The organism is Pseudomonas sp. CP4, from assembly GCF_047758505.1.
Taxonomy (GTDB): Bacteria; Pseudomonadota; Gammaproteobacteria; order Pseudomonadales; family Pseudomonadaceae; genus Aquipseudomonas; species Aquipseudomonas fluorescens_AO.
In genome coordinates, this window is record NZ_CP180489.1 from 5,784,547 (window position 1) to 5,840,789 (window position 56,243).

At 60.5% G+C, this 56,243-nt stretch carries 48 protein-coding genes, 2 pseudogenes and 1 riboswitch (1 of these 51 running past the window's edge); of the genes and pseudogenes, 17 read left to right on the top strand and 33 right to left on the bottom strand.

The window, feature by feature from the left end; genetic code table 11:
• Positions 1-7 precede the first annotated feature (7 nt).
• Complete coding sequence (locus ACMYUN_RS26155) at positions 8-613, top strand: DUF6338 family protein (RefSeq protein WP_415762202.1); 606 nt, start codon at positions 8-10, stop codon at positions 611-613.
• 140 nt (positions 614-753) lie between these two features.
• Here ACMYUN_RS26155 and ACMYUN_RS26160 read toward each other — a convergent pair whose 3' ends face one another.
• Positions 754-1,653, bottom strand: coding sequence for a LysR family transcriptional regulator (locus tag ACMYUN_RS26160; protein WP_415762203.1), 900 nt, complete (start codon positions 1,651-1,653; stop codon positions 754-756).
• 119 nt (positions 1,654-1,772) lie between these two features.
• Between ACMYUN_RS26160 and ACMYUN_RS26165 the strand changes: the two genes are divergently transcribed.
• Both ACMYUN_RS26165 and ACMYUN_RS26170 read left to right on the top strand, forming a co-directional pair.
• Positions 1,773-3,140 carry an MFS transporter gene (locus ACMYUN_RS26165; RefSeq protein ID WP_415762204.1) on the top strand — a complete coding sequence of 456 codons (1,368 nt, stop codon included), beginning with the start codon at positions 1,773-1,775 and terminating at the stop codon, positions 3,138-3,140.
• Positions 3,141-3,170: 30 nt separating this feature from the next.
• A complete protein-coding gene (locus ACMYUN_RS26170) occupies positions 3,171-4,445 on the top strand; it encodes a glucarate dehydratase family protein (RefSeq protein WP_415762205.1) in 1,275 nt (424 codons plus the stop codon).
• A 102-nt stretch (positions 4,446-4,547) separates the two neighbouring features.
• Here the strand turns inward: ACMYUN_RS26170 and ACMYUN_RS26175 are convergent, their stop codons facing one another.
• Positions 4,548-5,432 carry a LysR substrate-binding domain-containing protein gene (locus ACMYUN_RS26175; protein ID WP_415762207.1) on the bottom strand — a complete coding sequence of 295 codons (885 nt, stop codon included), beginning with the start codon at positions 5,430-5,432 and terminating at the stop codon, positions 4,548-4,550.
• Between the two features lie 157 nt (positions 5,433-5,589).
• Between ACMYUN_RS26175 and ACMYUN_RS26180 the strand changes: the two genes are divergently transcribed.
• On the top strand, positions 5,590-8,616 hold the full coding sequence (locus ACMYUN_RS26180) for an FAD-binding and (Fe-S)-binding domain-containing protein (protein ID WP_415764004.1): 3,027 nt from the start codon (positions 5,590-5,592) through the stop codon (positions 8,614-8,616).
• On the opposite strand, the gene ACMYUN_RS26185 is transcribed toward ACMYUN_RS26180, so the two are convergent.
• Together ACMYUN_RS26185 and ACMYUN_RS26190 are read right to left on the bottom strand one after the other, a co-directional pair.
• Positions 8,549-9,235 carry a paraquat-inducible protein A gene (locus tag ACMYUN_RS26185; protein ID WP_415762209.1) on the bottom strand — a complete coding sequence of 229 codons (687 nt, stop codon included), beginning with the start codon at positions 9,233-9,235 and terminating at the stop codon, positions 8,549-8,551. The two genes, ACMYUN_RS26180 and ACMYUN_RS26185, sit on opposite strands and share 68 nt — an antisense overlap.
• Positions 9,232-9,828, bottom strand: a complete 597-nt coding sequence (locus ACMYUN_RS26190; protein WP_039763102.1) for a paraquat-inducible protein A — start codon at positions 9,826-9,828, stop codon at positions 9,232-9,234. Before ACMYUN_RS26190 ends, ACMYUN_RS26185 begins: the two co-directional genes overlap by 4 nt.
• 171 nt (positions 9,829-9,999) lie before the next feature.
• Here ACMYUN_RS26190 and ACMYUN_RS26195 point away from each other — a divergent pair, with 171 nt between their 5' ends.
• Positions 10,000-11,169 (top strand): DUF1624 domain-containing protein, encoded by a 1,170-nt coding sequence (locus tag ACMYUN_RS26195; RefSeq protein WP_415762210.1) that lies wholly within the window; start codon positions 10,000-10,002, stop codon positions 11,167-11,169.
• Between the two features lie 393 nt (positions 11,170-11,562).
• Here ACMYUN_RS26195 and ACMYUN_RS26200 read toward each other — a convergent pair whose 3' ends face one another.
• The gene (locus ACMYUN_RS26200) at positions 11,563-12,954 is read right to left on the bottom strand and encodes an aldehyde dehydrogenase family protein (protein ID WP_310408314.1); all 1,392 of its coding nucleotides are present in this window, start codon (positions 12,952-12,954) and stop codon (positions 11,563-11,565) included.
• A gap of 104 nt (positions 12,955-13,058) precedes the next feature.
• On the opposite strand from ACMYUN_RS26200, the gene ptrR reads away from it, so the two are divergent.
• On the top strand, positions 13,059-13,937 hold the full coding sequence (ptrR, locus tag ACMYUN_RS26205) for a putrescine utilization regulator PtrR (RefSeq protein ID WP_122508157.1): 879 nt from the start codon (positions 13,059-13,061) through the stop codon (positions 13,935-13,937).
• A gap of 12 nt (positions 13,938-13,949) precedes the next feature.
• Here ptrR and ACMYUN_RS26210 read toward each other — a convergent pair whose 3' ends face one another.
• Positions 13,950-14,573: a glutathione S-transferase family protein gene (locus ACMYUN_RS26210; RefSeq protein WP_415762213.1), complete on the bottom strand. Its 624-nt coding sequence runs from the start codon at positions 14,571-14,573 to the stop codon at positions 13,950-13,952.
• A 97-nt stretch (positions 14,574-14,670) separates the two neighbouring features.
• Entirely contained in the window at positions 14,671-16,086 is a 1,416-nt protein-coding gene (locus ACMYUN_RS26215) for a purine-cytosine permease family protein (RefSeq protein ID WP_039763098.1), read from the bottom strand.
• Between the two features lie 255 nt (positions 16,087-16,341).
• Here ACMYUN_RS26215 and ACMYUN_RS26220 point away from each other — a divergent pair, with 255 nt between their 5' ends.
• The gene (locus tag ACMYUN_RS26220) at positions 16,342-17,253 is read left to right on the top strand and encodes a LysR family transcriptional regulator (RefSeq protein WP_039763097.1); all 912 of its coding nucleotides are present in this window, start codon (positions 16,342-16,344) and stop codon (positions 17,251-17,253) included.
• Between the two features lie 15 nt (positions 17,254-17,268).
• Here ACMYUN_RS26220 and argE read toward each other — a convergent pair whose 3' ends face one another.
• The 6 genes from argE to ACMYUN_RS26250 form a co-directional block, all read right to left on the bottom strand.
• Positions 17,269-18,417, bottom strand: coding sequence for an acetylornithine deacetylase (argE, locus tag ACMYUN_RS26225; protein WP_415762214.1), 1,149 nt, complete (start codon positions 18,415-18,417; stop codon positions 17,269-17,271).
• Positions 18,414-19,091 carry a DUF1028 domain-containing protein gene (locus ACMYUN_RS26230; protein ID WP_415762216.1) on the bottom strand — a complete coding sequence of 226 codons (678 nt, stop codon included), beginning with the start codon at positions 19,089-19,091 and terminating at the stop codon, positions 18,414-18,416. The genes argE and ACMYUN_RS26230 overlap by 4 nt, the downstream gene beginning before the upstream one ends.
• Positions 19,092-19,211: 120 nt before the next feature.
• On the bottom strand, positions 19,212-19,628 hold the full coding sequence (locus tag ACMYUN_RS26235; RefSeq protein ID WP_039763092.1) for a RidA family protein: 417 nt from the start codon (positions 19,626-19,628) through the stop codon (positions 19,212-19,214).
• A gap of 60 nt (positions 19,629-19,688) precedes the next feature.
• Positions 19,689-20,999, bottom strand: a complete 1,311-nt coding sequence (locus ACMYUN_RS26240; RefSeq protein ID WP_415762217.1) for a flavin-containing monooxygenase — start codon at positions 20,997-20,999, stop codon at positions 19,689-19,691.
• A gap of 232 nt (positions 21,000-21,231) precedes the next feature.
• Positions 21,232-22,050, bottom strand: coding sequence for an alpha/beta fold hydrolase (locus ACMYUN_RS26245; protein ID WP_415762218.1), 819 nt, complete (start codon positions 22,048-22,050; stop codon positions 21,232-21,234).
• A 221-nt stretch (positions 22,051-22,271) separates the two neighbouring features.
• Entirely contained in the window at positions 22,272-23,315 is a 1,044-nt protein-coding gene (locus ACMYUN_RS26250; RefSeq protein WP_056789330.1) for an LLM class flavin-dependent oxidoreductase, read from the bottom strand.
• A gap of 359 nt (positions 23,316-23,674) precedes the next feature.
• On the opposite strand from ACMYUN_RS26250, the pseudogene ACMYUN_RS26255 reads away from it, so the two are divergent.
• Positions 23,675-24,559: pseudogene (locus tag ACMYUN_RS26255) on the top strand (cache domain-containing protein); the annotation flags it as partial.
• 306 nt (positions 24,560-24,865) lie between these two features.
• Positions 24,866-25,465, top strand: a pseudogene (locus ACMYUN_RS26260) (methyl-accepting chemotaxis protein); the annotation flags it as partial.
• Between the two features lie 139 nt (positions 25,466-25,604).
• Here the strand turns inward: ACMYUN_RS26260 and ACMYUN_RS26265 are convergent.
• Positions 25,605-26,090 carry a flavin reductase family protein gene (locus ACMYUN_RS26265; protein ID WP_042606747.1) on the bottom strand — a complete coding sequence of 162 codons (486 nt, stop codon included), beginning with the start codon at positions 26,088-26,090 and terminating at the stop codon, positions 25,605-25,607.
• A 323-nt stretch (positions 26,091-26,413) separates the two neighbouring features.
• On the opposite strand from ACMYUN_RS26265, the gene ACMYUN_RS26270 reads away from it, so the two are divergent.
• Positions 26,414-27,820, top strand: a complete 1,407-nt coding sequence (locus tag ACMYUN_RS26270) for a purine-cytosine permease family protein (protein WP_415762219.1) — start codon at positions 26,414-26,416, stop codon at positions 27,818-27,820.
• Positions 27,821-28,069: 249 nt separating this feature from the next.
• Complete coding sequence (locus ACMYUN_RS26275; RefSeq protein ID WP_415762220.1) at positions 28,070-29,170, top strand: polyamine ABC transporter substrate-binding protein; 1,101 nt, start codon at positions 28,070-28,072, stop codon at positions 29,168-29,170.
• Between the two features lie 123 nt (positions 29,171-29,293).
• Here ACMYUN_RS26275 and ACMYUN_RS26280 read toward each other — a convergent pair whose 3' ends face one another.
• The 3 genes from ACMYUN_RS26280 to ACMYUN_RS26290 form a co-directional block, all read right to left on the bottom strand.
• Positions 29,294-30,268 carry a TerC family protein gene (locus ACMYUN_RS26280; RefSeq protein ID WP_415762221.1) on the bottom strand — a complete coding sequence of 325 codons (975 nt, stop codon included), beginning with the start codon at positions 30,266-30,268 and terminating at the stop codon, positions 29,294-29,296.
• Between the two features lie 499 nt (positions 30,269-30,767).
• Positions 30,768-31,211 carry a hypothetical protein gene (locus ACMYUN_RS26285; RefSeq protein WP_415762222.1) on the bottom strand — a complete coding sequence of 148 codons (444 nt, stop codon included), beginning with the start codon at positions 31,209-31,211 and terminating at the stop codon, positions 30,768-30,770.
• A gap of 229 nt (positions 31,212-31,440) precedes the next feature.
• Positions 31,441-32,229: an AraC family transcriptional regulator gene (locus ACMYUN_RS26290; RefSeq protein WP_415764005.1), complete on the bottom strand. Its 789-nt coding sequence runs from the start codon at positions 32,227-32,229 to the stop codon at positions 31,441-31,443.
• A gap of 82 nt (positions 32,230-32,311) precedes the next feature.
• Between ACMYUN_RS26290 and ACMYUN_RS26295 the strand changes: the two genes are divergently transcribed.
• Positions 32,312-33,310, top strand: a complete 999-nt coding sequence (locus ACMYUN_RS26295) for a bile acid:sodium symporter family protein (RefSeq protein WP_415762224.1) — start codon at positions 32,312-32,314, stop codon at positions 33,308-33,310.
• A 7-nt stretch (positions 33,311-33,317) separates the two neighbouring features.
• Here ACMYUN_RS26295 and ACMYUN_RS26300 read toward each other — a convergent pair whose 3' ends face one another.
• Complete coding sequence (locus ACMYUN_RS26300; protein ID WP_415762225.1) at positions 33,318-33,920, bottom strand: LuxR C-terminal-related transcriptional regulator; 603 nt, start codon at positions 33,918-33,920, stop codon at positions 33,318-33,320.
• Positions 33,921-34,033: 113 nt separating this feature from the next.
• Here ACMYUN_RS26300 and ACMYUN_RS26305 point away from each other — a divergent pair, with 113 nt between their 5' ends.
• The gene (locus tag ACMYUN_RS26305) at positions 34,034-35,662 is read left to right on the top strand and encodes a hybrid sensor histidine kinase/response regulator (protein WP_415762226.1); all 1,629 of its coding nucleotides are present in this window, start codon (positions 34,034-34,036) and stop codon (positions 35,660-35,662) included.
• A 51-nt stretch (positions 35,663-35,713) separates the two neighbouring features.
• On the opposite strand, the gene ACMYUN_RS26310 is transcribed toward ACMYUN_RS26305, so the two are convergent.
• From ACMYUN_RS26310 to ACMYUN_RS26320, 3 genes are all read right to left on the bottom strand, one after another.
• Complete coding sequence (locus ACMYUN_RS26310; protein ID WP_415762227.1) at positions 35,714-36,439, bottom strand: hypothetical protein; 726 nt, start codon at positions 36,437-36,439, stop codon at positions 35,714-35,716.
• A 250-nt stretch (positions 36,440-36,689) separates the two neighbouring features.
• Positions 36,690-37,862, bottom strand: a complete 1,173-nt coding sequence (locus ACMYUN_RS26315) for a cystathionine gamma-synthase (protein WP_415762228.1) — start codon at positions 37,860-37,862, stop codon at positions 36,690-36,692.
• The gene (locus ACMYUN_RS26320) at positions 37,859-39,235 is read right to left on the bottom strand and encodes a pyridoxal-phosphate dependent enzyme (protein WP_415762229.1); all 1,377 of its coding nucleotides are present in this window, start codon (positions 39,233-39,235) and stop codon (positions 37,859-37,861) included. The genes ACMYUN_RS26315 and ACMYUN_RS26320 overlap by 4 nt, the downstream gene beginning before the upstream one ends.
• A 445-nt stretch (positions 39,236-39,680) precedes the next feature.
• Between ACMYUN_RS26320 and metE the strand changes: the two genes are divergently transcribed.
• Positions 39,681-41,969, top strand: a complete 2,289-nt coding sequence (gene metE, locus ACMYUN_RS26325) for a 5-methyltetrahydropteroyltriglutamate--homocysteine S-methyltransferase (RefSeq protein WP_415762230.1) — start codon at positions 39,681-39,683, stop codon at positions 41,967-41,969.
• 1,757 nt (positions 41,970-43,726) lie between these two features.
• On the opposite strand, the gene ACMYUN_RS26330 is transcribed toward metE, so the two are convergent.
• From ACMYUN_RS26330 to ACMYUN_RS26340, 3 genes are read right to left on the bottom strand one after another with little or no spacing between them, the layout of a single operon-like run.
• On the bottom strand, positions 43,727-44,491 hold the full coding sequence (locus ACMYUN_RS26330) for an ABC transporter ATP-binding protein (protein WP_415762231.1): 765 nt from the start codon (positions 44,489-44,491) through the stop codon (positions 43,727-43,729).
• Positions 44,488-45,504: a FecCD family ABC transporter permease gene (locus ACMYUN_RS26335; RefSeq protein ID WP_129999515.1), complete on the bottom strand. Its 1,017-nt coding sequence runs from the start codon at positions 45,502-45,504 to the stop codon at positions 44,488-44,490. Before ACMYUN_RS26335 ends, ACMYUN_RS26330 begins: the two co-directional genes overlap by 4 nt.
• Positions 45,501-46,514 carry an ABC transporter substrate-binding protein gene (locus tag ACMYUN_RS26340; protein ID WP_415762233.1) on the bottom strand — a complete coding sequence of 338 codons (1,014 nt, stop codon included), beginning with the start codon at positions 46,512-46,514 and terminating at the stop codon, positions 45,501-45,503. Before ACMYUN_RS26340 ends, ACMYUN_RS26335 begins: the two co-directional genes overlap by 4 nt.
• Before the next feature lie 136 nt (positions 46,515-46,650).
• Positions 46,651-46,845: riboswitch (cobalamin riboswitch) on the bottom strand.
• Between the two features lie 120 nt (positions 46,846-46,965).
• Here ACMYUN_RS26340 and ACMYUN_RS26345 point away from each other — a divergent pair.
• Together ACMYUN_RS26345 and map are read left to right on the top strand one after the other, a co-directional pair.
• Entirely contained in the window at positions 46,966-47,193 is a 228-nt protein-coding gene (locus tag ACMYUN_RS26345) for a ParD-like family protein (RefSeq protein WP_007918027.1), read from the top strand.
• Positions 47,190-47,981: a type I methionyl aminopeptidase gene (map, locus tag ACMYUN_RS26350; RefSeq protein ID WP_310409380.1), complete on the top strand. Its 792-nt coding sequence runs from the start codon at positions 47,190-47,192 to the stop codon at positions 47,979-47,981. The genes ACMYUN_RS26345 and map overlap by 4 nt, the downstream gene beginning before the upstream one ends.
• 127 nt (positions 47,982-48,108) lie before the next feature.
• On the opposite strand, the gene ACMYUN_RS26355 is transcribed toward map, so the two are convergent.
• The 5 genes from ACMYUN_RS26355 to ribBA form a co-directional block, all read right to left on the bottom strand.
• Positions 48,109-49,263, bottom strand: coding sequence for an ABC transporter ATP-binding protein (locus tag ACMYUN_RS26355; protein ID WP_415762234.1), 1,155 nt, complete (start codon positions 49,261-49,263; stop codon positions 48,109-48,111).
• A 17-nt stretch (positions 49,264-49,280) separates the two neighbouring features.
• On the bottom strand, positions 49,281-50,090 hold the full coding sequence (locus ACMYUN_RS26360) for an ABC transporter permease (RefSeq protein ID WP_007918021.1): 810 nt from the start codon (positions 50,088-50,090) through the stop codon (positions 49,281-49,283).
• A gap of 6 nt (positions 50,091-50,096) precedes the next feature.
• Entirely contained in the window at positions 50,097-51,005 is a 909-nt protein-coding gene (locus ACMYUN_RS26365; protein ID WP_415764006.1) for an ABC transporter permease, read from the bottom strand.
• A complete protein-coding gene (locus ACMYUN_RS26370) occupies positions 51,002-52,027 on the bottom strand; it encodes an ABC transporter substrate-binding protein (protein ID WP_039763888.1) in 1,026 nt (341 codons plus the stop codon). Before ACMYUN_RS26370 ends, ACMYUN_RS26365 begins: the two co-directional genes overlap by 4 nt.
• Before the next feature lie 320 nt (positions 52,028-52,347).
• Positions 52,348-53,457 carry a bifunctional 3,4-dihydroxy-2-butanone-4-phosphate synthase/GTP cyclohydrolase II gene (ribBA, locus tag ACMYUN_RS26375; RefSeq protein ID WP_415762235.1) on the bottom strand — a complete coding sequence of 370 codons (1,110 nt, stop codon included), beginning with the start codon at positions 53,455-53,457 and terminating at the stop codon, positions 52,348-52,350.
• Positions 53,458-53,525: 68 nt separating this feature from the next.
• Between ribBA and ACMYUN_RS26380 the strand changes: the two genes are divergently transcribed.
• Positions 53,526-53,822 carry a DUF1330 domain-containing protein gene (locus tag ACMYUN_RS26380; protein WP_415762236.1) on the top strand — a complete coding sequence of 99 codons (297 nt, stop codon included), beginning with the start codon at positions 53,526-53,528 and terminating at the stop codon, positions 53,820-53,822.
• 134 nt (positions 53,823-53,956) lie between these two features.
• On the opposite strand, the gene ACMYUN_RS26385 is transcribed toward ACMYUN_RS26380, so the two are convergent.
• The 4 genes from ACMYUN_RS26385 to ACMYUN_RS26400 all read right to left on the bottom strand — a co-directional run.
• Complete coding sequence (locus ACMYUN_RS26385) at positions 53,957-54,520, bottom strand: NUDIX hydrolase (RefSeq protein ID WP_024013191.1); 564 nt, start codon at positions 54,518-54,520, stop codon at positions 53,957-53,959.
• A 1-nt stretch (position 54,521) separates the two neighbouring features.
• Positions 54,522-55,286 (bottom strand): GntR family transcriptional regulator, encoded by a 765-nt coding sequence (locus ACMYUN_RS26390; protein WP_016775014.1) that lies wholly within the window; start codon positions 55,284-55,286, stop codon positions 54,522-54,524.
• A 57-nt stretch (positions 55,287-55,343) separates the two neighbouring features.
• Positions 55,344-55,733, bottom strand: a complete 390-nt coding sequence (locus ACMYUN_RS26395; protein WP_415762238.1) for a carboxymuconolactone decarboxylase family protein — start codon at positions 55,731-55,733, stop codon at positions 55,344-55,346.
• A gap of 128 nt (positions 55,734-55,861) precedes the next feature.
• Positions 55,862-56,243, bottom strand: the 3' portion of a protein-coding gene (locus tag ACMYUN_RS26400; RefSeq protein ID WP_076562509.1) for a flavin reductase family protein. 104 nt of this gene lie beyond the right edge of the window; 382 of the gene's 486 nt are visible here — the last part of the coding sequence; the start codon falls outside the window, past its right edge; it ends in the stop codon at positions 55,862-55,864.

The following is a 56,243-nucleotide window of genomic DNA, read 5'->3' on the forward strand; positions in this document are numbered from 1 at the left end:
TCGGATCATGGATGATCTGGTCAAGGAAATCATTCCGCTGTTGCAGTACCTCATCCCCGGGTTTTTATCGACCTGGATCTTTTATTCACTCACGGCGTTCAAGCGGCCGGATACATTTGGTCAGATTGTGCAGGCGCTGATATTCAGTTTTGTGATTCAGGGCGCGGTGTTGGCGGTGGGCAGCCTCTGTTTGTGGATTGGCTCGAAGGGGTTTTCATTAGGAAAATGGGATGATCGGGCGCAAACGCTCTGGGCATTTGTGTTTTCGCTGATGCTGGGATTGTTTGCCTGTTATCTGGCGACGAATGACAAATTGCACGGTTGGTTACGTAAGCGAAACGTCACGAAACAATCTTCTTTCCCAAGTGAATGGTTCTGCGCTTTCGCCCAGTTCGACCGGTTCATAACCCTGCATTTACATGACGAGAGGCGCGTGTTTGGCTGGCCTGTGGAGTGGCCGTCCGCATCCAGTTGCGGGCAGTTCGTGATGCAGAATCCACGTTGGGTTAATGATGATGGCAAGTCGACGCCTTTTGGTGCCGAAATTTTGCTGATAGATTCCGCGCAAGTTAAGTGGGTTGAATTCAGCCCGGTATCGGAGGGTTCATCATGACGACTGCAAGAGCGCCGCGACCAATGCCAAAGCAATACGAACGCCTGTTCACAGGGCCTGACGGCAAGCCGCTGGAGGAGCCGTTGATCAAAGCCCCGAGCGCTCCGCCGCCACTCAAATACAGGTTGCCACAATAATTTTCAGCCCCAACCCTGCACCACCGCCCGGCGAATCGCCTCCAGCAACATCGCGAACGCCGGGTTGTCATTGTTTTCTCGCCAGATCAGATGCAGCTCGCTCTGCACCCCTTCGCCCAGATCGATCTCGCGAAATACCACATTCCTGAACACCACGCTGGTCGCGCAACGCGGTACCAGCGCCAGACCCATGCCGGCGTTGACCAACGCCAGGATCGTCAATGATGAGCCCAGCCACTGCACGTAATCCGGTGCCACCCGCGCTGAGCGCAGCGTGCCGGTCAACAGTTCGTTGAACGGGGGATAGGCTTCATGGGAGTACATCAGGAACGGCTGTTTATCCAGGTCAGTCACTGACACCTCAGCTGCATTTGCCAATCTATGCCCGCTTGGCACTGCCAGCACAAACGGCTCGCGCACCAGGCATTCAGTGGCGTAGCCGGGTTCCTGCAATGGCGCTCGGGCAATGCCAAGGTCGATACGGCGAGCGCGCAACGCTTCGTGCTGCTGATAGGTGTTCATCTCTGCCAGATCGATTTTCACCTGAGGCTGTTTGAGCCGCGCTTCGGCGATCACCTTTGGCAGAAACTCATACACCGCGCTGCCGACGAACGCGATGTTCACCGAGCCAATGTCGCCCTCTGCAAACCGGCGTGCGGTGACTGCCGCTTGCTGCGCGCGCTCCAGCAGATTCTGCGCTTCGACAAAAAATGCCCGGCCCGCCGCCGTCAGCGCAACGGTGCGGGTGCTGCGGGTGAACAACTCGACGCCGAGGTGATGCTCCAGCAGCTGAATCTGCCGGCTCAGCGGTGGCTGGGTCATGTTCAAGCGTTCGGCGGCGCGGCGGAAATTGAGTTCGGTGGCCACCGTGGTAAAGCAGCGCAGCTGGGTGAGTTCGAACATTGATCTAATCCGGGTATCAATCGAGTGCCAGTTTAGATTAGACGGGATCAATGCGCGGCGTCCATGATCGGCTCATCGCTTCAAGTCATCCCTAAAAAAACAAGATCGGGAGTCGCCCCTTGAAAACCCTCCAGAGTCCGCCGGACATCACGGTGCTCGCCCGCGCCGCCGCCAAGGTCAAACGCCACGTGCTGCCGCTGTTCGTGGTGATGTTCATCGTCAATTACATCGACCGGGTCAACATAGGTTTCGTGCGCAGCCATCTGGAGACCGATCTGGGTATTGGCGCAGCGGCGTATGGACTTGGCGCCGGATTGTTTTTCATCGGTTACGCACTGTTCGAAGTGCCGTCGAACATGCTGCTGCAGCGCTACGGCGCGCGGGTCTGGCTGACCCGGATCATGTTCACCTGGGGCGCCGCAGCCATGGCCATGGCTTTCGTTCAGGGTGAAACCAGCTTCTACGTACTGCGCTTTATCCTGGGCGCGGCCGAGGCTGGGTTCTTCCCGGGGATCATTTATTACTTCACCCAGTGGCTGCCAGCGTCCGAGCGCGGCAAAACCATGGCGGTGTTTCTCAGCGGCTCGGCGATAGCCTCGGTGATTTCCGGCCCGGTGTCCGGTGCGCTCCTGCATATCAGCGGGCTGGGCATGCACGGCTGGCAGTGGATGTTTCTGATCGAAGGCGCAGCGTCGGTGGTGTTGTGCGCATTCGTCTGGTTCTGGCTGCAATCACACCCGCGTCAAGCCAAGTGGCTGAGCGAGGAAGAGCGCGAAGCGCTGGTCGCGGCGATTGCCGAAGAACAACGCGTTCGCGAAGCAGTACAAGTCGCCAAACCATCGATGTTCAAGCTGCTGGCTGACCGGCAGATCGCGCTGTTCTGCTTCATCTATTTCTCCATCGCGCTGACCATTTACGGCGCGACGTTCTGGCTGCCGAGCATGATCAAGAAGATGGGCAACCTCGGTGATTTCCAGGTCGGGCTGCTCAATTCGATTCCGTGGATCATTTCGATTGTCGCCATGTACGGCTTCGCAGCGATGGCCGGCAAATGGAAATTCCAGCAGGCCTGGGTCGCGCTGACCTTGGTGATCGCCGCCATCGGTATGTTCATGTCGACCACCGGCGGGCCGGTGTTTGCCTTCGTCGCCATCTGCTTTGCCGCCATCGGTTTCAAAGCGGCGGCGGCGCTGTTCTGGCCGATTCCGCAAAGCTATCTGGATGCGCGCATCGCTGCGGCGGTGATCGCGCTGATCAACTCCATCGGCAACCTTGGCGGCTTCGTCGCGCCGACCGCGTTCGGCATTCTTGAACAAACCACCGGCTCCATCGAGGGCGGCCTGTATGGCCTGGCGGCGACATCGCTGATCGCCGCCGTAGTGATCCTCTTCGCTCGCACGGCGCCCGGCGCCAAAGGCCAAACCCCGGCAAAGCCAAGTGACGAAGCCGCCGTTGTGGCGCCGGCTCGTCCGGCCGCGAGCCACTGAATCGATTGTTGATCTGTCAGGAGCGTCATCTTGAAAATCACCCGTGTCAGCGTCACCCCGATTGCCTTCCGCGATCCGCCACTGCTCAACGCCAGCGGCATCCACGAACCTTTTGCCCTGCGCTCGATCATCGAAATCGAGAGTGACAACGGCTACATCGGCCTCGGCGAAAGCTACGGCGATGCCCCGGCGCTGGCGATCCAGCAACAATTGCAGAGCCAGTTGATCGGCCTCGATCCGTTCAACCTCAATCAACTGCGCGCGATCGTGCAGGCTACCGTCGCGGCGAATAAACCCGCCAGCGTCGCTGGCGCTGAACTGGCCCCCGGCTCCCACGCCAGCAAAGCGGTGAGCAATGCCTACTCGGCGTTTGAAGTAGCGTTTCTCGATTTGCAAGCGCACTACCTGAACGTGCCGCTGGTGGACCTGCTCGGCGGCGCGATCCGCGATGAAGTGCCGTTCAGCGCTTACCTGTTTTTCAAATACGCCGAACATATCGAATCGCCCTACAAACCGGACAACTGGGGCGAGGCGCTGAACGAGCAGCAGATCGTCGCCCAGGCAGCGCGAATGATCGAAGCCTACGGTTTCAAGAGCATCAAGCTCAAGGCCGGTACCTTGCCGCCGGAGCATGAAGTGGCTTGCATCAAGGCGCTGAAGAAAGCTTTCCCGGGATTGCCGCTGCGCATCGATCCGAACGGCAACTGGTCGCTGGAGACGGCGATTCGCATGGCCGAACTGCTCGGCGATGATCTGCAGTATTACGAAGACCCGACCCCGGGCCTCGATGGCATGGCCGAACTGCACAAGCGCACCGGTCTGCCCTTGGCGACCAATATGGTGGTCACTGATTTCGACGAGTTCCGCCGCAGCGTTGCGCAGAACAGCGTGCAGATCGTCCTCGCCGACCACCATTACTGGGGTGGCCTGCGGGATACGCAGACGCTGGCGAAAATGTGCGACGTGTTCGGCCTCGGCGTGTCGATGCATTCCAATTCGCACTTGGGTATCAGCCTGATGGCCATGGCGCACGTCGCGGCAGCGGTGCCGAATCTGGATTACGCCTGTGACACCCACTACCCGTGGCAGGAGCCGGACGAGGAAGTGATCAAGGGCGGCAAGCTGCCGATTGTCGATGGCTGCGTGAAGATCACCCGCGCGCCGGGGCTCGGGCTGGAGCTGGATCATGAGCAACTGGCCAAGCTGCATGATCAGTACCTGACGTGCGGGATTCGCCAGCGCGATGACGTGCGGCAGATGCAGCGGTACAAGGCGGATTGGCGGGCGGTCAAGCCGAGGTTTTAAGGTCGTTGCGACTGGCCTCTTCGCGAGCAGGCTCGCTCCCACACTTGGCATATATTTCCCTGTGGGAGCGAGCCTGCTCGCGAATGGCCGCGAATCGATCCTTCAGAGGGTATCAATCAGCCAATCCCTGAACGCCTTCAACGAAGGCAGATTCTCATTGCGCGGCGGGTACACCAGGTAATAGCTGCGCCGGCTGGTAATCGGTTCGCCCAGTTGCAGCAATTCGCCCTTGAGCAATTCCTCTTCGACCAGAATACGCGGCACCAGGCCCACGCCGATATTGGCGCGTACCGCTTGAATCAAGTGCGAGGTCATTTCGAAGCTCGGCCCGATCCGCATGCTGCGATGCGGCAGTTGGTGATGGCTGAACCATTCTGCCCATGCCTGGGCATTGCTGCTGACGTTGAGCAGTAATTGCCCGGCAATGTGCCGCTCGGCCTCGTCGCGTTCAGTCGCCGACAGCTGCGCGCTGGCAATCGCCACCAGTTCTTCGGTGTGCAGGGGCAGGGCGGTCAGGCCTGGCCACTCCCCGCCGCCGACGCAGATGGCGGCGTCGATTTCGCTGGTATCGAAGTCGATGGTTTCGATCCGCGAATGCAAGTGCACGGTCATGCCCGGGTGCGCCGTGTAGAAATCCTTCAACCGTGGCAGCAGCCATTTCGAGCCGAAGGTCGGCAGCGTCGCCAGGCGCAGGCTATGGATGCCCGAACCAAACGCCATTGCCTGCAAGGTTGCGCTGCGAATCTGTCCGAGGGCTTCAGTGAGCTCGCGCTGATACATGCGCCCGACATCGGTCAGCACCACTTGCCGGCCCTCGCGACTGAACAGGCGCATGCCGAGCATCTTCTCGAGAATCTGTACCTGGCGGCTGACCGCGCTCTGCGTCAGTGACAGCTCATGGGCGGCGCGCGTGTAGCTCTCGTGGCGAGCGGCGGCCTCGAAAGCCAGCAGCAGCGACATGGACGGTGTGAGGGTGCGCGGATTCATTCGTAAAACTCATCGATAGCGGGTCGAAATTACGCTTGTTCCATGGCTGGCCAGCAATGAACATGGGCGCAATCAGATGGCGGAGCCTGACGCAATCATTCCTTGCGCACAACTGTTCACCGCCACACAGCCCGATTTGACCGAGATGACCCGACCGATGATTGCCCAGCTGTCGCCTGCCAAAGCTTTGACCGGCGATTACCAACAATTCCTCGCCGCCCTGAAAGACAGCGGCTTTCGCGGTGAAATCAGCGCTGATTACGCCAGCCGCGTGGTGCTCGCGAGCGACAACTCGATCTATCAGCGCTTGCCGCAAGCGGCGGTGTTTCCGCTGGACGCCGAAGACGTTGCACGTGTGGCGCGGCTGATTGCCGAACCAGCGTACGAGAAAGTGGTGATCACCCCGCGTGGCGGTGGCACCGGCACCAACGGCCAATCGCTGACGGACGGCATCGTCGTCGACCTGTCGCGGCACATGAATCGCATTCTGGAAATCAACGTTGAACAGCGCTGGGTGCGGGTGCAGGCCGGTGTGGTCAAGGACCAGCTCAACGCCGCCCTGAAATCCGCCGGGCTGTTTTTCGCCCCGGAACTGTCGACCTCGAACCGCGCCACGGTCGGCGGCATGATCAACACCGACGCCAGCGGCCAGGGCAGTTGCACCTACGGCAAGACCCGCGACCATGTGCTGGAGCTTGAGATGATCCTGCGCGGCGGCGAGTGTCTGCACGGCCTGCCGCTGGCCGCGGATGAGCTTGCAGCGCAGTGCGCCCGCGATGATCGCGTCGGCGAAGTCTATCGTTGTGCGCGGCAGATCATTGATGAACAGGGCGAGCTGATCAAAGCACGCTTTCCCGATCTCAACCGCTGCCTGACCGGTTATGACCTGGCGCATCTGCGCGAGGCAGATCAGCGCTTCAACCTCAACAGCGTGCTCTGTGGCGCTGAAGGCTCGCTGGGCTTCGTCGTCGAAGCGCGGCTCAACGTGCTGCCGATTCCCAAACACACGATGCTGGTGAATATCCGCTATGCCGGGTTCATGGATGCCTTGCGTGATGCGCGGGCGTTGATGGCGCTCAAGCCGTTGTCGATTGAAACCGTTGACTCCAAGGTCTTGCTGTTGGCGATGCAGGACATCGTCTGGCACGGCGTTGCCGAATATTTTCCTGAAAACGCTGAGCGGCCGACGCTGGGCATCAACCTGGTCGAGTTCTGCGGTGACGATCCCGAAGACCTGCAACGCCGCGTCGAAGCGTTCCTCGAACACCTGCAAAACGACCGCACCGTGGAGCGCCTGGGCCATACGCTGGCGGTTGGTCAGGCAGCGGTGAACAAGGTCTACGGTATGCGCAAACGGGCGGTGGGCCTGCTCGGCAACGTCGCCGGCGAAGCCCGCCCGCAGCCGTTCGTTGAAGACACCGCAGTGCCGCCGCAGCACTTGGCCGAATACATCGCCGAGCTACGCGATTTGCTCGACAGCCACGGTTTGCAGTACGGCATGTTCGGCCATGTCGACGCCGGCGTGCTGCACGTTCGGCCGATCCTCGACATGAAAGACCCGCAGCAAGCGGCGCTGGTACGCCCGGTGTCCGATGGCGTAGCGGCGCTGACCCAGCGCTACGGCGGCCTGCTCTGGGGCGAGCATGGCAAGGGCCTGCGTTCGGAATACGCGCCGGCATTCTTCGGCGAGTTGTACCCGGCGCTGCAAGCCTTGAAAGCAGCGTTCGACCCTTTCAATCAGTTCAACCCGGGCAAAATCGCCACGCCAGCGAACAGCGGCGCAGCGCTGCTGAAAATCGATGAAGTGACCCTGCGCGGCGAGCTGGATCGGCAGATCGACGAGAAAGTCTGGCAAAGCTACGGCGCGGCCATGCACTGCAACGGTAACGGCGCCTGCTACAACTTCGACCCCGATGACGCCATGTGCCCGTCGTGGAAAGCCACCCGCGAACGCGCGCAGTCGCCCAAGGGCCGCGCGTCATTGATTCGCGAATGGCTGCGGTTGCAGGGCGAGGCGGGCGTTGACGTGCTCTCGGACGCAATCCGTAAACCGGCGTTTTTCAGCACGCTGTGGCAGCGCTGGCGCAACAGCCGCGATCCGTCGGCAGACTTCTCTCATGAGGTGTACGACGCCATGGCCGGTTGTCTGGCCTGTAAATCCTGCGCGGGGCAGTGCCCGGTGAAGGTCAACGTGCCGGAATTCCGCTCGCGTTTTCTCGAGCTATATCACAGTCGTTATCTGCGTCCGGCACGGGATTACCTGATTGCCTCGCTGGAATACACCATTCCATACATGGCGCATATTCCGGCGCTGTCCAACGGCTTGATGGGCGCGGGCTGGGTGCGTGGCGCACTGGCGCGGGTCGGTGGCATGGTCGATGTGCCGTTGCTCAGCCGTTTCGATTTTCACGCGGCGATGCGCCGTTGGCAGGTGCAGCCAGCAACGGTTGCAACGCTGTCGGCACTGACCTCAGAGCAACGCGAACGCAGCGTGGTCATCGTGCAGGACGCCTTCACCCGCTACTTCGAAGCGCCGCTGCTGGCTGATCTGGTCGAGCTGATTTCGCGCCTGGGTTATCAGGTCTATCTCGCGCCGTTCAGCGCCAACGGCAAGCCGCTGCACGTGCAGGGCTTTCTCTCGGCGTTCAATCGCGCGGCGTTGCGTAACACTGAGCAGTTGCAGGCGCTGGCGCAGACCGGCGTGCCGCTGCTGGGGCTGGATCCGGCGATGACTCTGGTCTATCGCCAGGAATACCTGAAAGTACCGGGCCTGAATGAATGTCCTGAAGTGGCGCTGGTGCAGGAATGGTTACTCAAGGTCATGCCAGAACGGACGCCTGAGGCTCAACCCAAAGCGTTCCGTCTGCTCGCCCATTGCACGGAGAAAACCAACGCGCCGGCCGCGACCCGCCAGTGGGAACAGGTCTTCGGACGTGCCGGTCTGAAGCTCGCCACGCAGGCTACCGGTTGCTGCGGCATGTCCGGTACTTATGGCCACGAAGCACGCAACCGCCAGACCTCGGCAGTCATTTACGAGCAATCGTGGGCGCGTCAGGTGCAGGCTCCGGCGGAGCAGGGCGAGGCGTTGGCGACCGGCTATTCCTGCCGCAGCCAGGTCAAGCGCCAGTCGGATCAGGCGCTGCGCCATCCGTTGCAGGTGCTGCTGGAGGCGCTGCGTCGCTGACCGTGTCGCTGGTGGCTTTGTCCCAGATCAGGCGCGGGTCGAAACTCATCGCCGCGAGCATGGTGAACACCACGACCAGGCCGAAGAACAGGATGCCCGGTCGTGGCTCGATATCGCCCAGCGCCTGGAATTTCACCAGCGCCGCGACCAGCGCGACTACCAGCACGTCGAGCATCGACCAATAGCCGATCAGCTCGACGAAGCGGTACAACTTCGAACGCTCCTTGCGCGCCCAATCGCTGTTTCGCTGCACCGTGACCAGCAGCAAGGTCAGGGCGACGAACTTGACCCCCGGCACCGCGATACTGGCGATGAAAATGATCAGGGCAATGTCCCACGCTCCGGCCTCCCAGAACTCCAGCACGCCGCTCATGATCGTGCTGTCGGCGCCGTTGCCGAGCATCACCGTATTCATCACTGGCAGCAGATTGGCCGGGATATAGAAGACCAGTGCAGCGAGCATGTACGCCCAGGTGCGCGTCAGTGAATTGGTCTTGCGCCGATGCAGCGGTGCATCGCAGCGTGGGCATTGGTGGGGCTCGTCGGTCATGTCGCAGGCCAGGCCACAGCTGTGGCACAGGCACAGGTTGAGCTCGCTGGCGGTCGGTGGACGCTTCATAAAATGTCCCAGAGTTCGCGGATGTCACGGCCGGCAATGCGGATCATCATCAGGCTCAGCACCGCCAGGGCGAACAGGCCGATCCCCGGCAGCACATCGAGCAGGCCGGCAAGTTTGAACACCGCGACCATCGCCCCCAGCAGACACACTTCGAGCATGCTCCACGGGCGCAGGGTTTCCAGCCAGCGCATGCACAGATTGAACCCCGGTGCCCGCCTCATGCCGAGGGCGAAACTCAACACCCAGACCAGCAACACTAGCTGAAACGCCGGGGCGATGATGATCGCAATAGCAGCGACCATCGCGATGAAGGTGATCGGCCCCTGGCTCAGCGCGAGCACCGAATCCCACAGGGTCGCGCTGTTTTTCATGCCTTTGAGGCTGATGCTCATCACCGGATAGAAATTGGCGAACAGCCACAGCATCGCCGCCGTAAACGTCAATGCCAGACGCTGCTCGATGGTCAGGCCGTTGAAACGCTGCAGCACGCCACCGCAGCGCACGCACAGGGTTTTCTGGTGTTTGGCGAGCACGACTTTCTCGTACACGCAATCACAGTGCTCGCAGATGATCAGGTGTTGGGTGTTGATCATGGACAACGCTCAGGGGCAAGACGTACCTGTTCACTATAGAAGGCTAGGGTGGATGGGCAACCTTAATCTCGGGATGTTTGGGTTTTGCTTTTTTGATGTTATAAGGTAACGCAAAATTCGAGGGCGGCATTGTGGCTGCCCGGTGTTATTCCTCTCGATTGCGAAAGATCCATGACCCCAGCGCTTCCCCGTTCTGCCCCACTGACGACTGGCCGGCTGCTCTCCATTGATGCGCTCAGAGGCCTGGTGATCCTGTTCATGCTACTTGATCATGTACGCGAAACCTTCCTGCTGCACCGCCAAGTCTCCGATCCGATGGACATCACCAGCACCGAGCCGGCGCTGTTTTTCAGCCGCACATTGGCGCATTTGTGTGCGCCGGTATTCGTCTTGCTGACCGGTTTGTCGGCATGGTTGTACGGCGAAAAATACGCCGGTAAAGCCGATGTCAGCGCGTTTCTGTTCAAGCGCGGTTTGTTCCTCGTGGCGCTGGAGTTCACCTTGGTGAACTTCGCCTGGACGTTCCAGTTGCCGCCGAGCGTGATCTACCTGCAGGTGATCTGGGCGATCGGCCTGAGCATGATCGCGCTGGCGCTGCTGGTCTGGTTGCCGCGTGCGGTGTTGCTGCTGCTGAGCGTAGCGATCATCGCCGGGCACAATCTGCTGGACGCGGTGCATTTCCCGGTCGAGTCGGCGATGCATGTGCCTTGGGCGATCCTGCATGACCGCGGCTGGATCGAGATCAGCGAAACCCTGCGCCTGCGTACCTCGTATCCGCTGCTGCCGTGGATCGGTGTGATCGGTTTGGGGTACGCGCTTGGGCCTTGGTTCGCTCGGGGCATGGACGCGGCGGTGCGCCAGCGTCGTTTGCTGATGGCCGGGGCCGGTGGATTGCTGGGATTTGTGGTGCTGCGTTTTATCAACGGCTACGGCGAAAAGCCGTGGGCGATCAGCGATTCGCTGGTGCAGACACTGATGAGCTTTTTCAATATCACCAAATATCCGCCGTCACTGCTGTTCATCGGGTTGACTGTGAGCGTGGGGCTGTTGCTGCTGCTCGCCTTTGAGCGCGTGCAGGGTCGCCGCTGGATTGGCTGGCTGACGGTGTTCGGCTCGGCGCCGATGTTTTTCTATCTGCTGCACTTGTATGTGTTGAAGGTGTTGTACCTGATTGGTGTGACGCTGTTCGGCCTGAATCAGGGCAGCTATTTCGGTTTTTCGACGGTGACGGCGGTGTGGCTGGCGGCGATGGTTCTTGCCGTGGTGTTGTTCCCGGCAGTCCGCTGGTTTTCGGCACTCAAGGCGCGGCGCCGGGATATCAGTTGGTTGAAATATTTGTAAATCGAAGCAGAGCTTGTGGGAGTGAGCTTGCTCGCGAAGAGGGTGTGTCAGTCGATGCAGCGGTGACTGACAGAATGCTTTCGCGGGCAAGCCCGCTCCCACAGTGGATATGTGTTGCGCCGTGAATTAACTACCAGCGGCGGTTCCTGTGTGGGAGCGGGCTTGCTCGCGAAGAGGGCGTGTCAGGCAATGCATTTGACGACTGACAAAATGCTTTCGCGGGCAAGCCCGCTCCCACATTGGGTATGTGTTGCGCCGCACTTTACCTACCCGCGGTGGTTCATGTGTGGGAGCGGGCTTGCTCGCGAAGAGGGTGTGTCAGGCAACACATTCGGTGACTGACAGGACGCTTTCGCGAGCAGGCCCGCTCCCACAATTGCTGCTGTGTCTGGGTTATTTGCGATCCAGCCACACGGTCTGCGCGTTGCAGAATTCCCGTACGCCAAAGTGCGACAGCTCACGGCCAAAGCCGCTCTTCTTTACGCCGCCGAAGGTTACGCGCGGGTCGCTGGCGGAGTAGCCGTTGATGAACACGCCGCCGGTTTCCAGCTCGCTGGTCAGTTGCTCGGCCAGCGCGACGTTGGCGGTGTAGATCGTTGCAGTCAGGCCAAAATCGCTGTCGTTGGCCAGAGCCACGGCGTGCGCGCAATCGCGGGCGGTGATGATCGAGGCGACCGGGCCGAACAGCTCCTGCTTGAACGAAGTCATGCGGTCGGTGACATCGGCCAATACGGTTGGCTCGTAGTAGTTGCCCGATCCTTCGACCTTGCCGCCACCGAGCAACAGTGTCGCGCCTTCTTCAAGGGTGTCGCGCACTTGTTGATCAAGTTCATCACGCAGATCGAACCGCGCCATCGGCCCGATGTAAGTGTCAGCGTTGAGCGGATCGCCCATCTTCAACTGACGTGTCGCTTCAACGAACTTGCGAGTGAATTCCTCAACCACGCCTTGTTCGATAATCAGACGCTTGGCAGCCGCGCAGACCTGGCCGGAGTTCTGATATCGACCGACAACCGCCGCATGCACGGCTTCATCCAGATCGGCGTCATTAAGCACAATGAACGGATCGGAGCCGCCTAGCTCCAGCACACATTTCTTCAGCGCCGCACCGGCCTGAGCACCGATGGCCATGCCGGCGCGGACGCTGCCGGTGAGGGTCACGGCGGCGATCCGCGAATCGGCGATAGCGGTGGAAACGCCTTCCGGTGTGACGTTGATCACTTCAAACACGCCATCTGGAAAGCCGGCGCGAACAAACGCATCGCGCAGCAGGTAAGCGCTGCCCATCACGTTTGGCGCGTGCTTGAGCACGTAAGTGTTGCCAGCGATCAGCGTCGGCACCGCGCCGCGCAGCACTTGCCAGATCGGGAAATTCCACGGCATCACCGCCAGAATCGGCCCCAGAGGACGGTACTCGATGCGCGCCTTGCCACCTTCAACCTGGGTGGCTTCGGCGTCGAGCATGGCCGGGCCGTGTTCGGCGTACCACTCGCAGAGCTTGGCGCATTTCTCGATTTCGCCACGGGCCTGGGCGATCGGTTTGCCCATCTCCTGGGTGATCATGGTCGCCATGGCTTCGCCAGTTTCACGCAGCGCGCCGGCGAGGGCGGTAAGCAGGCGCGAACGATCCTGTAGTGGCTTGCGCTTCCACTTGCCAAAAGCGAAGGCAGCGCGAGTGAGTGCTGCATCAAGGGCAGCGGCGGATTCGAACGCGTAATGACCGATCTGCTCGCCGGTGGCGGGGTTGATCGAGATGGCGTGGGTCTGGCTGGAAATCTGGCTCATTGACGTTGTCCTGTAGGTTCGTCGGATGGGCCTAGAGTAGGGTGGCGTTAGTTTTCTGGAAACTGAATAATAAAGATCGTTTCTTTCACGATTGGAGAATGACTGTGGATCTGGTGCAACTGGAAATCTTCAAGGCCGTGGCCGAGCACGGCAGCATCAGCGCCGCCGCTACGCAGATCCATCGCGTGCCGTCGAACCTGACCACGCGGATCAAACAGTTGGAGCAGGATCTCGGCGTCGATCTGTTTATCCGCGAGAAGAGCCGTCTGCGCCTGTCACCGGCCGGGTGGAGTTTTCTCGAATACACGCGGCGTATTCTCGATCTGGTGCAAGAAGCCCGGGCCACGGTGGCGGGGGAGGAACCCCAGGGCGCGTTCCCGTTGGGCTCGTTGGAAAGTACTGCTGCAGTGCGCATTCCGGAACTGCTGGCGGCGTACAACCAGCAGCATCCGAAAGTCGACCTCGACCTGTCCACCGGGCCGTCCGGCACAATGATCGACGGCGTGCTCTCCGGGCGCCTGGCCGCAGCATTTGTCGACGGCCCGGTGCTGCATCCGGCGCTGGAGGGCGTGCCGGCGTTCGAGGAGGAAATGGTCATCATCGCGCCGCTCAATCATTCACCGGTCGAACGTGCGGCGGACGTTAACGGCGAAAATATCTACGCGTTCCGTTCCAACTGCTCCTACCGTCACCATTTTGAAAAATGGTTCAGCACTGACGCTGCCGTGCCGGGCAAGATCTTCGAGATGGAGTCCTACCACGGCATGCTCGCCTGCGTCAGCGCCGGTGCCGGCCTGGCGCTGATGCCGCGCAAAATGCTGCAAAGCATGCCCGGCAGCGCGACCGTCAGTGTCTGGCCGCTGACGGCAGATTTCCGCTATCTGACCACGTGGCTGGTGTGGCGCCGAGGCACGGTGTCGCGCAGTCTGAGCATGTTTGTGCGTTTGCTTGAGGAGCGTGGCGTGGTGCGTGAGCAAGGCTGATCGAGCGCCTCTTTATGGCGTGCCATTGCGCCCGTACAAACGATAACCGTCGCGCTGATTCAAGCGATCGTAATAGGCGCGCACCGCAGCAAAATCCGCATGGTCGAGCGGTGTTTCGAACCAGCGATTGACCGACAGCCCGATCGGAATATCCGCCAGGGAAAACTGCTCGCCACTGACGTAAGCGCCGGTCTTCTCCAGTTGGCGGTCGAGGATTTCCATGTTGCGCGTCCATTCCCGGCAACCGGCGGCCAAAGCGTCGTGGTCCTGATAATCCGGCGACTTGCGCACCAGCGCCATCAGCGGGTACGACCACGAGCGATTCAGCTCCGAGGCCTGCCAGTCGATCCACTGATCGACCCGTGCCCGGGCGATAGGCTCAGCGGGATACAAATGCGCGCCACCGTAACGCGTCGCCAGATAACGAATGATCGTGTTTGATTCCCACAAGGTGAAATCACCGTCCTGGATCACCGGCACCATGGCGCAGGGATTGAGCGCGAGAAACTCCGCCGCGTTCGGCGACCTGAAGCCCGAACCCCAGTCTTCGCGCTCGAAGGGAATGTCCAGCTCGGCGCAGGTCCACAGCACCTTGCGCACATTGATCGATGAGGCTTTGCCGAGTATTCGCAGCATGGAATTTCCTTCTCCGGGTGTCGGACGCAGAAAAATACCATAGCGCAAAGTCCAGGGCCCGCAATGCGCGGGCCTTGGTTCAATGGTGTTCCATCGCTCAGAGATTGCCCGCGAGCTTGCCGCCGGTCATGCGTCGACGATAGGCGCTGTCGCGATTGGCCAGCCAGAAATACAGCGGCGAAGTCACCAGCAAACCCACCAGCCAGGACAGGTCGGCGCCGTTGATGTGCGCCGACACCGGGCCGACGTACAGCGGCGTGTTCATGAACGGGATCTGCACGGCGATGCCGATCGCATAAGCCAGCAATGCCTGCGGGTTATAGCGACCGTAGATGCCGCCGTCGACCTGGAAGATCGACTGAATGTCGTACTTGCCCTTGTGGATCGCATAGAAGTCGATCAGGTTGATCGCCGTCCACGGCACCAACACCACCAGCAACACCAGCACCATGTCGACGAAGTGACCGATGAAGTCAGCTGAGGCGCCCACCGCAGCGAAGCAGCAGGCCAGCAAGACGATGATCGAAATCACTGCGCGGCTTTTCGCCGTCGGAATCCAGCGATAGGCGAACGTCTGCACCAAGGTGATCAGCGACAGCACCGCGCCGTAGAGGTTGAGGGCGTTGTGGCTGATCACGCTGAGCAGAAACAGCACCAGCATCAGCGGGCCGATGGCGCCGGTGGCCAGTTTGACCGCGTCCATGGTGTCCATGCCCACCGGCGTGGCCAGCACCGCCACCGCACCGAACACGAACGACAGGCTCGAACCCAGCGCCGAACCGAGATAAGTCGTCCAGAACGTCGACGACACTTTTACATCGGCGGGCAAATAGCGCGAGTAGTCGGAAACGTACGGCGCGAATGCGATCTGCCACAATGCCGCCAGCGACACCGTGGCCAGCCAGCCGGACAGATTGAAGCTGCCACGGGTGAGGAAGTCGTCAGTCTGAATGTGGGTGAAGATGTAGATGAAACCCACGGCGATGCCGATCCCCAGCACCCACGTGCCGATGCGGTTGAGCACGTGGATGAAGCGGTAGCCGATGATGCCGATGATCCCGGAACCCAGCGCGCCGATGACGATACCGACCGGCACCGGAACGCTGTCGACCACACCATGCAATGACTTGCCCGCGAGAACGATATTGGAAGCGAAGAAACCGATGTACATCACTCCGGCGATCAGCACCACCAGCAGCGCACCGAGCGAGCCAAACTGCGCGCGGCTCTGGATCATTTGCGGGATGCCCATCTGCGGGCCTTGCGCCGAGTGCAGCGCCATCAGCACGCCGCCGACCAGATGGCCGACCAGAATCGCGACGATGCCCCAGACCAGATTCAGATGAAACAATTGCACGCCCAGCGCCCCGGTGACGATGGGCAACGGCGCGATGTTGCCGCCGAACCAGAGGGTGAACAGATCGCGGACCTTTCCGTGGCGATCTTCGGGCGGCACGTAGCCTATGGTGTGTTTTTCAATCAGCGGAGCGGAGGTGGATGCGGGGGTAGCCATGTCGAACTCCAAGGCAAGGATGAGTACGTGGACGTACTTCGGTAAGCGCCGGCACGGGTGGCGCATTTCTTGTTGAAGTGATCATGTGCAAAGCCCCGGGATAGATAAATTAGTAAGTTTGTTGCTTCAGACCTTAAAAAAAATATGCTCCGGCTGCGGCGGGCGTCCGGTATGTTCAAGCCTCGATCTGCAGCGCCGCGCTCAGCGTCGGAGCTGCCGAAGGCTGCGATCTTTTGATCTTTGTGGAGGTACCCCATGGCTGCCTACAACCTGCGCCAGCTCAAATACTTCGTCACCACAGCCGACTGCGGCAGCGTCGCCGAAGCATCGCGCAAGCTCTACATCGCGCAGCCGTCAGTGTCCACGGCGATCAAGCATCTGGAAGAGAGCTTCGGTGTGCAATTGTTCATTCGCCATCACGCGCAGGGCGTGTCACTGACGCCCAGCGGTTCGCGCTTCTATCGCAAGGCGCTGGAGCTGTTGCGGGTGGCTCACGAGTTCGAGCAGAACGCTCTGGCGGACAACGATGTGGTCGCCGGGCAGATCGATATCGGCTGTTTCGAAACCGTTGCGCCGCTGTATCTGCCGCGCCTGATCGCCGGCTTCAAGCAGCGCTGGCCGGGCGTGGAGATCCGCATCCGCGACGGTGAACAGCAGGAACTGGTGCAAGCGCTAACCGCGGGCAGCATTGATGTGGCGATGCTCTTCGAACACGACCTCGACAGCACCATCGAAACCTCGTCGCTGATGCCACCGCAGCAACCGTATGCGTTGTTGCCGGCTGATCATCGTTTTGCGCAACAGGCGAAAGTCTCGCTGCATGATCTGGTGCTGGAACCGATGATCCTGCTCGACGTGGTGCCGAGCCGGACGTACTTCGTGAGCATTTTTGAAGAGCGCGGCCTGACGCCGAATATCGTCTTCAGCTCACCGTCGATCGAGATGGTGCGCGGCATGGTCGCCAATGGTTTCGGCTTTTCGATTCTGGTGACCAAGCCGTTCAGCGACTACACCTACGACGGGCAAAAAGTCGTCTGCGTGCCACTGGCCGAAACCGTTACCGGCTCGGGTTTGTCGGCAGCGTGGCTGCGGCGCGTGCAACTGACCAAACCGGTGCAGTTGTTTGTCGATCATTGCCGCGAGGAATTGGCCCGGCTGTACGCCTGAACGCCGGGCCGACGTTTACAAACGGATGAAATCGAGCAGACGTTGCAGCATCTCGTCACAGGCTTTCAATTGATCAAGGCTGACGAACTCGTCGGGTTTATGGCCCTGATCCATGCTGCCGGGGCCACACACCACGGTCGGGATGCCCACGGCGTCGAACAGACCGCCTTCGGTACCGAACGCCACGGTGCCAAATTCCTTCGAAGCGCAGAACGCCGCGATGAGCTCGGCGGCCTGGCTGTGGGCGTCGGTGACCAGGCCCGGATACGCCGACAGTTCGCTGAAACAAATGTCGCTGTGCGCACTCACAGCGCGCATGCGTGGCAGCACTTCGCGTTCGGCGTAAGCCTTCAGCGCGTCGGCAACCAGAGCCGGATCCTGCGAGGGCAGGGCGCGGATCTCGAAATCGAAGCGGCAGTCGGCGGGGACGATATTCAACGCCTTGCCGCCAGTGATCAGCCCGGTTTGCACGGTACTGAACGGCGGATCGAATCGCGCATCGTGATGTTCGGGGGCCTTGAGTTGCTGGCCGAGCCGCCCCAGTTCGGCGATCAGTTCGGCGGCGTATTCGATGGCGTTGACCCCGAGCGGCGCATAGGCCGAATGGCACGGGTGGCCATGCACCTCGCAGCGCATCGCCAGTTTGCCTTTGTGACCGAGCACCGGTTTCAGCTCGGTCGGTTCGCCGATGATGCACAGCAACGGTTTCACCGGACGCTGCTGCAAAACCTCAAGCAACGAGCGCACGCCGAGGCAGCCGACTTCCTCGTCATAAGACAGCGCGATATGCACCGGCAGGCGCAAAGGCGTTGCCACCAGGCTCGGTACCAGCGCCAGCACGCAGGCTATATAGCCTTTCATATCAGCCGTGCCACGGCCGAACAGCTTGCCGTCGCGCTCGCTGAGTTCGAATGGCGATAGCGTCCAGGGCTGGCCGTCGACCGGCACCACATCGGTGTGCCCGGACAGCACGATGCCCGGTTGGTCAACCGGGCCGATGCTGGCGAACAGGTTGGCTTTGCTGCGCTCGTCGTTGTAAATCAGCGCGCAGGTTACGTCGTGACTGGCGAGGTAATCGCGGACGAATTCGATCAACTGCAAATTCGATTCACGGCTGGTGGTGTCGAAGCTCACTAGCGTTCTGAGCAGCTCGACGCTGTTCATCGATCATCTCCGGCAACGCCATAACCGGGCGCCTTGGCCGGATCGAGGGCGCGGTCGATGTAGTCCTGCAACTGCGGACGGTAGGCGTCCCAGAGTCTTTGCAACTGGCCGATCGGGTTTTCATCGGCCCAGTCCACGCGCAGGTTGACGATGGGCCAGGTCTGTTCGCCGACCACCAGCAGCGCTGCCGAATGCACCGGCCCGGCTTCGCCGCCGAGGGCTTGAGCCGCATGCAGAGCCTGGAGCAGGCGCTCGGCGAGCTGGCCTTCGCCGTGCTCGAACGCGCTGACCATGGCCTCGATGACTTCGCGCCCGGCGAGCATGTTGCCGGCGGCGACGCATTGTTCACCAGTCACGGCGTTGTGCACGCCGAGGGTTTGCGCGCCGCTGAAGTGCGCGGTCTGGCCGAGGTGGTTGATCGCGGTGATCTGCCGATACTGGCTATAGCCGTTGCGCGTGAGCACCTGATCCAGCGCGGCTTCAGGGGCGACGCCCTGTTCGAGCAATGCGAGGACTTCCGGACCGAGCGACGGCAGGGTGATGTTCTGGCTCGACACCGCGCCGACACCGGGCAACAGCCACGGGCAGCGGGCGCCGACGGCGATGCTGGAGGAACTGATGGCGACACCGAACTGGCCAGTGTCGGGGCAGCGGGCGGTGATGGAAAAGGTCATCTTTTGAACTCCTTGTGTGTCTGGGCTGACGCCTTCGCGAGCAGGCTCGCTCTCACTTTGAAATACATGCCCCTGTGGGAGCGAGCCTGCTCGCGAAGGCCACGACTGGGTTTTCCTGACTTACTCGGGAATCACCGCAATCACATCAATCTCCATCAGCCACTGCGGCTGGCCCAGCGCCGAAACCACCAGCCCGGTGGAAATCGGGAACACCCCCTTGAGCCATTTGCCGACCTCCTGATACACCGCCTCGCGATAACGCGGATCGATCAGATAGGTGGTGGTCTTGACGATATGGCTCATGTCGCTGCCGGCTTCTTCGAGCAATTGTTTGACGTTGCGCATGGCTTGCTCGGCCTGGGCGCGCGGATCACCGAGGCCGACCAGATTGCCATCGAAATCGGTGCCGACCTGGCCGCGCACGTACACCGTGTTGCCGGCGCGTACGGCCTGGCACAAGTCGTTGTCCAGGGTCTGGTTGGGGTAGGTGTCTTTGGTGTTGAACATGCGGATGCGCGTGTGGGTTGGCTGGCTCATGGGCGGCTCCTGAAGCGAGGATGTGGCCCGGTGCAATCGGCACCGGGGCATAAGAGGAAATCAAGCGTCGACGAACTGTCTTTGCGCAGAAGAATGCGGCTGCGCTTCACGCTGCTCGGCATCGCGGTATTCGAGGTATTTGCGTTGGGTGGCGATGTGATCAGCGACATGTTTGGCGTCGTGCCACACGCCCCAGATAAACGACGAACCCCGCCGCGATTGCCACGGCAGGCCGAGGAAATAAATTCCCGGTTCGCTCGACACGCCGCGCTGATGCACAGGCTTGCCTTGCGCATCCAGTGCCGCGACTTTCAGCCAGGAATAGTCCACGGCGAACCCGGTGGCCCAGATGATCGACGTGACGCCGGCCTCGCGCAGATCCAAGTCGCGCAAAGGGTTTTTCACGCACTCGGGGTCGGCAAACATTTCCCGCGCCTCGGGCTCTTGCGGCAGGTCGAGGCCGTTGCGTTCGACGTAGGCGTCGGCAGCATCGAGCAGCGCCAGATAGTTCTCATCGCCACGCTGGAGATTGGCCACCAGGTCCTGTTTGAAACTCACCACACCGTCGTTGAAGGATTCGGTAACCCCGACCAACGTCATGCCGCGATGGGCCAGACCGCGGAAGTCGATGGTGCGCCCGCCATGAGCGCCGCTGACGGCGATGGTCACGTGTTCGCGGCCGGGTTTCATTGCCGCTTGATCCCATTCGCCGAGCACCCCCAGCCACCAGCAGAAATCGCGGTTGCGGTAGGCGCGAGGCGGGCGATCGTGGGCACCCACCGACAAGTAAACCTGCTTGCCGGAACGTTGCAGCTCATCGGCAATCTGCACCCCGGAAGAGCCTGCGCCGACCACTAGCACCGCGCCTGCCGGCAGTTGCTGCGGATTGCGATAGTCAGCGGAGTGGATCTGCAGCAGGCGTTCGTCATGCGGGGCAATCGCCGGGATCACCGGTTTCTGAAACGGCCCGGTTGCAGCGACGACTCGGCTAGCTTCGATCACGCCTTCGGAGGTTTCGACTGTGAAACCCGGGCGACCGACGTTACGCACCACACTTTTCACTTCGACGCCGGTGCGGATCGGCGCATTGAATTTCTTCGCATAGGCTTCGAAGTAATCGGCCACTCGCTCCTTAGGGGCAAAACCGTCGGGGTCGACGTCATCGAATTCCAGACCGGGAAAACGGTCATGCCACGCCGGACCGTTGGCTACCAGCGAGTCCCAGCGTCCGGTGCGCCAGCGTTCGGCGATGCGATTGCGCTCCAGCACCAGATGCGCAATGCCGAGTTTGCTCAGGTGCTCACTCATCGCCACACCCGCTTGGCCGGCACCGACGATCAGCGTGTCTGTTGTTATTATTTCTGGGGTCATCTCTACATCCTTCCTAACAAGGCAGTTGGATTCGGGCCGCTGTTGGCTTGTCCGTTTGGCTTGAGGTCAGACTAGGGAGAGGGGGGGTATCGGTAAAATATTATTAAGCTGGGATATGAAGATAAAAAACTGATGCAGGCAAGCTGAGGCCTTTGAATTCGGGGCTTTCGGAGGGAGACGACAACACTGGAGAGTCGGGATGAGGCAAAAACGCCTCATCCCGGTAAGCGTTTCAACGATTGAGGAACGCCAGCAGATCCTCATTCAATGCCTGCGCATGGGTCACGGCGAACCCGTGCGGCGCGCCGGCGTAAACCTTCAACTCGGCGCCTTTGATTTGCGCAGCGGCCTGCTTGCCGGTGGTTTCGAACGGCACGATCTGGTCGCCGTCGCCATGGATCACCAGGGTCGGCACGTCGATCTTGGCCATGTCCGGACGGAAGTCTGTTTCCGAGAACGCGGTGACGCAGTCGACGGTGCCCTTGAGCGAGGCCAGCAGCGCGATGTTCAGGGTTTGCGTGAGCACGCCGTCAGAGACTTTCTGGCCCTGATTGATGCCGTAGAACGGCGCGTTGAAGTCGGCGATGAACTGCGCGCGATCCTTCAGCAGACCGGCCTTGATGCCGTCGAATACCGATTTGTCGACGCCGTCTGCGAAGTCGGCTTTCTTGCCGAACAGCGGCGTGACCGCACCGAGCAATACCAGGCCGGCAACGCGCTCGCTGCCATGGCGGGCAATGTAGCGGCTGACGTCGCCGCCGCCCATCGAGAAGCCGACCAAGGTCACGTCGCGCAGGTCCAGATGGTTGATCAAGCCGGCGATGTCATCGGCAAAGGTGTCGTAGTCGTAGCCGGTCCACGGCTGATCCGAGCGGCCGAAACCACGGCGGTCGAAGGCGATGGTGCGATAGCCGCGACTGCTCAGATATTCCATCTGGTATTCCCACATGTCCGCATCCAGCGGCCAGCCGTGGCTGAACAGCACGGGCTTGCCGCTGCCCCAGTCCTTGTAATAGATCTCGGTGCCGTCTTGGGTCTTGAAGGTGCTCATGCAAACTCCTTGTGATCGTGTGTGGCAAGAATGGATGCCGAATGGGCAACGGCCACTATCCGCGCAAAATGCGGAAGGCACTTGTACGCAAGTGCTGGTTTGGCGGAAGGAGAGAGTAGTACGTTGCGCGATGAGTATTTCACCTCGACATTACAGAAATGAAAAAGGGCGAGCTCCTGGCGGAGTCGCCCTTTTTGCCTTGTTCAAGGACGCACGAGCCTCTAGCGAAACGCCGGCACCACATGCTTGATAAACAACTCCAGCGATTTCTTCTTCTCTTCATGCGGCAAGCTGTTGTCACACCAGAAACTGAACTCATCCACGCCCAGTTCCTGGTAGTACTTGATCCGCGGAATGATCTCTTCCGGCGTGCCGATCATCGCGGTCTTGTGCAGGCTCTCCAGTTCAAACTCCGGACGTCCGGCAAACTTCTCTTCCGGGCTCGGCGCAAGAAAGCCATTGACCGGCGTTTCCTTGTTGCCAAACCACGCATCAAAAGTGCGATAGAAACGTGAGATCGCTTTCGCTCCGACTTTCCAGCCGTCCGGGTTATCAGCGGTGTGCACGTGGGTGTGGCGCAGCACCATCAATTGCGGGCGCGGTACGTCGGGGTTGTTGTCCAGTGCGGTCTGGAATTTGTTCTTCAGGTCGAGGACTTCTTCGTCGCCTTTCATCAATGGCGTGACCATGACGTTGCAGCCGTTGGCCACGGCGAAGTTGTGCGAGTCGGGGTCGCGGGCGGCGATCCACATGGGTGGGTTGGGCTTCTGGATCGGCTTCGGCACGCTGGTCGAGGTGGGGAATTTCCAGATGTCGCCGTCGTGGGCGTAGTCGCCTTGCCACAGAGCGCGGACCACCGGGACCATTTCGCGCAGGGCCTGGCCGCCGCTGGAGGCGGGCATGCCGCCGGCCATGCGGTCGAATTCAACCTGATAGGCGCCGCGCGCGAGACCGACTTCCATGCGGCCGTTGCTGATTACGTCGAGCAGGGCGCATTCGCCGGCGACGCGTAGCGGGTGCCAGAACGGCGCGATGATGGTGCCGGCGCCGAGGTGGATGGTGGTGGTTTTCGCTGCGAGGTAGGCCAGCAGCGGCATCGGGCTTGGGGAAATGGTGTATTCCATGGCGTGGTGTTCGCCGATCCACACGGTGCTGAAACCGCCAGCCTCGGCCATCAGCGTCAGTTCGGTCAGGTCTTCAAACAGTTGGCGGTGGCTGACGCTTTCGTCCCAGCGTTCCATGTGTACGAACAGGGAAAATTTCATGACGCTACCTCGAGTCTTTTGTAATTGGCCGGTCGTGTGCGGGCCTGTCGAACTGACGTGAGCGCTGTGCGCTCGCGAGTCTTCTCACCATTCAAGCACGCCTTCGAGGACGGCTGTTCGGTTGATTGAATATTGGTATACCATAATACGGAATATCCGCAAAATATTTCTGACCGACACTTCGAACAAGGAAGGCGCAAGCAATGAACATAAAACAAAAACTGACTCTGGCGTTTGCGGTAATCGCCAGCCTGCCGGTGTTACTGGTGGCAGCGCTGATCATCCTCAATGTCCGCGAGGGCGCGCGCGACACCTTTACCGACAGCACCGGGCGCGAAGTGCGCCAGGTGGAAAACGCGATGCAGCTGTTTTTCGAGGGCATCAGCCAGAACGTTGCCTACCTGGCCGAGCATCCGCAACTGCAGAGCATCGACACCAGCCTCAAACGCTACCTGAGCAGCGACGCCGCGCAAGTGCCGATGGGGCCGCAGGATCAACAGCTGTTCAAGCTGTTCGACGGTCTGGCCAAGGCGCATCCGGCTTACACCTACCTGTCACTCGGCACCGAGCAGGGCGGTTATCTGTTCTGGCCGGGCGATGCGCAACTGGCGAACTACGATCCGCGCACCCGTCCCTGGTACAAAACCGCGATGGCCAACCCCGGTAAAACCCTGCGCACCGAGGCCTATTATTGGGCGGCGGATGACGTGGTGCTGGTGAGCACTGTGCGCAGTTTCAACAACCAGTTGGGCAGCAATGCCGGCGTGGTCAACATCGATGTGTCGCTCAAGCAATTGACCGATCTGGTCAAGCAGATCCGCCTCGGTGAGAGCGGTTATCTGATGTTGATGGAAGCCAACAACACCGTGCTGGTCGACCCGAGCGATCCGGCGCACAACTTCAAGAAACTCAGCGATCTCGGCGACGGTTATCAGCAACTGGCCGAGGCGGGCAAAGGCCTGGTAGAGGTGCAATTGGCCGGCGAGGATTACATGGCGCTGGTCTGGCCGTCGCAGGCGTTGGGCTGGCGGTTTGTCGGCTTGGTGAAGGCGAGCGAAGTGATGGCGGGGGCGACGCGTTTGACCTGGCTGATCGGCGCTATCGCTGTGGTTTGCGCACTGTTGTTTGCAATGGCCGGCGCGTGGTTTGCCGGACTGATGGTCAAGCCGATTCGTGGTGTCGCCAGTGGTCTCGAAGGTATTGCTCAAGGCGAGGGCGATCTGACTGCGCGACTGGAAGTACGCGGGCAGGACGAAACCGCGCAACTGGCGGGCTGGTTCAACCAGTTTCTCGAAGCGATTCGTACGTTGATTCAGCGCATCGGCCAGGCAGCGGGGCAGATTCACAGCAGCTCTGGCAGCGCCACCGAAGTCTCGGCGGAAATGGCCGACGTCGCTTCGCGTCAGCGTGAGGCGGTGGACATGGTTTCTACGGCGTTTCACGAAATGGTCGCCACTTCCAACGAGGTTGCGCGCTCGTGCAGTCAGGCGGCCGATTCGGCAGACAACGGTCAGCGTCAGGCTCACACCGGGCAGCAGCAGATCGACGCGGCGGTCAGCAACGTCGGGCGCTTGAGTCAGGAGATCGGCCACAGCGCCGAGTCGATGCAGCAACTGGAGCAGGACAGCAACGACATTCAGTCGATCCTCGGCACCATCCGCTCGATTGCCGAGCAGACCAATCTGCTCGCGCTCAACGCCGCTATTGAAGCGGCGCGCGCCGGTGAGCAGGGCAGGGGCTTTGCCGTGGTCGCCGATGAAGTTCGCGCGCTGGCCAAACGCACCTCGGATTCCACCGGTGAGATTGATGCGCTGCTCGGCAATCTGGCGCGGCGCACCCATCAGATGGGCAAGCAGATGCACGCCAGCCTCGAGGTCTCGCAGGAAACCGTGGTGTCGATCAACGAGGCGCGGGCGAGTTTTGAATTGATCCGTGAATCGGTCGACGTGATCCGCGACATGAACACGCAGATCGCCACGGCGGCGGAGGAACAGCATCAAGTGGCCGAGGACATCAATCGGCACATCAGCCAGATTCATGGCGATGCGCAGTTGGTGGCGAGCCTGGCGGATTCGACTCGCCAGGACGCGCAGAACCTGACGGCGTTGTCGCAGACGTTGAATCAGCTGGTGAGCCGGTTTAGGACCTGACACGGTCGCCCAGGCACACCAAAACCTGTGGGAGTGAGCCTGCTCGCGAAGGCGTCAGATCAGTCAAAAATGTAACAACTGACCCATCGCTTTCGCGAGCAGGCTCGCTCCCACATGGGATATCCGGGATCTGGTGAAATCACGCCACAACCGGCAATGCACCCATCTTGCCGTGGCAGTACACCAGCGGTCCCGCCACCTGCTCGGGGACGATCAGGTTCTTCACCGCGCCGACCATGATCGCGTGGTCGCCACCTTCGTATTCACGCCACAACTCGCACTCGATCACCGCCGTCGCATTGGCGAGGATCGGGTTGCCCAGTGCGCTCAACGTCCATTCGATGCCCTGCGCCTTGTCCTTGCCTTTGCGGGCGAAGGCATAGGCCTCGCTTTGCTGCACGCTGGACAACAGGTGAATCGCAAAGCGTTTGTTCTTGATCAGCACGGGATAGGAGTCGGAGCTGTAGTTGGGGCAGAACAGCACCAGCGCCGGGTCCATCGACAGTGAGCTGAACGCGCTGGCGGTCAGGCCGACGATCTGGCCGTCGTCGTCCAGCGTGGTGATGACGGTGACGCCGGACGGGAACGAGCCCATGACTTGTTTGTAAATGGCAGCATCGATCATTGGGTGGTCCTCGGGTGGTGTGACGCGGTTTTTATGGTTTGTAGGTCTGATGGTATACCGTAATACATATCTTGCAAGAGCTTTTCTGGTGAACCGATAAACGTGCCACTTTCGTCGGAAAGGCAATGTTTACGGGGCGTTCAGCTAGCCGTGCAGGGGTGGGATCAGCGAGGATAGCGGATCAGAGGGCGACACAATCAGCGGATCAGGCTTGTGCAAAGTTTGGAATACCATAATATGGTCTGCATCTGAGGGGCGACCCAAGAGTCCTCCCGGTTTGGCTTCATACAAAGATAAAAACAGACAAACTCGAGTTCATGCATATGTCCCAGATGTCCCGGCAAGATCCGTTGATCGAGAATCATACGGTCGATTACGTCCCACTCGCGGAACGCCACGGGAAGGCCCGCGATCTGTTCACTCTTTGGTTCAGCACCAACATCGCGCCACTGCCCATCGTCACCGGCGCCATGGTGGTTCAGGTGTTCCACCTCAATCTGTTCTGGGGGCTGCTGGCGATTGCGCTGGGGCACATGATCGGCGGCGTGGTGATCGCGCTGGCCTCGGCCCAGGGCCCGCGCATGGGCATTCCGCAAATGGTCCAGAGTCGCGGCCAGTTCGGTCGTTATGGCGCACTGCTGATCGTGTTCTTTGCGGCGCTCATCTACATCGGCTTCTTCATTTCCAACATCGTGCTGGCCGGCAAATCCATCGTCGGCATTGCGCCGTCTGTGCCAGCGCCGCTGAGCATTTTGATCGGCGCGCTCGCCGCCACCGCGATCGGTGTGATCGGCTACAACTTCATCCATACGCTCAACCGCATCGGCACCTGGGTGATGGGCGGCGCATTGCTCGCAGGCTTCATCTACATCTTCGCCCATGACTTGCCGGCGGACTTCCTGACGCGCGGCAGTTTCAACCTGTCCGGCTGGCTGGCGACGGTGTCGCTGGGCATCATCTGGCAGATCAGCTTTTCGCCATATGTTTCAGACTATTCGCGTTATCTGCCAGCAGACATCGGTATCGCCAAACCCTTCTGGGCGACGTATCTGGGCGCGACGCTGGGCACGATTCTGTCGTTCAGCTTTGGCGCAGTCGCCGTACTGGCCACGCCGGAAGGCACTGAAGCGATGGCAGCGGTCAAGCAGTCCACCGGTTGGCTGGGGCCGATTCTGATGGTGCTGTTTCTGCTCAACATCATCAGCCACAACGCGCTCAATCTGTATGGCGCGGTGTTGTCGATCATCACTTCGATTCAGACGTTCACCAGCCAGTGGACGCCGAGTATCAAAGTGCGCGTGGTGCTGTCGAGCGTGATTCTGGCCGCGTGCTGTGTGGTCGCCCTCAGTGCTTCGGCGGATTTCATTTCCGAATTCATCGGACTGATTCTGGCGCTGTTGCTGGTGCTGGTGCCGTGGGCGTCGATCAACTTGATCGACTTCTACCTGATCAAGCGCGGCAACTACGACATCGCCTCGATCTTCCGCGCCGACGGTGGCATCTACGGGCGCTTCAACCTGCACGCGATCATTGCCTACTTCATCGGCATCATCGTGCAACTGCCGTTTGCCAACACCTCGCTGTACGTCGGGCCGTACGCCAATCTCGTCGAAGGTGCCGACCTGTCGTGGCTGGTTGGCCTGGTGGTCACCGTGCCGTTGTATTACTGCCTGGCAACTCGCGGTCAGGTGCAGCAGAGCAGGGCGGCCAGACTCGGCTATACCGACTGACTGCAACCGCAATCCAGCAATGCCCGGCCCAGCGCCGGGCATTTTTGTTTGCGCATTTCAGCGGTCACGGAAATTGGCCATATCGATCCCCTTTTGGCCTGCCGCCTACTGTCACCGCGCTACGCTGTCAGCAAGAATCGAAACCATAACAACAGGCTCGACCTTTTTTGCCCTTGGCTATCGTTACAGCCACTGCCGTGTACAGAACATAAAAACCATCGATCTCACGTCGCATTCGGGGAAACAACCATGGTCACGATCAAACGCATTCTGGGCGCCACCGTGTGTGGCCTGACGCTGCTGGCCAGCACCGTCCAGGCCGAGCAACGCGAACTGCGCGTGTACAACTGGGCGGATTACATCCTGCCGTCAGTGCCCAAGGAGTTCGCCGAGCAAAGCAAGATCAAAGTGACCTGGGACACCTTCGACACCAACGAATCCCTGGAAGCCAAACTGCTCACCGGCAACTCCGGTTACGACCTGGTGGTGCCGTCCAATCAGTTCATCGAAACCCAGATCAAGGCCGGCGTGTTCCAGAAACTCGATAAGTCGAAACTGCCGAACTGGCAGCACCAGGATCCGGCCTTGCTCAAGTTGCTCGATGCCAACGACCCCGGCAACCAGTACGGCGTGCCGTACATGTATGGCACCGTGCTGATCGGCTTCAACCCGGCCAAGGTCAAGGCTGCCCTGGGCGATAACGCGCCAGTGGACAGTTGGGATCTGGTGTTCAAACCCGAGAACATGGAAAAGCTCAAGGCCTGCGGCGTGGCGATGCTCGACTCGCCGTCGGAAATCCTGCCGCTGGCCCTGCACTACCTCGGCCTCGATCCGAACAGCCAGAACCCGGCGGACTATGAAAAGGCCAAGGCCTTGATGATGAAGATTCGCCCATACGTGACCTACTTCAACTCGGCCAAGTACATGACCGACATCGCCAACGGCGACATCTGTGTGGCGATCGGTTATTCCGGCAGCTTCTACCAGTTCGGCAATCGCGCCAAAGAGGCGGGCAACGGTGTGGTGGTCGACTGGCGTCTGCCGAAGGAGGGCGCGCCGATCTGGTTCGACACGTTCGCCATTCCGAAAAGCGCGAAGAACGTTGCCGAGGCTCACGAATTCCTCAACCACTTGCTCGATCCGAAAGTGATCGCACCCATCAGTGATTTCCTTGGTTACCCGAATGCCAACAAGGACTCGATGCCGCTGGTCAACAAGGACATCACCGATAACCCCAACCTGACGCCGACCAGCGAAGCGCTGAAAACTCTTTATGTGGTGCAGCCGTTGCCCCAGAAGATGGAGCGGGTGCGCACGCGGGTGTGGACCAGTATCAAATCCGATAAATAAGAGCACCGCACTTCAAATGTGGGAGCGAGCCTGCTCGCGAAAGCGGTGTGTCATTCAACTCCTATGTTGAATGATCCGGCGTATTCGCGAGCAGGCTCGCTCCCACAGGTGGGTTGGGTTGTGTCATTTGGTGCGGCGTTCTGCCTCGCGGCTGGTCGCCAGGCTCAACAGCACCGACCCCAGAATCACCGAGCCCACCACTGCCAGCGACCATTCCACCGGCATGTGGAACCATGGCATCACAACCATCTTGCCGCCAATAAATACCAGCACGATCGCCAGCCCATACTTGAGCAGGTGAAAACGGTCAGCCATGTCTGCCAGCAGGAAATACAGCGCGCGCAGGCCCATGATCGCGAAGATGTTGGAGGTAAACACAATGAACGGGTCGGTGGTCACGGCGAAGATCGCCGGGATGCTGTCGACCGCGAACATCAGGTCGCTGGCCTCGATCAGCACCAGCACCAGAAACATCGGTGTCGCCCAGCGCACGCCGTTCTGCAGGATGAAAAACTTCTCGCCGTGAAAGCCGCTGGTGATGCGCATATGCCCGCGAACCCAGCGCAACAGCGGGTTGTTATCGAGATCCGGTTGCTGGTCGGCAAACACCAGCATTTTGATCCCCGTGATGATCAGGAACACCCCGAAGGCATACAGCAGCCATTCGAACTGCGACACCAGCCACACACCGGCAAAAATCATTATCGCGCGCATGACAATCGCGCCCAGCACGCCGTACAGCAGCACCCGCCGCTGTAATTCCGGCGGCACGGCGAAATAGCTGAAGATCATCACGAAGACGAACATATTGTCGATCGACAGCGACTGCTCGATCAGATAGCCGGTGAGGAATTCCAGGGTTTTCTGCCGGGCGATTTCACCGCCGAATTCGCCGTGCAGATACCACCAGAGCAGCCCGGCAAAACTCAGTGCCAACAGGCACCAGGCAATCACCCAGGCCGACGCTTCCCGCACCGACACTCGGTGCGCCTTGCGCCCGCCGAAGACAAACAAGTCCAGGGCCAGCATGGCCAGAACGAAGACGATGAAGGCGCCCCACATCCAGGGTTCGCCGATATTGATGTTCGTCGCAGGCATGACACGCTCCCCTGTCTTGTTACTTGCAGTGTTATCGCTGATCCAACGGCAAGCGCATCCCCTGTGGGAGCGAGCCTGCTCGCGAATGCGATGGAACAGTGAAGTTGAGGTTGCTGACCCACCGCGTTCGCGAGCAGGCTCGCTCCCACAAGGATCATCTTCTGTTCTCAATCAAAGTCAGACGGGGCCATGCTAGCGATGGATTTGGAGCAAAGAAAAATCGTTTATTTCTGACTGACAGTTCGGCAAAAACGAAGTGTCGGCCACAGAATTCCCCAGGCGTCTCGCCACATTCTTACGGCGACGGCATTAGATCGAACTGGGGGACTTGGCTGGTTGAGGCGACCTGCGCCAGATTTGGAAAAACGAACAAAGGACGATTTAAAGTCACTGAAGAAGGATGAACCAGACCGGCGAGCCGTAAAAACATCAATTTTCTCGCTGTGAGTCGCCGGTCTGATTCTGGTTCGAATGTTGCGAAAGCTGACTGCGCAATCAATCAACTGATAGCAGTGGGCTTGACGTGAACTCTTCCTTTAACGTTATGTTCTTTACCTTCATTTTTTACGATGAAGGCAAAGTCTGCATCGACGATATCTTCGGTTTGCTTGACAGATACTTTACCGCTAATTGCGCTTTTGATTTCCGAGGTAAGTGTAAGTGAGGCGCGCGCACCGTCGGGATGTCCCTTCCCGATTTCATATTCAGTCTTTGTCTTTGGTGAATTCAGAGGAAGCACGATAGAAAGGAATTTAGTTCCCGATTTGGCTCTACCGATAATGCTGAAGCTGTGAGGGGAAAGAGACTGACAAATATATTCTGTGGCGCTGAACTCTTTTTCCTCAAAAAGCTCGGGCGAGATATCAGCTTTGAATATCCAGTCGCCAATAGGCTCCGCTTTGTTTTCGGCGAAGTTCTCCTTCAAATTTTCGAAGTCAGTCATGATTTGCTCCTGATGTAACTAGTTAGCGCCGTTGAAGTAGCGGGCGGATTCAATAAATTTCACCCGTATGATTAACATTGCGCGATTATCAAGCGTTGGACAACTGTCAGATATGACAGTTGGCTATGCTTCGGGGTTGTGCTACTAGCCAATTACAGAGAATCTGGATTCATGAAGTTCTCTGGAACCGCGATGTGTAGCGAGGCTGGCGCATATGATTCGTCCAGTTCTATCGAAAAAACTCCCCCGGCGTTTCACCAAACTGCTGCCGAAACGCCGCAATGAACGCCGAGGTCGAGTCGTATCCGCAGGCCAGCGCTACGTCAGTCACACGCTCACCTTTCTCCAGCGGCGTCAGTGCTCCAAACAAGCGCAGGCGTTGGCGCCAGGCGCGGAAGGTCAGGCCGGTGTCGCGCAAAAACAGGCGGGTCAGGGTCTTTTCAGTGACGCCGAATTTTTCGCTCCAGTGGCTCAGCGTGGTCTGCTGTTCGGGGTGTTGCTCAAGGCTTCGGTAGATCTGCTTCAAGCGCGGGTCTTGCGGGAGCGGCAGCATCAAGTCGATGGTCGGCGCGTCGGCCAATTGATCAAGGATCACCTGGGCCAAGCGTCCGTCAGGGCCGCTTTCGTCGTACACCACTGGCACCTGACTGAAGGCGCGAATCAACTCTCTGAGCAAATCGCTGACGCCGAGCACATGGCAATGTTCAGCCGCCCAACCGGTGACGCTGCTGTCGATGTACAGGCTGCGCATTTCCGTATGCGGTGCGCTGAACACCCGGTGCGGCACACCGGCCGGAATCCACACCGCACGCTCCGGCGGCGCGACGAAACGGCCAGCGCTGGTCTGCACTTCGAGCACGCCTTGAATCGCATAGGACAACTGCACCCACGGATGACTATGACGCCGGGTGAGGGCGCGATTGGGCAGCGATTCGGTGCGTCCGTAAACCGGGCGCGGCAGGCTGGGCAGCCCGGGAACACTGCGGCGAACGCTTTTACTATGTCCTTTAGGCGGCATCTTGCGGCTCTTCGGCGTTAGTCGGTAATTGCCAGTCACGTTAGAGTCGTCGGCACGCACTGGCAACCCCCGGATGAATTTCATGACGCGCCCACGTTTTTTACCCGATAACTTCACCCTGACTTTGATTGCTGTGGTTGTGCTGGCCAGTTTTCTGCCCGCCAGCGGCCAAGTTGCCGTCGGCTTCGGCTGGCTGACCAACATCGCCATCGCCCTGCTGTTTTTCCTGCACGGCGCCAAGCTGTCGCGCGAATCGATCATCGCCGGCGCTGGCCACTGGCGTCTGCATCTGTTGGTGTTTGGCCTGACCTTCGTACTGTTCCCGATCCTCGGCCTGGCGCTGAAACCGCTGTTGTCACCGCTGATTGGCGATCAGCTGTACATGGGCATGCTCTATCTGTGCGCATTGCCGGCCACCGTGCAGTCGGCCATCGCGTTTACCTCACTGGCGCGGGGTAATATTCCGGCGGCGATCTGCAGTGCCGCGGCGTCCAGTCTATTTGGGATTTTCCTTACACCGCTGCTGGTGACGCTGCTGCTCAACGTTCACGGCGACGGCGGCTCGACCCTTGATGCGATCGTGAAAATCAGTGCGCAGTTGCTGCTGCCGTTCATTGCCGGGCAAATTGCTCGGCGCTGGATCGGCGCGTGGGTCGGGCGCAACAAGAACTGGCTGAAATTCGTTGATCAGGGTTCGATTCTGCTGGTGGTGTACGGCGCATTCAGCGAAGCCGTAAACGAAGGCATCTGGCAGCAGATTCCGTTGTTCGAATTGCTCGGCCTGGTGGTGGTCTGCTGCATTCTGCTGGCGCTGGTTCTACTGGCCTCGACCTTTTTGGGCAAAGCCTTTGGCTTCAATCAGGAAGACCGCATCACCATCCTGTTCTGCGGTTCGAAAAAGAGCCTGGCCACCGGCGTGCCGATGGCGCAGGTACTCTTTGCCGGCAGCACCATCGGCGTGTTGATTCTGCCGCTGATGCTGTTCCATCAGATTCAACTGATGGTCTGCGCGGTATTGGCCCAGCGCTATGCGAAACGGCCGGAGTCGGTGCCGGATCTGATGGCGCAGGTTGACCCGTAAAAACGCTTCACAGCCCCGAGTACTTGACCGCCGCTGCCGCCCGCGTAGGAACGTCCAGCGTGCGTAGCAACGAAGACACATGGATGCGCACCGTGAACGGTGAAATATCCAGTTCACGGGCGATTTCCTTGTTGGTTTTGCCTTGGGCGATCAAACGCAGCACGTCCTGCTGACGCGGCGTCAGCGTCGTCGCGGTTTCCAGCGGCAACAGGCCGGACGGCGCCGACTTCACGAGCACTTCACCTTCACGGATCGCCAGAATCGCCTGGCCGATTTCATCCGGCGCAATGTTTTTGCCAATGAAACCGTCAATGCCCGCCGCCATGACTTCACTGATCAACGCCTGGTCGTCGACCATCGACACCACGATCAGCGTGGTGCGCGGCAATCGTCCTCGCAAGTCGGCGAGTTGAGTGATGCAGGTCAGCCCGGGAAAGCGCAGATCGAGCATCAGCGTGTCCGGCTCGTTGCACTCTGACAGTAACTTGAGCACAGCGTCGAAGTCGCCGGCCTCGCAGGTATCCGCATCGGGCAGCAAGCGCTGCACGGTGCGCAGCATTGCTTCGCGAAACAGTGGGTGATCGTCGGCTATGATGATCCGGCACGTCATGACGCGACCCTCCCTGGGTCAGGCGTGATTCAAGGCCTGCACCTTAGCACTGGACGCGAAGGTTGCCTGTAGGCTGCTTCCGAAACTGCAATCGCTGCACAAGGACGTTTCCCATGAAGTTCGAGAAAAACACCGAACTCGACCAGGCCAATCTGCGCATCATCATCGCCGCCATCGCGGTGGTCTACATGGTCGTACTGGTCTTTCTGCCGGGCCATCGCTTCGAGACCTACCTGCCGGTCATCACCTACATCAGCCTGTTCCTGCTGGCGTCCATCGTGTTTCGCCAAGCCATTGCGCGTTGGCCGGGGCATTATCCAGCGCGGCGGATTTTTGCCATGGTCCACGATTACACCGGTACCTGTTTCGGGCTGGTGATCGGCGGCGAAGCGGCGCTGCCGCTGTACGCGGTGATGGTCTGGGTCAACCTTGGCAACGGCATGCGCTACGGCTCGCGCTACCTGGCAATTGCCACCGGGCTTGCGCTGGTGGCGCTGCTGGTGGTCTATCGCCTGACGCCGTATTGGCAGGCGCAGCCGTTCATGGTGCTGATGCTGCTGATTACCAGCACGGTGATTCCGTTCTATGCGCATTTGCTGTTGGAGCGCACACGCAAGGCATCGGAAGAAGCGGTGGCGGCGAATCTGGAAAAATCGCGGTTTCTGGCGCAGGCCAGTCATGATTTGCGTCAGCCGATTCACTCCATTGGCTTGTTTACCGCCTGTTTGCGCGAGTCGCGCTTGGGAGATGACGAGCGGCGGTTGGTCGACAACATCGACCGCTCACTGCTCAATGTTTCGCAACTGTTCCGCTCGATTCTCGACCTCTACACCCTGGATAACGGCCGGGTCGAAGCGAAAATGCAAACGCTGAACCTCGGTGAATGGCTCGCGGACATTGTCCAGCAACATCAGGAAGCGGCACGTTGGGCGGGCGTCGAGCTGCGGCTGCGACCGTGTACCCACTGGGTCAGAACCGACCCGGCGCTGCTGGCGACCATGGTGCAGAACGTGCTCTCCAATTGCTTCAAATACGGCGCGCAGCGGCCGGTGCTGATGGGTGTGCGCAAACGCGGGGCAGGGCTGGCCATTGTTGTTTATGACTGCGGCAATGGTATTGCCGAAGAGCACCTGCACAAGGTTTTCGAGGAGTTTTATCGGGTGCGGCAGCTTCGCGACAAGGATGTCGAGGGTGTCGGCCTGGGCCTGTCGATCATCAAGCGTCTGGGTGAACTGATCGATGTGCAAGTCGCTCTGCGTTCACAGTTGGGGCGCGGCACAGCTGTGACCCTTGCAGGGTTGCCGATCGTAGCGGCGCCGCAGTCACGGGTCGTTCACGGTGAAGCCCGGCAGGTGGGTTTGTTGACTGGGCTGAAGGTGTGTCTGGTCGAGGATGATCGCAACGTACTGCTGGCAACCTCAGCGTTGCTTGAACGCTGGGGCTGTGTGGTTCAGGCCGAGTTGTCAGCTGAAGATCTGGTGACTGGCTGCGACATCATCGTCGCCGACTATGACCTCGGCACCCACGCCACTGGCATCGAATGCATCGACGCAGTGCGCAGGCAGCGCGGCTGGGCAGTGCCGGCGATGATCATCACCGGGCACGAAATCGAGAAGATTCAGGCAGCCTTGCATGACCGGCAGATTGCGATTCTGTCGAAGCCTGTGCGGCCGGCCGAGTTACGCGCGACGTTGCGCGCCCTGCGTGATCGACAAGGCGAAGCGGTTGAACAAATGCTGTAAAGGCCGATGTGAACGGGCGGCTGAGGGAACCGGCCCGTTACACCGGGGCGTTTATTGCGGGCTATTGAACTGGTCGGAATAGCTGCCGGTCATCAGCGCTGATGCCACGCGATCAGAACCGACTCCGACTCGAGAATAGGCCACACGGTTCACGCCGGTACGGTCGGCGCCATCTGCCGCCAAAGCCCCGGCCCCGACGTTATCGGCGCCATCGGAAGCCACCGCGCCAGCCCCGACCTTGTCGGCGCCGTCAGAAGCCACCGCACCTGCTCCGACATGATCGGCGCCGTCAGAAGCCACCGCACCTGCTCCGACATGATCGGCGCCGTCGGAAGCCACCGCACCGGCGCCGACCTTATCGGCTCCGTCAGAAGCTACCGCACCGGCGCCGACCTTATCGGCGCCATCAGAAGCCACCGCGCCAGCCCCGACCTTATCGGCGCCGTCAGAAGCTACCGCGCCAGCCCCGACCTTATCGGCGCCGTCAGAAGCTACCGCACCGGCGCCGACATGATCGGCGCCGTCAGAAGCCACCGCGCCGGCCCCGACATGATCGGCGCCGTCAGAAGCTACCGCGCCAGCCCCGACCTTATCGGCGCCGTCAGAAGCTACCGCGCCGACGCCGACCTTATCGGCTCCGTCAGAAGCCACCGCCCCGGCGCCGACCTTATCGGCCCCATCAGAAGCCACTGCCTGCGGTTGCGCCGCCCAGACATTGGGCACCACGACGCTGGCCGCTACCGCAAGAAGCACGCCTGAGAACAACTTGTATTTCATGGTTTTCTCCACGACCCGGCTGCCATACAGCGATCAATCGCGCGCGATGCATATAGACGCCACGACTCATTGGCCTGGGTTTACCTGGTTGGCGAAAGGCACGGGCACACCGAGTGGCGTGCGGGTGTCGACATGAATCTGATCGAACCGATTGAGTATAGGACCGGCCTCGAGAACCGCCACGGCGGGGAGATCGACGGACAGAAAAAAAACAAGCCCGCATTGCGCGGGCTTCGTTGTGTGGGGCTTGTTAAATGTTTGCCAATGCCTGGGCCAGGTCGGTGCGCAGGTCTTCAACGTCTTCCACTCCGACCGACAACCGCACCAGCCCGTCGCCAATCCCCAGCTTCGCACGGGTTTCCGGCGGAATGGTCGCGTGGGTCATGATCGCCGGGTGCTCGATCAGGCTCTCCACACCGCCCAGACTTTCCGCCAACGCAAAGATCTTCACGTTCTCCAAAAACCGCCGCGCACCGGCCAGATCGCTGTTCAGATCAACAGAAATCATCCCGCCAAAACCACGCATCTGCCGCTTGGCCAGCTCATGCTGAGGGTGCGACTCGAGGCCCGGATAGTGGACGCGCTTGACCTGCGGTTGCTGCTCGAGCCACTGCGCCAGATCCAGGGCGTTGCTGCAATGACGCTCCATGCGCAGAGCCAGGGTTTTCACTCCGCGCAGAGTCAAGAACGCATCGAACGGCCCGGAAATCGCGCCGACGGCGTTCTGCAGAAAACCAAGTTTTTCCGCCAGCTCGGCGTTCTGCCCGACCACGGCAATGCCGCCGATCACGTCGGAGTGGCCGTTCAGATATTTGGTGGTCGAGTGCAGGACGATGTCGAAACCCAGCTCCAGTGGGCGCTGGATATACGGGCTGGCGAACGTGTTGTCGGCGACGCAGATGATCCCGCGTGCGCGGCAGATGCGCGCGATGGCGGCCAGATCCGACAGGCTCAGCAGCGGGTTGGTCGGGGTCTCGACCATGACCATGCGCGTGTCGTCCTGCAGCGACGCTTCGAACGCCGACAGATCGGTCAGGTCGACGAAGCTGAAACGGTGCCCGGCACTGCGCTGACGGACCTTGTCGAACAGGCGGAACGTGCCGCCGTACAAGTCATTGCCGGAAACGATGTGCGAGCCGGCATCCAGCAGTTCCAATACCGTGGAAATCGCTGCCAGCCCCGAGGCGAAGGCGAAGGCGCGGGTGCCGCCTTCAAGATCCGCTACGCAGCGTTCCAGGGCAAAGCGCGTCGGGTTATGCGAGCGGCCGTAGTCGAAACCCTTGTGCACGCCGGGGCTGTCTTGCAGATAGGTGGAGTTGGCGTAGATCGGCGGCATCAGTGCGCCGGTGGTCGGGTCGGGCTGTTGCCCGGCGTGGATCACCCGGGTGGCAAAGCCTTGGGATTTATCGTCGTGCTGACTCATGCAAGGGATCTCCGTAATTGGTTGAGCATATCGGTGCGGGTGATCAGGCCATGGAAGCCGGACGCGTCAGCGATGATCGCGACGAGGCCACGGCTGAGCACCGCTTCCAGTTCGGCCAGGGTTGCAGCCGGGGCGAGGGTTTGCAGTTTGTCAGTCATCACGCTGGACACCGACTGGCTGAAGCGCGCGGCGTCTTCGTGCACGCCGAGGAGGATGTCGGACTCATCGATCACGCCCACCAGTTGCTTGCCTTCGACCAGCACCGGCAATTGCGAGACGTCCGCCAGACGCATGCGCTGGAACGCCGTGAGCAGTGTGTCGTCCGGGCCGACGCTGATCACCCGGCCGTCCTCGAAACGCCGTGCGATCAAGTCGCGAAGATCGCCGTAGCCCTTACGTTGCAACAGGCCCTGGTCGGTCATCCACTGATCGTTGTAGACCTTCGACAGGTAGCGCGTGCCGGTGTCGCAAACAAAGCTGACCACGCGTTTCGGCTCGGTTTGTTCGCGGCAATAACGCAGCGCGGCAGCGAACAGGGTGCCGGTCGATGAGCCGCCGAGAATGCCCTCGGCCTTGAGCAACTGGCGCACGTGATCGAAGCTTTCCGCGTCACTGATCGAGTAGGCGTGACGCACGCTGGACAGGTCAGTGATCGACGGAATGAAGTCTTCGCCGATGCCCTCGACGGCCCACGAACCGGGCGTCGGCAAGGTGCCGTCGCGGCTGTATTGCGCCATCACCGAGCCGATCGGATCGGCGAGCACCATTTCCAGATTCGGCTGCACGCGCTTGAAGAAGCGACTCAGCCCGGTCAGCGTGCCGGCCGATCCGACGCCAACGACGATGGCGTCCAGATCATGTTCGGTCTGCGCCCAGATCTCCGGCGCGGTGCTGCATTCGTGGGCGAGCGGATTGGCCGGGTTGTTGAACTGATCAGCGAAAAACGCCCCGGGAATGTCCTTGGCCAAACGCGCCGCGACGTCCTGGTAATACTCGGGATGGCCCTTGCCGACATCGGAGCGGGTGATGTGCACTTCGGCGCCCATGGCCTTCAAGTGCAGGACTTTCTCGGTGGACATTTTGTCCGGCACCACCAGCACCACACGATAGCCTTTGGCCCGGCCGACCAGGGCCAGACCCAGACCGGTATTGCCGGCAGTGGCCTCGACAATCGTGCCGCCCGGTTGCAGGCGGCCGTCACGTTCCGCAGCGTCGATCATCGCCAGACCGATACGGTCCTTGATCGAGCCGCCGGGGTTCTGCGATTCGAGTTTGAGAAACAGCGTACAGGGTCCGGTATCGAAGCGGGTGACCTGAACCAGCGGAGTATTGCCTATCAGCCCAAGCACGGCAGGGCGTGATTCCTTCGACATTTCTTCACCTCTTTATGGTGTTGATCGCGTTCCGATCGCGGGGAAAAGACTCGCGTGCAACTTAGGCGCAGACATCTTCTCTCGCAACCTTTAAACCCTGGAAAATCCAGCCATTTGGATCTAACGATAGAACGAAATCGGCAAGCTGCCGGAAGAGTTCCGATGTGTTTACAGCAAGGCGTCATCGAGTATTCAAAGGGCGTCTTCGTCGCGACAAAAGCTTGATTTGTGTCCCCGGGTTTCGATCGTTCCCGCGCTCTGCGTGGGAATGCAGCCGGGGACGCTCAGCGCCCCTACGGGCCGAAGATCGCAGCCTTCGGCAGCTCCTACACGTGCCACTGTGCATGAGCAAAACTTGTGATGAAGCAGAAAAGATTGAGTTTATTTCATTAGGATCGGATCCCGACAATGGCTGCCATCGAATAAGCATCTGGAGTTTTTTGTCATGGCACTGGCCCATTCCCTTGGATTTCCGCGCATCGGTCGCGACCGCGAACTGAAGAAAGCGCAAGAGGCGTTCTGGAAAGGAGAACTGAACGAGGCGGGCTTGCGTGACGTCGGGCGTGCGCTGCGCAAGGCCCATTGGAACTTGCAGAAAAACGCTGGCATCGAGTTGCTGCCGGTCGGCGATTTCGCTTGGTACGACCAGGTGCTCACGCACTCGCTGATGTTCGGCGTGATCCCCGAACGCTTCCGCCCGCATGACGGCAAAGCCACGCTGCAAACCCTGTTCAGCATGGCCCGAGGTGTCAGCAATGCTTGCTGCGGCGACGGCCATGCTCAGGAAATGACCAAGTGGTTCGACACCAACTATCACTACCTCGTACCGGAATTCAGTGTCGACCAGCACTTCCAGCTGGGTTGGGAGCAGCTGTTTGAAGAAACTGAAGAGGCCCGTGCACTGGGGCACAACGTCAAACCGGTGATCATCGGCCCGCTGACCTATCTGTGGCTGGGCAAAACCAAAGGCACCGATTTCGACAAGCTCGATTTGCTTGATCGCCTGCTGCCGCTGTACGGCCAGATCTTCGCGCGACTGGCAGCATTGGGCGTGGAGTGGGTGCAGATCGACGAGCCGATTCTGGTGCTCGATCTGCCTCAGGACTGGAAGAATGCCTTCGAGCGCGCCTACAACCAGATCCAGCGCGACCCGCTGAAAAAACTGCTTGCTACGTACTTCGGTGGTCTGGAAGAAAACCTCGGCCTGGCGGCGAACCTGCCGGTCGATGGCCTGCACATCGATCTGGTGCGCGCGCCGGATCAGTACCCGACCATTCTGGATCGTCTGCCGGCCTATAAAGTGCTGTCGCTGGGTGTGGTCAACGGCCGCAACGTCTGGCGCTGCGATCTGCAAAACGCGCTGGTGACGCTGCGCCATGCCCATGAGCGTCTGGGTGACCGTTTGTGGGTGGCGCCGTCCTGCTCGTTGCTGCACAGCCCGGTTGATCTGGGCCGAGAAGACCAGCTCGATGCCGAACTGAAAAGTTGGCTGGCATTTGCCGTGCAGAAGTGCGAAGAGGTCGCCGTGCTCGCTCAAGCGGTCAGCGAGCCGGAAGCGCCGCAGGTGTTGCGCGCCCTGGCGCAAAGCCGCTCGGTACAAACCAGCCGCGCCGCCTCGCCGCGTATTCACAAGCCGGCGGTGCAAGCGCGGGTTGCGGCGATCACTGCCAGGGATGCGCAACGCCAATCGCCGTTTGCCCAGCGCATCGCCAAACAGCGCGGCAAACTCGATTTACCGCTGTTTCCGACCACCACTATTGGTTCGTTTCCGCAAACGGCGGCGATCCGACTGGCGCGTCAGGCCTACAAGCAAGGCAAGCTCAGCGCCGCCGATTACACCGATGCGATGCACACGGAGATTCGCCACGCTGTAGAAATTCAAGAACGCCTCGGCCTGGATGTGCTGGTGCACGGTGAAGCCGAGCGCAACGACATGGTCGAATACTTTGCCGAACAACTCGACGGCTATGCCTTCACCCGTTTTGGCTGGGTGCAGAGCTACGGTTCGCGCTGCGTCAAACCGGCGGTAATCTTCGGCGACCTCAGCCGCCCGCAAGCGATGACGGTCGAATGGATTCGCTATGCCCAGGGCCTCACCGACAAGGTCATGAAAGGCATGCTGACCGGCCCGGTGACCATGCTGATGTGGTCGTTCGCCCGCGAAGACGTCAGCCGCGAGGTGCAGGCTCGACAACTGGCGCTGGCCATTCGTGACGAAGTGAATGATCTGGAAGCGGCAGGAATCAAAATCGTGCAGATCGACGAAGCGGCGTTCCGCGAAGGCTTGCCGTTACGCCGGGCGCAGTGGCCAGCGTATCTGGAATGGGCAAGCGAAGCGTTCCGCCTGTGCGCCTCCGGCGTGCGCGACGAAACGCAGATTCACACGCACATGTGCTACAGCGAATTCAACGATGTGATCGAGTCGATCGCGGCGATGGACGCCGATGTCATCACCATCGAAACCTCGCGTTCGGACATGGAACTGCTTGAGGCTTTCGAAGCGTTCGCCTACCCGAACGACATTGGCCCGGGCGTCTACGATATTCACTCGCCACGGATTCCCGATGTGACGGAAATGGTTGGCTTGCTGCGCAAGGCGGCGCAGCGTATTCCGGTCGAGCGGCTGTGGGTCAATCCGGATTGCGGGTTGAAAACCCGAGGCTGGCCAGAGACCGAAGCGGCGTTGGTGCACATGGTCAACGCCGCACGACAACTGCGCAAAGAGTGGGCCTGATCCCTTACCGCCCTGGAATACATAACCCCTGTGGGAGCGAGCAAGCTCACTCCCACAGGTTTTCGCGCTACACCTGCCATCCGCGCCAACCCACAAATCCACTGTAGGAGCGAGCCTGCTCGCGAAAGCGGTCTGTCAGCCACAAATAAATCGCCCGACCTGCCGCCTTCGTGAGCAAGCTCACTCCCACAGGATTTCGCGCTACACCCGCGATCCCCGGCAACCCACAAAACCAATGTGGGAGCGAGCTTGCTCGCGAAAGCGGTCTGTCAGCCACAAATAAATCGCCTGACCTGCCGCCTTCGTGAGCAAGCCCACTCCCACAGGATTTCGCGCTACACCCGCGATCCCCGGCAACCCACAAATTCACTGTGGGAGCGAGCCTGCTCGCGAAAGCAGTCTGTCAGCCACAAATAAATCGCCCGACCTGCCGCCTTCGTGAGCAAGCTCACTCCCACAGGATTTCGCGCTACACCCCGATTCCCGGCAACCCACAAATCCATTGTGGGAGCGAGCTTGCTCGCGAAAGCGGTCTGTCAGCCACAAATAAATCGCCCGACCTGCCGCCTTCGTGAGCAAGCCCACTCCCACAGAATTTCGCGCTACACCTGCCATCCGCGCCAACCCACAAATCCACCGTGGGAGCGAGCCTGCTCGCGAAAGCGGTCTGTCAGCCAAAGATAAATTGCCTGACCTGCCACCTTCGTGAGCAAGCTCACTCCCACAGGATTTCGCGCTACAACCGCCATCCCCGGCGACCCACAAAACCAATGTGGGAGCGAGCCTGCTCGCGAAAGCAGTCTGTCAGCCACAAATAAATCGCCCGGCCTGCCGCCTTCGTGAGCAAGCCCACTCCCACAGGATTTCGCGCTACACCCGCGATCCCCGGCAACCCACAAGTCCACTGTGGGAGCGAGCTTGCTCGCGAAAGCAGTCTGTCAGCCACAAATAAATTGCCTGACCTGCCGCCTTCGTGAGCAAGCTCACTCCCACAGGATTTCGCGCTACACCCGCGATCCCCGGCAACCCACAAATCCAATGTGGGAGCGAGCCTGCTCGCGAAAGCGGTCTGTCAGCCACAAATAAATTGCCTGACCTGCCGCCTTCGTGAGCAAGCTCACTCCCACAGGATTTCGCGCTACACCCGCGATCCCCGGCAACCCACAAATCCAATGTGGGAGCGAGCCTGCTCGCGAAAGCGGTCTGGCAGCCACAAATAAATCGCCCGACCTGCCGCCTTCGTGAGCAAGCCCACTCCCACAGAATTTCGCGCTACACCCGCGATCCCCGGCAACCCACAAATCCAATGTGGGAGCGAGCCTGCTCGCGAAAGCGGTCTGGCAGCCACAAATAAATCGCCCGACCTGCCGCCTTCGTGAGCAAGCTCACTCCCACAGGATTTCGCGCTACACCCGCGATCCCCGGCAACCCACAAATCCAATGTGGGAGCGAGCCTGCTCGCGAAAGCAGTCTGTCAGCCACAAATAAATCGCCCGACCTGCCACCTTCGTGAGCAAGCCCACTCCCACAGGATTTCGCGCTACACCCGCGATCCCCGGCAACCCACAAATCCAATGTGGGAGCGAGCCTGCTCGCGAAAGCAGTCTGTCAGCCACAAATAAATCGCCCGACCTGCCACCTTCGTGAGCAAGCCCACTCCCACAGGATTTCGGTTGTACTAAAGAATCCCGGCAACTCCACAAATCTCATGTGGGAGCGGGCTTGCTCGCGAAGGCGGTCTGTCAGCTACACATGCATCAAGCAAGGAAACGCAATATCGGCGCACCATCGAACGGGTCCGTCAGGTAGTGCGCCCTGACTCCGAAAGTCGTCTGCAACCGCTCCGGCGTCAGCACGTGCAACGGCTCGCCCAATGCCACCAGACGCCCGCGCTCCAGCACCGCCAGGCGATCGCACTTGAGTGCCTGATTGAGATCGTGCAAGGCGATCAGCGTAGTCACCGGCAGTGCGCGCACCACTTGCAGAATGCTCAACTGATGCTGGATGTCGAGGTGGTTGGCCGGTTCGTCGAGCAGCAGGATCTGTGGGCGTTGTGCCAGAGCGCGGGCGATGTGCACGCGTTGGCGTTCGCCGCCGGAGAGGCTGCGCCAGAGGCGGTTGCGCAGGTGCACGGCGTCGACGTCGACCAGCGCTTGCTCGACGATCGCATCATCGGCGGGCGACCACGGTTGCAGCGCCGATAACCACGGCGTACGGCCCAGCGCCACCGCGTCGAACACGCGAATGCCATCGTCGGTATCGGCCTGTTGCTCAACCACCGCGAGTGTCTGCGCGATGCTGCGCCGTGACATCTTGCCCAGCACCCGACCGTGGAGTTGCACTTGGCCCACGCTCGGTTCACGCAGCCCGGCCAGCAATTTGAGCAACGTGGATTTCCCCGAACCGTTTGGCCCGACAATGCCCAGGGTCTCGCCGCGCTGAACGTCGAGGCTGACACCGTTGAGCAACTCGACACCGCGCACTTTGAAGCCCACACCCGCACAACTCAGAACCGTGTTCATCGCGCCGATCTCCGGCCTACCAGAATCAGCGCGAACACCGGCGCGCCGACCAGCGCGGTGATCACGCCGACCGGAATCACCTGCCCCTTGATCAGGGTGCGCGACAGCACATCGGCGGCAATCAGAAACACCGCGCCGCCCAGTGCACTGGCGGGCAGCAGACGCGCATGCCCCGTGCCGAGCAACAACCGCGCTGCGTGGGGAATCACTAGGCCGACAAAGCCGATCGAGCCGACGATCGACACCATCACCGCCGTCACCAGCGCTGCGCAGCCGATCAGCAGGATCTGTACGCGACGCACTGGAATGCCGAGGGATGCCGCCGAATCCGCGCCAAAGGTGAACGCATCCAGCGCCCGGCGATGCCACAGGCACACCACCAAACCCAGCAGCGCCACCGGCACCGCCAGCCACACCGACGGCCAGCGCACACCGCCAAGATTGCCGAGCAGCCAGAACATGATGCCGCGTGCCTGTTCCGAACTGGCCGAGCGGGTGATCAGAAACGCGGTGAGGGCATTGAACAATTGCGAGCCGGCGATCCCAGCGAGAATGATCTGCCCGGTGCCGCTGGCCGAGCCGCTGACCCGCGCCAACAGGATCACCAGCGCGAACGCCGTCACCGCACCGGCAAAGGCACCCGCCGACAATGAAATCGCCCCGGCGCCGACGCCGAGCAGGGCGACCATCACCGCGCCGGTCGAGGCCCCCGCAGAAATGCCCAGCAGATACGGATCGGCCAACGGATTGCGCAGCAGCGATTGCAGGATTACGCCACAGGTCGCCAGACCGGCACCGCAAGCTGCTGCGACCAAAGCGCGTGTCAGGCGATAGTTCCAGACAATGCCTTCGTCGATCGGGTCGAGCACATAGCCGGCGCCCCACAGCTTGTTGGCCAGCACCTGCAACACCACGCTCGGCTCGATCGAAGTCTCACCAATGGCCACGCCGCCGGTCAGCGCAACCGACAGCGTCAACAGCACCAGCAGCAAACGGATCAGGCGTCTGCTCATTGCGACAGGTCGTAGCCGTTGATGGCGCTGGCCAGTTGTGCGAGGCCATCGAAGGTGCGCAGGCTGGCCTGCATGGCCATGGCGTCAAGGATGATGATGCGATTGTGCTTGACCGCGTCCATGTTGCGCGTCACCGGATCGCTGCGCAGGAAGGCGAGTTTCTTCTGATAGTCGTCCGCCGGGAAACGCCGACGATCCATGCGCGCGATCACCAGAAATGTCGGCTTGGCCTTGGCGATGGTTTCCCAGCCGACGGTTGGCCATTCTTCATCCGACTCGACGACGTTGCGCACGCCGAGGGTGCTGAGCATGAAATCGGGAACGCCTTTGTGCCCGGCGACGAATGGCTCGATGTCCATTTCGGCGCTGGAGAACCAGACCAGGGCGCTGACGTCTTTGCGTTGCTTTTTTTTCGCCGTGGCGATCGACTGTGCGAGGCTGGCTTTGAGCTGCTCATTGAGCTGTTCGCCACGCGCCTGCACATCGAAAATCGCTGCCAGTTGGCTCACGCCTTTGTAGATGCTGTCGATGCGAAACGGCGCCAGCCGCGTGCCGTCCGAGCCGACGAGGTTGTCCTTGGCTTCGCAATCGGAGGGCAGCAGATAGGTCGGAATCTTTAGTTCATGAAACTGCTCGCGGGTGCCGACCGCGCCTTGCGGGCCGACCATCCATTCCAGCTCCACCGCAACCAGCTCCGGACGTTTGCCGATCACCGCTTCGAAACTCGGCTCGTTGTCGGCGAGGCGCTCGACCCTGTCGTTCTGCGCGTTGTATGTGCCCAGCACGTCGTTGAACCACAACGAGGTGCCGACGACTTTGTCGCCCAGGCCCAAGGCATAAAGCATTTCCGTACCGGCCTGGCCGATGGTCACCGTACGCGCGGGCGCGTGCTGAAAGGTCAGGCTGCTGCCGCAGTTTTCGATGGTCAGCGGATACGCAGTCGGCGCCGCTTGCGCCAAGGCACAGAGGCTCAGACCGGTGAGCAGGGTAGCAACGCGGGGCAGCAGCATGGGGCAGTCTCCAGGGGAACCGTACGGGGAGGGCGGGTACGGTTGGAAACACACCTCGGGCGCGGTCGTGGAAACTGCGCAAGGCCGGCACGGGGAAAACGCGCACGGCACGATGTCCTTCCCGGACACCCCGCCGGTTAGTCGTCATTGTGCCGGCAGGTCTCCTGACTGGTGCGTCGTCGCCATGCTCCGGCCTTCCCGGGTTTCACCCAGTGGCAGTCAAGGAGCAGGCTCGGCACCTACAGTTGCGGGGGCAGTTCCGATTGATGCTGTGCAAGCATTTCGGATTCCCTATTAATTCCGTGTGGAAACCGGCGGCGGCATGGTAGTCGATTTGCGCGGTGGAGGGGGAGGCGAATCTGCCACAGCGTCGATTTTGTCGTCGGCATTGCAATCTCCCGTATGCACTGATTAATATACGATCCATATACACATCGTATCGGATTCATATATGGGCATCGTAAAGATTTCAGAGGACATGCACGAGAACCTGCGTATCTCCAGCAACGCCCTCAGCCGCTCGATCAACGCGCAGGCCGAGCACTGGATGCGCATCGGCATGCTCGCCGAGCTGCATCCCAACCTCGACCACAGCGCCATTTGCCGCCTGCTGATCCGCGCCGAACAGAACGGCGGACTGGATCTGCAACAACTGACTCAGGAAGCCGTCAGCGCATGAGAAACCAGATCAAAATCAACACGCCGGCCGACATCGAAAAATCCCGCGCCGCCGGCAAACTCGCCGCCGAAGTGCTGGCGATGCTGGTGCCGCATGTGAAGGCCGGCGTGACCACCGATGAACTGGATCGGCTGTGCAACGACTACATCGTCAATGTGCAGAAAGCCGTGCCGGCGAACGTCGGGTATCACGGTTTTCCGAAAACCGTCTGCGCATCGGTCAATGACGTGGTGTGCCACGGGATTCCGTCGGGTACGCCATTGAAGGATGGCGATATCGTCAACCTCGACATCGCCGTGATCAAGGACGGCTGGTTCGGTGATACCAGCCGCATGTATGTCGTGGGTGAGGCGAGCCCCGAGGCGCAGCACTTGATCAAGACCACTTACGATGCGATGTGCGCGGGCATTCGCGCAGTCAAACCGGGCGCAACGCTGGGGGATATCGGTCATGCGATCCAGAGCCTGGCGGAGGCGGAGGGCTTCAGTGTAGTGCGCGAGTACTGCGGTCACGGCATCGGCAAGGTCTATCACGATGAGCCGCAGATCCTGCATTACGGCTTCCCCAATCAAGGGCTGAAGCTCAAGGCCGGGATGATTTTCACCGTGGAGCCGATGCTCAATGCCGGCAAGCGCCATGTGAAGAACATGCCGGATGGCTGGACCGTGCTGACCAAGGATGGCTCGTTGTCGGCACAGTGGGAGCATATGGTGGCGGTGACGGAGAGCGGGTTTGAAGTGCTGACGGCTTGGCCGGATGAGGTTGAAGGGTATTCCCCGATTCATTGAACAATACCGAACCTGTGGGAGCGAGCTTGCTCGCGAATGCGGTGCGTCATTCAACATTAATGGTGACTGACACGGCCTCTTCGCGAGCAAGCTCGCTCCCACGGGGAATTTCACTGGATTGGAAGTTTTAGTGAGCACCCGCTGCTTTGTTAAGGTCGCTTTCAGTCCACTCGGTATAAACACACGCATCCGCCGTCGCCCAGCGCACCCGCACCGGATCCCCAGCCTTGAGTGGCATGCCGGCGGCCGACAGCGCTTTCACCGTCATCGACGTCCCGCCCGCCGTCACCACGCTGCAGGTCTGGCTTTCACCGAGAAACAGCACCTCCACAACATTCGCCGACACCTCATTCCAACCCGCCGCGAGCGGCTCATCACTCGCTTGCTGCACACTCAGCGCCACAGCCTTTTCCGGCCGCACCATCAGCAGAACATCCTGATCAGTGTGCAACCCAGCCGTCAGCCGAATCGACAATGACTGCCCCTCGAAACTCGCCGCTGCATTGCTCTGCGCCTTGAGCTTGAGGAAGTTCGAGTTGCCGAGAAACGACGCAACGAACGCATTCGGCGGATTTTGATAAAGGTCATAACCACTGCCCAGCCCGACAATCTTGCCGTGGCTGAAAATTGCGATGCGCTGGGACAGACGCATGGCTTCTTCCTGGTCGTGCGTCACGTAAACGATGGTGATGCCCAGGCGCCGGTGCAGTTGGCGCAGTTCGTCTTGCAGGTCTTCGCGCAGTTTTTTATCCAGCGCACCGAGTGGTTCGTCCATCAACAGAATGCGCGGCTCGTAAACCAGCGCCCGGGCGATGGCGACACGTTGTTGCTGACCACCAGAGAGTTGCGAAGGGCGGCGATGGGCGAACTGTTCCAGCTGCACCAGTTTCAGCATGGCGTCGACGCGTTTGTCGCGCTCGGCCGCCGCCAGTTTGCGAATCGCCAAAGGGAAAGCGATGTTGTCACGCACCGACAGATGCGGGAACAGCGAATAGCGCTGGAAGACCATGCCGATGTCGCGCTTGTGCGGCGGCACATTGACCAGCGACTGGCCGTTGACGAGGATCTCGCCGCTGCTCGGTGTTTCAAAGCCGGCGAGCATCGACAGCGTGGTGCTTTTGCCCGAGCCGCTGGAGCCGAGGAAGGTGAGGAATTCACCGTCCTTGATGTCCAGCGAGATGTTGTCGACGGCAGCAAAATCGCCGTAGTGCTTGTTCAGGTTGCGCAGGCTGACCAGGGGTTTGTCGTTCTGCTGGGATGCGTCTTTGATCACGGCACTCATGTCGTACTCCTGGGCGCTCAGGCGCTGATTTCATTGCGCCGGCGCAGGGCGGCGGCGATCACCATGACCAATACCGACAGGCCGATCAGCAGCGTCGAAGCGACGGCGATCACCGGGGTCAGGTCCTGGCGCAGGGTGGTCCACATTTTCACGGGAAGGGTTTGCAGGGTCGGGCTGGCCATCATCACGCTGAGCACCACTTCGTCCCACGAAACGAGGAACGCGAAGAGGGCGCCGGCAACCATGCCTGGGCGTATCGCCGGGAACGTCACCTTGAACACCGCTTGCAAGCGCGAGGCACCGCAGATCACTGCAGCGTCTTCAATCGACTGATCGAACAGCTTCAGCGAGTTGATGATCGAGATGATGGTGAACGGCAGCGCGACGATCACATGGCTGACCACGAAAGCGAACATGGTCCCGGTGTAGCCGAGCTTGAGAAACAGCGCGTAGACCGCCACGGCAATGATCACCAGCGGCACGATCATCGGCAGGGTGAACAGGCCGTAGAGCATCTCGCGGCCGGGAAAGCGCCCGCGCACCAGCGCAAACGCGGTCGGCAAACCGAGGGCCACGGCGCAGATCGTGGTCAGCACGGCGACCTTGAGGCTGGCGGCAGCGGCGTTCATCCAGTCGGGGTTGGAGAAGAACTGGCCGTACCATTTCAGCGTCCAGCCCGGTGGCGGGAACACCAGCCACTGCGAGGAGCCGAACGACAGCAGCACGATGAACACGATCGGCAACAGCAGGAACAGACCGATCAGTCCAGTAGTGGCGTAGAGGCCGAAACGCATGCGCCGGCTCATGGCATTGGGGGTCAGGAGCATGTCGTCTTACCTCGCGTTACTGGCGCCAACCGGGGATTCCGGTTGAAGCTTCAGGTAGAAGTAGAACAGCACCAAGGTGATTGCGATCAACAACGCGGCGCCGGCACTGGCCAGGCCCCAGTTGAGGAACGATTGCACCTGCTGAATGATGAACTCCGGCAGCATCATGTTCTGCGCCCCGCCCAGCAAAGCGGGGGTGACGTAGTAACCGAGCGACATCACGAACACCATCAAACCCCCTGAGGCCAGGCCCGGCCGGCACAGCGGCAGGAACACCCGGAAGAAGTTGGTCCACGGACTGGCGCCGCAGATCGAGCCGGCCTGCAGGATCATCGGGTCGATAGCCTGCATGGTCGCCTGCAACGGCAGCACGATGAACGGGATCATGATGTAACTCATGCCGATCACCACGCCGGTGAGGTTGTGCACCATCTCCAGCGGTTGATCGATGATGCCCATCGCCATCAAGGCCTTGTTAATCACGCCCGAGGCTTGCAGCAGCACCAGCCAAGAATAAGTGCGGGCGAGCAGGCTGGTCCACATCGACAGCAGGACGATGTTGAGGATCCAGCGCCCCCAGCCGCGCGGCACCAAGGTGATCGCCCAGGCCAGCGGAAAGCCCAGCAGCAGACTAAACAACGTCACCAGCCCGGCCACCGAAAAGGTGTTGAGCAGCACCCGCGCATAGGCCGAATTGGCGAACAGTTGTTCGTAGTTGCCAAGGCCAGGCACAGGTTCCAGCACACCGCGCAGCAGCAGGCCAATCAACGGCGCCAGAAAGAACAGGCCGAGGAACAGCAGCGCCGGGACGAGGTTGCCGGCGCCGCGCCAGCGTTGCTTGAAAGCCGAACCGGCAGCGCCAGGGGCGCTCCCGGTGGCCGTGGAAGGACGAGGCGCAGTGGCCGCGATTTTCATTTGACCAGCCATTCGTTCCACCGTGTCGCGATAGCCGGACCGTTCTTGGCCCAGTAAGCGAAATCAAGGGTGATCTGATCCTTGGCGTAAGCTGTCGGCAGGTTGGGGGCCAGCGTCGAATCCAGACGCTCCACACTGTCGAGGTTGACCGGCGCGTAGGCGGTCAGGTTGGAGAAGTCGGCCTGGCCTTTGGCGCTGCTGGCATTGGCGAGGAACTTCATCGCCGCGTCCTTGTTTTTCGAGCCTTTGGGAATGACCAGAATGTCGGCCATGACCAGGTTCTGTTTCCAGCTCACGCCCACCGGTGCGCCGTCTTCCTGCAAGGCGTGCACGCGACCGTTCCAGAACTGGCCCATGCTCGCTTCGCCGGATGCCAGCAGTTGCTGCGACTGCGCGCCGCCGCCCCACCAGACGATGTCTTTCTTGATGGTGTCGAGTTTCTTGAAGGCGCGATCAAGATCCAGCGGGTAGAGCTTGTCAGCCGCAACGCCGTCGGCCAGCAGCGCCAGTTCGAGCACGCCGGGGCTTGGCCATTTGTACAGGGCGCGTTTGCCGGGGTAGGTCTTGGTGTCGAACAGCGCGCTCCAGTCCTGCGGCTTGTTGGCGCCGAGCTTGCCTTCGTTGTAGCCGAGGACAAAGGAGAAGAAGAACGAACCGACACCGTGATCGTTGACGAAGCGCGGATCGATCTTGTCGCGCTGGATCACTTTGAAGTCGAGGGGTTCGAGCAGGCCTTCGGCAGCGGCGCGCAGGGCAAAATCGGCTTCGACATCGACCACGTCCCACTGCACGTTGCCGCTTTCGACCATGGCCTTGAGTTTGCCGTAGTCGGTCGGCCCGTCTTGGACGACGGTGATGCCGCTGGCCTTGCTGAACGGATCGGCCCAGGCCTGTTTCTGCGCATCCTGGGTGCTACCGCCCCAGCTGACAAAATTCACGCTTTCGGCAGCCATTGCAGCCTGGCCGGTAACGCTGAGCAGTCCCGCGAAAAAGATCGCGGTTGCAGCTTTGTTCAACACCATGTTCACGCCCTCATTGTTGTGTTTTTGAGCGGGCCTTGCGTTGTTGCCCGCCTGTCGGGAGCAGTAGCTGGACGGTTTTTCGGTTCGTCCGGTCTATGGAATATCATATTATGGTATTCCAAACTTTGTGCAAGCACTTTGCCTTACCGGTTATCTGGCGGATAAGCTTTTTGTCGTTCGACAGAATTTGGTTTGAAGCGCGGATCCCTTGTGGGAGCGGGCTTGCTCGCGAATGCGTCGGGTCAATCAACACTGATGTCAGCTGACAGGACGCCTTCGGGAGCAAGCCCCCTCCCACAGAGAATGTTGTTTCAAGTGGGTTATTCGCTGAAGGGAATGCTTTCAACCACCTCAAGGTCATACCCGGTCAACCCGGCATATTTCAGCGGTGGGCCAAGGTGGCGCAGCTTGCCCACCCCAAGGTTCTGCAGAATCTGCGCCCCCGTCCCGACCTCGGAATAGATCCGCGACTGCGAACGGCTGAACTGCCGTGGCGGCTGTGTCAGCTGCGGCACGCGCTCCAGCAACGCCCGCGACGATTCATGGTTGGCCAGCACCACCACAACCCCATGACCTTCCGCCGCGACCCGTTGCAGCGCCGCCCACAGCGTCCAGTTCGTCGGCCCGCTGTACTCGGCACCGACCAGATCGCGCAGCGGATCGATCACGTGCACGCGCACCAGTGTCGGCTCTTCACGACGCAGGTCGCCCATGACCATCGCCATGTGCACGCCGCCCTCGATGCGATCTTCGAAAGTGATCAAACGGAAGGTGCCATGCACCGTCGGCAGCTCTCGTTCACCGATGCGTTCGATGGTGTGCTCGGTGCTCAGGCGGTAGTGGATCAGATCAGCAATGGTGCCGATCTTGATCCCATGCTTGCGCGCGAACTGCTCCAGATCCGGACGGCGGGCCATGGTGCCGTCGTCGTTCATGACTTCAACGATGACCGAGGCCGGGGTGAAACCGGCCAGGCGCGCCAGATCGCAACCGGCCTCGGTGTGCCCGGCGCGGGTGAGCACGCCACCTTCCTTGGCGCGCAGCGGGAAGATGTGGCCGGGCTGCACCAGGTCTTCGGCGCGGGCATTCGGCGCGACGGCAGCGGCAACGGTGCAGGCCCGGTCTGCCGCGGAAATGCCGGTGGTCACGCCAACTGCCGCTTCGATCGACACAGTGAATGCAGTGCTGAATACACTGCCGTTGGCAGGCACCATTTGCTCCAGACCCAGGCGCTGACAATGTTCATCGGTCAGGGTCAGGCAGATCAGCCCACGTGCCTCGCGGGCCATGAAGCTGATAGCCTCCGGCGTGCAGCGGTCTGCGGCCAGCAGCAGGTCGCCTTCGTTCTCGCGGTCTTCGTCATCGACCAGCAGGACCATTTTGCCGAGGCGATAATCTTCGATGATTTCTTCGATGCTGTTGAAGGCCATGCTGGACTCTCAGGGTTTGTTGGAAATATATTGGTATACCATAATACAAAATCAACAAAGAGGTCACTATGAAGGCGTACTGGATTGCACATGTGGATATAGCCGATGCCGAGCACTACAGCCAATACACCCAGCGCACTCCGCAGGCGATTGCCGCATTCGGCGGCAAGTTTGTCGCCAGAGGCGGGCGCAGCGAGGCGCTGGAAGGACGGCAGACGCCACAGCGCACGGTGATCATCGAGTTTGAAAGCTACGAAACAGCCGTGGCGTGCTACCGCTCGGCGGCGTATCAGGAGGCGAAGAGTTATCGCGAGGAATGGGCGAGGGCGGAGATCATCATCGTTGAGGGCGTTGCCCCGATTTAGCCGCATTGATCGTTCCCACGCTCCGCGTGGGAATGCAGCCCCGGACGCTCTGCGTCCCATCCAGAGCCGAACGCGGAGCGTCCGTAGAGGCATTCCCACGCGGAGCGTGGGAACGATCAGGGGGCAGGTGATTTTTAGCGCATGAAATGAATCTTGCCGCTGTCATCATTGCCCATGTAAATCCCGTAGACCCCGGCTTGGCGCTCTTCGATATAGCGCTCGAGGATCTGCCGGATCGCCGGGTAGTAGATCTGCTCCCACGGAATCTCTTCCGGGGCGAAGAACTTGTAATCCATGGTCTCCGGCCCGTACTGCCCGGTAATCTCGAGGGCGATGGCGCGGAAGATGATGTACACCTCGCTGATCTTCGGCACGCTGAAAATCGAATACGGCGAGACGATTTCCGCGCGCACGCCGCTTTCTTCCCAGACTTCGCGCAGCGCCGCCTGCTCGGTGGTTTCACCGCTTTCCATGAACCCGGCCGGCAGCGTCCAGGTGCCCGGGCGTGGTGGGATCGCCCGTTGGCACAGGAGGTATTTGCCGTCCTGCTCGATGATGCAGCCGGCAATGATCTTCGGATTGACGTAGTGGATATAGCCGCAGCCGCGGCACATCAGGCGCTCGTGCGTATCACCCGGCGGCGTCTGCTGACCGAGGTCAGGGCCACCGCATTTCGGGCAAAAGCTCGGGCTGAACATGTCATTGACCTATGCGGGGTTCTTTCAGCGCGATCGGCAGGGTGATCGCCGGAGTGCCTTTGACGGCGACGCCGGTTTCTTCCTGCTTGCGCTTGAGGTAGTCGAGGGCCACGGCAGCCGCCGCGCGGACGTGATCAACACACGCCTGATGCGCCGCCAGCGGATCACCGCTCTTGATCGCCTCGACCATTTTTTCCATCTCGTGATTACTCGCGCCGCGTCGGTTTTCCTGGGAGACCGAGGTCGCGCGCAGATAGCTGATGCGCGCCTGCAACTGGCGCAATTGCGTGGCGGCGACATGGTTGCCCGAGCCTTCGAGCAGCACGTCGTAGAAACCCTGCACCGAGTCGATCACCTGTTGCAGCTCGCCGTCCTTGAGCGCCTTGCGGTTGTCATCAAGGGCTTTTTCCAAAGCTTTGATGTCCTTGGCTTTGGCGCGCAGGGTAAACAGCTGGACGATCAGGCCTTCGAGCACGCAACGCAGTTCGTAGATATCGACAGCGTCGTCAAGGGTGATGATGGCTACGCGCGGGCCTTTGGCGTCGGCGAATTCCACCAGGCCTTCGGATTCGAGGTGACGCAAGGCTTCGCGCACCGAAGTGCGGCTGACACCGAGGCGATCGCACAGGTCGCGTTCGACCAGACGGTCCCCTGGCATGAGCTGGAAATTCATGATCGCGCTACGCAGTTTGTCCAGCACGATTTCGCGCAGGGTAACGGGGTTGCGATTGACCTTGAAGCTGTCGTCGAGTGGCTGGCGTTTCATGGGGTCCGCTCTTGAGCTTGGCTGTCCATGCCAGACGGGCATCAAAACAGCCGAGGGTTAACTGGAGGCCTCGGCGTCGGCTTCGGCAAAGGCTTCACGGGCCAGCCGGAAACTGTCCACGGCCGCCGGAACGCCGCAATAAATGCCGACCTGAAGCAGAATTTCGCGTATTTGCTCACGACTCAGGCCGTTACGCAAGGCGCCACGCACATGCAGCTTGAGTTCATGCGGGCGGTTGAGCGCCGAGATCATCGCCAGGTTGATCATGCTGCGCTCCTTGAGCGACAGACCCTCACGCCCCCAGACATGGCCCCAGCAGTATTCAGTGACCATTTCCTGCAGCGGACGGGTGAAATCGTCGGCGTTCTCTATCGAGCGCTGCACGTAGGCTGCGCCGAGCACCTGCGTGCGGATCTGCAGGCCTTTTTCATACTTTTCGTTACTCATTTCTTTCGCCTCACCTCAATCCTGTGGGAGCTGGCTTGCCAGCGATAGCGGTAGTTCAGTCAGCATTGATGTTGAATGTCCCGTCGCCATCGCTGGCAAGCCAGCTCCCACAGGGTTTTGCATTGTTCTCAAACAAGGGGCGGCAACGCACCCAGCTTGCCCTTGTGGTAAATCATCGGCGTCACCGGTTGCTCGGGCAGGATCAGGTTCTTCACTGCGCCGACAATGATCGCGTGATCGCCGCCGTCGTATTCACGCCACAACTCGCACTCGATGATCGCCGTGGCCTTGGCCAGAATCGGGTTGCCCAGATCGCTCAGGTGCCACTCGATGCCCTTGGCCTTTTCCTTGCCCTTGCCGGCGAACGCGTAGGCTTCGGCGGTCTGCTCGGCGGAGAGCAAGTGGATGGCGAATTTCTTGCTGTCGCGCAGCACCGGGTAGGTGTCGGACGCGTAATTGGGGCAGAACAGCACCAGCGCCGGGTCGATCGACAGCGCGCTGAACGCGCTG

What these genes read in the sequence shown, in the direction of transcription:
- ACMYUN_RS26155 (WP_415762202.1), top strand. Translation starts at nt 8, where the DNA reads ATGGATGATCTGGTCAAGGAAATCATTCCGCTGTTGCAGTACCTCATC.
- ACMYUN_RS26160 (WP_415762203.1), bottom strand. Translation starts at nt 1,653, where the DNA reads ATGTTCGAACTCACCCAGCTGCGCTGCTTTACCACGGTGGCCACCGAA.
- ACMYUN_RS26175 (WP_415762207.1), bottom strand. Translation starts at nt 5,432, where the DNA reads ATGAATCCGCGCACCCTCACACCGTCCATGTCGCTGCTGCTGGCTTTC.
- ACMYUN_RS26180 (WP_415764004.1), top strand. Translation starts at nt 5,590, where the DNA reads ATGATTGCCCAGCTGTCGCCTGCCAAAGCTTTGACCGGCGATTACCAA.
- ACMYUN_RS26185 (WP_415762209.1), bottom strand. Translation starts at nt 9,235, where the DNA reads ATGAAGCGTCCACCGACCGCCAGCGAGCTCAACCTGTGCCTGTGCCAC.
- ACMYUN_RS26190 (WP_039763102.1), bottom strand. Translation starts at nt 9,828, where the DNA reads ATGATCAACACCCAACACCTGATCATCTGCGAGCACTGTGATTGCGTG.
- ACMYUN_RS26195 (WP_415762210.1), top strand. Translation starts at nt 10,000, where the DNA reads ATGACCCCAGCGCTTCCCCGTTCTGCCCCACTGACGACTGGCCGGCTG.
- ACMYUN_RS26200 (WP_310408314.1), bottom strand. Translation starts at nt 12,954, where the DNA reads ATGAGCCAGATTTCCAGCCAGACCCACGCCATCTCGATCAACCCCGCC.
- ACMYUN_RS26210 (WP_415762213.1), bottom strand. Translation starts at nt 14,573, where the DNA reads ATGCTGCGAATACTCGGCAAAGCCTCATCGATCAATGTGCGCAAGGTG.
- ACMYUN_RS26215 (WP_039763098.1), bottom strand. Translation starts at nt 16,086, where the DNA reads ATGGCTACCCCCGCATCCACCTCCGCTCCGCTGATTGAAAAACACACC.
- ACMYUN_RS26220 (WP_039763097.1), top strand. Translation starts at nt 16,342, where the DNA reads ATGGCTGCCTACAACCTGCGCCAGCTCAAATACTTCGTCACCACAGCC.
- argE (WP_415762214.1), bottom strand. Translation starts at nt 18,417, where the DNA reads ATGAACAGCGTCGAGCTGCTCAGAACGCTAGTGAGCTTCGACACCACC.
- ACMYUN_RS26230 (WP_415762216.1), bottom strand. Translation starts at nt 19,091, where the DNA reads ATGACCTTTTCCATCACCGCCCGCTGCCCCGACACTGGCCAGTTCGGT.
- ACMYUN_RS26235 (WP_039763092.1), bottom strand. Translation starts at nt 19,628, where the DNA reads ATGAGCCAGCCAACCCACACGCGCATCCGCATGTTCAACACCAAAGAC.
- ACMYUN_RS26240 (WP_415762217.1), bottom strand. Translation starts at nt 20,999, where the DNA reads ATGACCCCAGAAATAATAACAACAGACACGCTGATCGTCGGTGCCGGC.
- ACMYUN_RS26245 (WP_415762218.1), bottom strand. Translation starts at nt 22,050, where the DNA reads ATGAGCACCTTCAAGACCCAAGACGGCACCGAGATCTATTACAAGGAC.
- ACMYUN_RS26250 (WP_056789330.1), bottom strand. Translation starts at nt 23,315, where the DNA reads ATGAAATTTTCCCTGTTCGTACACATGGAACGCTGGGACGAAAGCGTC.
- ACMYUN_RS26265 (WP_042606747.1), bottom strand. Translation starts at nt 26,090, where the DNA reads ATGATCGATGCTGCCATTTACAAACAAGTCATGGGCTCGTTCCCGTCC.
- ACMYUN_RS26270 (WP_415762219.1), top strand. Translation starts at nt 26,414, where the DNA reads ATGTCCCAGATGTCCCGGCAAGATCCGTTGATCGAGAATCATACGGTC.
- ACMYUN_RS26275 (WP_415762220.1), top strand. Translation starts at nt 28,070, where the DNA reads ATGGTCACGATCAAACGCATTCTGGGCGCCACCGTGTGTGGCCTGACG.
- ACMYUN_RS26280 (WP_415762221.1), bottom strand. Translation starts at nt 30,268, where the DNA reads ATGCCTGCGACGAACATCAATATCGGCGAACCCTGGATGTGGGGCGCC.
- ACMYUN_RS26285 (WP_415762222.1), bottom strand. Translation starts at nt 31,211, where the DNA reads ATGACTGACTTCGAAAATTTGAAGGAGAACTTCGCCGAAAACAAAGCG.
- ACMYUN_RS26290 (WP_415764005.1), bottom strand. Translation starts at nt 32,229, where the DNA reads ATGCCGCCTAAAGGACATAGTAAAAGCGTTCGCCGCAGTGTTCCCGGG.
- ACMYUN_RS26295 (WP_415762224.1), top strand. Translation starts at nt 32,312, where the DNA reads ATGACGCGCCCACGTTTTTTACCCGATAACTTCACCCTGACTTTGATT.
- ACMYUN_RS26300 (WP_415762225.1), bottom strand. Translation starts at nt 33,920, where the DNA reads ATGACGTGCCGGATCATCATAGCCGACGATCACCCACTGTTTCGCGAA.
- ACMYUN_RS26305 (WP_415762226.1), top strand. Translation starts at nt 34,034, where the DNA reads ATGAAGTTCGAGAAAAACACCGAACTCGACCAGGCCAATCTGCGCATC.
- ACMYUN_RS26310 (WP_415762227.1), bottom strand. Translation starts at nt 36,439, where the DNA reads ATGAAATACAAGTTGTTCTCAGGCGTGCTTCTTGCGGTAGCGGCCAGC.
- ACMYUN_RS26315 (WP_415762228.1), bottom strand. Translation starts at nt 37,862, where the DNA reads ATGAGTCAGCACGACGATAAATCCCAAGGCTTTGCCACCCGGGTGATC.
- ACMYUN_RS26320 (WP_415762229.1), bottom strand. Translation starts at nt 39,235, where the DNA reads ATGTCGAAGGAATCACGCCCTGCCGTGCTTGGGCTGATAGGCAATACT.
- metE (WP_415762230.1), top strand. Translation starts at nt 39,681, where the DNA reads ATGGCACTGGCCCATTCCCTTGGATTTCCGCGCATCGGTCGCGACCGC.
- ACMYUN_RS26330 (WP_415762231.1), bottom strand. Translation starts at nt 44,491, where the DNA reads ATGAACACGGTTCTGAGTTGTGCGGGTGTGGGCTTCAAAGTGCGCGGT.
- ACMYUN_RS26335 (WP_129999515.1), bottom strand. Translation starts at nt 45,504, where the DNA reads ATGAGCAGACGCCTGATCCGTTTGCTGCTGGTGCTGTTGACGCTGTCG.
- ACMYUN_RS26340 (WP_415762233.1), bottom strand. Translation starts at nt 46,514, where the DNA reads ATGCTGCTGCCCCGCGTTGCTACCCTGCTCACCGGTCTGAGCCTCTGT.
- ACMYUN_RS26345 (WP_007918027.1), top strand. Translation starts at nt 46,966, where the DNA reads ATGGGCATCGTAAAGATTTCAGAGGACATGCACGAGAACCTGCGTATC.
- map (WP_310409380.1), top strand. Translation starts at nt 47,190, where the DNA reads ATGAGAAACCAGATCAAAATCAACACGCCGGCCGACATCGAAAAATCC.
- ACMYUN_RS26355 (WP_415762234.1), bottom strand. Translation starts at nt 49,263, where the DNA reads ATGAGTGCCGTGATCAAAGACGCATCCCAGCAGAACGACAAACCCCTG.
- ACMYUN_RS26360 (WP_007918021.1), bottom strand. Translation starts at nt 50,090, where the DNA reads ATGCTCCTGACCCCCAATGCCATGAGCCGGCGCATGCGTTTCGGCCTC.
- ACMYUN_RS26365 (WP_415764006.1), bottom strand. Translation starts at nt 51,005, where the DNA reads ATGAAAATCGCGGCCACTGCGCCTCGTCCTTCCACGGCCACCGGGAGC.
- ACMYUN_RS26370 (WP_039763888.1), bottom strand. Translation starts at nt 52,027, where the DNA reads ATGGTGTTGAACAAAGCTGCAACCGCGATCTTTTTCGCGGGACTGCTC.
- ribBA (WP_415762235.1), bottom strand. Translation starts at nt 53,457, where the DNA reads ATGGCCTTCAACAGCATCGAAGAAATCATCGAAGATTATCGCCTCGGC.
- ACMYUN_RS26380 (WP_415762236.1), top strand. Translation starts at nt 53,526, where the DNA reads ATGAAGGCGTACTGGATTGCACATGTGGATATAGCCGATGCCGAGCAC.
- ACMYUN_RS26385 (WP_024013191.1), bottom strand. Translation starts at nt 54,520, where the DNA reads ATGTTCAGCCCGAGCTTTTGCCCGAAATGCGGTGGCCCTGACCTCGGT.
- ACMYUN_RS26390 (WP_016775014.1), bottom strand. Translation starts at nt 55,286, where the DNA reads ATGAAACGCCAGCCACTCGACGACAGCTTCAAGGTCAATCGCAACCCC.
- ACMYUN_RS26395 (WP_415762238.1), bottom strand. Translation starts at nt 55,733, where the DNA reads ATGAGTAACGAAAAGTATGAAAAAGGCCTGCAGATCCGCACGCAGGTG.